This is a genomic window from Paenilisteria rustica, from assembly GCF_013820765.1.
GTDB lineage: Bacteria > Bacillota > Bacilli > Lactobacillales > Listeriaceae > Listeria_A > Listeria_A rustica.
Genome location: NZ_JABJVM010000011.1, coordinates 57,672 through 108,037, shown reverse-complemented (window position 1 = coordinate 108,037; position 50,366 = coordinate 57,672). Strand labels below are relative to the sequence as shown.

Here is a 50,366-nt window from a genome sequence, read left to right as displayed (position 1 = left end):
CTAGCAAATTACTTTACTAGTATTACTTTTGGAAATAGCTTTCTATTTCCGCCCTGCGATTCTTACCTAGAAACATCACTGTCTCTATTGGTTTTATCTTTGTTTCTGTTCAGTTTTCAAAGGTCATTATCGCGTTGCTATCACTTATGTTGTTTTGTTTTTTGCGACTTTTAAATCATACCATTCAAGCACTTATCTGTCAACAATTTTCTATAATTTATTTTGTGTTATTTTTCTCTGTAAAAGTGTTGGTTAGTAGCGCCGAGAACTAATATATCAATTAATCAGGATAATGTCAACCAAGTTATGCATAATAATTTGGTTTTTTTTCGTACTGTACTCTAATTCCACAAAAATGTATGCGTTAAACATTGCTATGTAGCCATTTGTTAATTCAGATTTTTTTTGCATAAATATAATAGCTTTTATGCAAAAATAAGAAAGAAAACCACCAAATCAAATGAAGTGATGGTTTTCTGGATGTATTATATTTTTTTTGATTGGCATTCTGGACATGTTCCATAGACTTCTAATCGATGTTTGTTTACTTCATATCCTGTGACACTCGCGGCAAAATGTTCTACTTCGTCTAAACCAGGATAATGAAAATCTACTATCTTACCGCATTCATTGCAGATTGCGTGGTAATGTTCGGATGTAGAAAAATCAAAACGGCTGGATGAATCGCCATATGGTAATTCTTTAATTAGTCCTGCTTCTCGGAATACGCGTAGATTATTGTAAACTGTAGCTACACTCATATTGGGGAAGTTCCCTTCAAGCGCTCTGTATATCTCATCAGCGGTAGGGTGGGTATCAGCATTAATTAAGAATTCAAGTATAGCATGACGTTGAGGAGTTATTCTGACTCCAGTTTTTTTCAAGACATCTATTGCTTCTCGTAAATGAGAATGAGACACCGTCATGCACTCCTTTCTCGCATAATTTAAATAGATTGTACATATATTCTATTCTACCTAACTCTGGCTGGTTCTGTCAACATTGGGATACGCAATCGTTTCTTTAATAGCCTCTATTTAAATTAATCATGTTTAATAATGGTTCTTCTTTTTGAAATCTTGCAACATTTTCGAGCCAGATGTCAAAGCTTCTATAGAGATACTTTGGTGAGTGGGCAGATACGTGCGGCGTGATGGTGACATTAGTAAAATTCCAGAGTGGATGATTTTTTGGTAATGGCTCGATTGGGCTAACGTCTAAGTATAGATGCGCGATTGTTTGATTTGACGCTATGTCCATGAGAACTTCTTCCGATATCGCGGAGCCTCGACCGATATTGATGAATACGGTGCTTTTTTTCATGGCTTCAAAGTGAGCTTTTTTGTAGAATGATTTCGTGGCACTCGTTTCGGGTAAGACGGATACAATGAAATCACCTTCTGGTAGAACTGTTTGTATTTCTTCTATAGAGACTGCTTCATCAAATGGTGCAATATTTTCCCCTGATGTGTTGATGCCGATTGTCTTCATTTGGAAGGCTTTCGCGAATTGGGCGATTTGGCTCCCTATCGCTCCTGTTCCGACGACAATGATTGTTTTTTCTGCTAGCTCACCAATTTGTGGATCGCGTTCCCAGTCATTTTTTGTTTGTTTTGACGCAAAGCTCGCTAGTCGCTTCACATGAGATAGCATGAAACCCATCGTAAATTCTGCCATTGGGATTGCGTGGATTCCTCGGACATTGGTGACTAAAATTGATTTTTCTTGGAGTTTAGCGTGAGGGAGTTCTTCAATTCCTGCGGAGAAAACCATGAGCCAGCGTAGCCTTTTTGCTTCCTCAATGATGGAATCGGTGATGTCTGATCCGTAGGACACGATGCAGTCCACCTTGTCTATACCTTGATAGGATGCTAAGTTTTCTATGTATTCGTATGTGTGGTCGGGAAATTGTTCTTGTTGTCTTTCTTTTAGGTCATTTGGAATTGGCATTGTAAATAATATTTTCAACGGGATCACATCACTTCCTATGCGTTATATACTTTTATTTTAGACTCTTTTTGTCTCGGTTACAATGAACTTGCTTCTATTCATTGCAGTCTGACACTATTTCAACTAAAATGGGAAGGGAAGAAACATTAATGAAGGAGATGTATCAAAAATGAACCATTCTGAGTCGGAAAAGCTACATACAGAGGCGCTCGAGCATATTGTCGGTGGGGTTAATAGTCCATCGCGTTCTTATAAAGGTGTTGGGGGCGGGACTCCCGTGACGATGGAGCGTGCGAATGGCGCTTATTTCTGGGATGTAGATGGTAATAAGTATATCGATTATTTGGCAGCTTATGGACCGATTATCACCGGGCATGCGCACCCTCATATTACAAAAGCGATTACACATGCGGCTGAAACCGGTGTTTTATATGGAACTCCCACGCGACATGAAGTTACTTTTGCGAAAATGTTGAAAGAAGCTATCCCTTCTTTGGAAAAAGTACGGTTTACGAATTCCGGGACGGAAGCGGTCATGACGACGATTCGTGTGGCGCGTGCGTATACTGGACGCGATAAAATCATCAAATTTGCTGGCTCGTATCACGGGCATTTTGATTTGGTACTTGTGGAAGCTGGTTCTGGGCCTTCTACGCTTGGCACGCCTGATTCTGCTGGTGTCACGACGGCTACGGCAGAAGAAGTGATTACGGTGCCTTTTAATGATATTGCTACTTTTAAAGAGGCGATTCGTATCTGGGGAGATCAGGTTGCTGCGGTTTTAGTGGAACCGATTATTGGAAACTTCGGGATTGTTGGACCTGTGGATGGCTTTTTGGAAACAGTAAACGAGCTGACGCATGAGGCTGGGGCGCTTGTTATTTATGATGAGGTGATTACTGCGTTTCGATTTATGTATGGTGGCGCGCAGAACTTATTAGGTGTGACGCCTGATTTGACGGCTCTTGGAAAAATTATTGGCGGCGGTTTACCGATTGGCGCTTACGGTGGTCGTGTTGATATCATGGAAAAAGTCGCTCCGCTCGGTCCGGCGTATCAAGCTGGGACGATGGCTGGAAATCCCGCATCGATTCAATCTGGGATTGCCTGTCTGGAAGTTTTGCAGGAAGCTGGAATTTATGATCGGTTTGAAAAATTCGGTGTTCGATTGAAGAACGGGATTTTGAATGCGGCTACTAGGCACGGAATTACGGTTACGGTTAATCAGATTAAAGGCGCTCTGACGGTTTACTTTACGGATCAGGAAATTGTGACTTATGAGGATGCGCAAGCGACAAATGGCGAACTGTTCGGTGAATTTTTCAAGTTGATGGTTGAAGAAGGTATTATGTTGGCTCCTTCTAAATACGAGGCTTGGTTCATTACAACGGCTCATACGTATGAGGATATTGAGGCAACCCTCGCAGCTGTGGACCGTGTTTTTGCAAAAATGGCACCTTGATTAGTTTGTAAAGCAAGATTAACGGTTATAATAGGAGAAATAGAGTACAGAAAGGACTAACCAGCGATGAAATTCGGGGCTAGGATTATAAAAACAGGAATTGCGATTAGTTTAGCGCTTTTTATTGCCGAGCTTTGTCACTCCCCTTCTCCTTCTTTAGCAGGGATTTCGGCAATTTTTGCAGTACAACCATCGATTTATCGGTCTTATTTAGAAATTTTGCAACGGGCACAAGGGAATGTGATTGGTGCGGCCATCGCGATCGGCTTCGGGCTATATATTGGGAATGACTTCATATTGATTGGGATTGCGTCGATTCTTTGTGTGGCCCTGTTAATTCAATTCAAACTTGAAAAAACAATCGGTCTGGCGCTAGTGACGCTCGTTATCGTGATGGATTCGCCTACAAGCGATTTCTTAATGATTGCACTCACGCGGTTTGGCACAATCATGCTTGGACTTGTTGCAGCGTTTATCGTGAATTTGATTTTCTTACCGCCAAAATACGAGGTGACTTTGTTCCAATTTATTTATAGTACAAATGACGAGATTATGCGCTGGATTAAGTTAAATTTGCGTCATGCAGCCGATTTTCCGCTCCTCAAAAAAGACATGAAGTGGATGCAAAAACAGATTACGCAAATGAGTAGTTATTATGAACTGTATCGCGAGGAACGAACATTTTTGAGGCGAACGAACATTTCTAAATCGCGAAAAATCGCAGTATACCGGCAAATGATCCTTTGTTCGCAAAAGGGCTATGAATTGTTGCGAATCTTGCATCGCTATGAAAATGACTTTTTGCAGTTGCCGCCTGATAAACAGGAATTGATTCGGATGCAAATTGATTATTTGACGGATACGCATGAGCAGTTGTTACTCACGTATATTGATAAGGTTTCAGTGGATTTGAACTACGCTGAGAAGCATTTTTCGCAGGATCCGGCAGACTTAATGCGTTTGTTTTTGAATGAAATGAAGGAGATTGATAAGGAGGACGACGATGAGGGGATCGATCAATATCATTTGATGCGGATTATCGCGTGCGTCTTTGCTTATCAGGAGACTGTCGATTATTTGGAGAAATTGATTCATAGCTTCAAACTGCGGCATGACGAGGAAAATAAAATTGATATTGATGTGCATGAATAACATAAAAAATCGAGTGAGCTACTATAGCTGGCTCGGTTTTTTGCGTGTTCGGTTATCGCTGGATCCGAAGACACTGGTGTTTCTGCAGCGCTCATGTTTAGATATCGCGCCGCTTTTGCCAAGTTATGAAAAATACGCCTTACGCAGTTGAAATGGTTTATTGAACGGCAAAACACGCAAAACAAAATTCCAGTGACGGAAGCTTGTTTTGCGTGTTTTTACTCTAAATTTAGCGATATTCTTTGTACTTTTCATACCAAATGTCGATGTAATCTTTGGAAAATGGACCTTTTTTATCCAGAATCCAGTGTGAAAGAACATCTACATTGTGCCTCAGTATACGGTCGATGGAGTCTGGATATTTCATTTGTCGTCTATGTTGTTCATATTCGCCTTCATCTAGCAAGTGGAAACGACCATCTGGAAATACCTTGATATCCAAATCGTAATCGATATACTTAACCGCTTCCTCGTCTGATGCAAAAGGCGTACCTAAGTTACAATAATGATAAATCCCGTCTTCTCGAATCATTGAAATCACGTTAAACCAGTATTCACTGTGGAAATAACAAATGGCAGGCTCGCGAGTTACCCACTTTCGGCCATCAGATTCTACCACTAGAGTATGATCATTCCCACCGATAATAACATTTTCCGTCGATTTCAAAACAACCGTTTTTTTCCAAGTACGATGAAGTGAGCCGTCGTGTTTGTAGCTTTTGATTTGAATTATTTCTTTCTCTTTAGGTAAGTACATCCAATATCCTACTTTCTCCATGTACTATCGATCTAACATCCTTTTCCATTATAACATGCAATTAGCTGCAAAAAAACTGAAAAGACACGAAAAGCTGAAAGAGCCCGCTTAGCCTCGACAGAAATTGTTAGGGGGCGCAGTCAAAACCCTCTTTTGGTTTTTACGGAGGTCACGAAATTTCCGAGAGGCTGGCTCTTGAAGCTGGATCGCGAAATGATGATAAGTCAAAGCCCAGAGCATTCCCGTGTACATGATTGCCCTACTCTGAAATACAACAAAACTATTCTCTACCTCTGTCTCTACCATTACCAACAAGAATCGAAGCTAGCCGTTGAAACTGGATCTGGAAGCACCAATCATAACGCAGTACATGAATCCCGTGCTCACTTTGCTCTCATGTATATTTAACCCCTATACCAACAACGTCCGCCCACCATCTACAATAATCGTCTGTCCACGAATCATATCTGCTTGATCACTCACTAAAAACGAAACAGCTTTCACCAAATCGCCCGCTTCTACCATACGCCCTGCTGGAGTTTTAGCAATAGCGTCCGCTAATAATTCTTCTCTATTAGGAAAATGATCCAACGCTTCTGTTTCAATCAACCCACCAGAAACAGCATTCACCGAAATCCCAAGTGGCGCTAATTCCACAGCCAAATAACGTGTCAATGACTCAACAGCCGCTTTTGAAACACCAACCGTTGTATAATTCTCCAAATACCGAATCGCTCCAACAGAACTCAGACTCACAATTTTCCCACCACCTGTTTTTTGCATGCGTTTCGCGGCTTCTTGGCTCGCAAAAAGTAGCGCCTTGGCATTGATGTCCATCGTCCAATCCCAATGTGACTCGTTTAATTCCATAATCGGTCGTAAAACACCACTCGCTGCGTTGTTTACCAGAACATCCAGTCGCCCAAATGCTTCATCAATTTCTTCAAACATACCTTTTAATTTCGCGATATCTCCAACGTTTGCACGTACAAGAATCGCTTTTTGCCCTAGCGCTTCAACTTCTTTTGCGACTTCTTCAGCTTTACTGCGACTTCTAGCAAAATTAATCGCGATATCATATCCTTGTTTCGCAAGTTCGAGCGCGATTTCCCGCCCTATTCCGCGACTGCTTCCTGTTACTAATGCTACCTTATTCATTGTATTGTTTCCCCCTTTAGAAATGCTTGCCACATTTTTTGATATGGAACTGGAAAAGCTAGATGCTCCATTTCGGCTTTTGTGACGGTTTTTAATTTTAAATCTGAGGGTTGTGTAGTAATCGCTTGCGCTGCGAATACGTCCACTTCCCAGACTAAATGCGAAAATATATGTTTCACGTGTGCGATTGGCTCTGACTCAACTTCGAGATCGATGCCGTATTGTTGTAAAAAGGCTAACTTCATTGTTTCGTGATTTTCCGTCAATTCCACGGTCGGAAATTGCCACAAGTTAGCGAGCAGCCCTGTATCAGGCCGCTGTTCAATGATATATTGGTCGACTCCAACCTGGACAATAGCGCTAGATAGGAACACCTTCTTCACTTTGGTTTTCTTAATTTTGACTGGATAGGCTTCTTCTTTCCCAACCTTATGCGCTTCGCAAAATTCTTGTAGCGGACAAATGAGGCACATCGGTTTTTTGGGCGTACAAACAAGTGCGCCGATTTCCATTAAACCTTGGTTAAATTCGCCCGGCTTTTCTGGATCAATCAGAGGATAAAGCGCGGCTTCGAATCTCTTCCGCGTTTTTTGCTTCATAATGTCATCGTCAATTTCTAAAATACGCGATATCACTCGCATAACATTACCATCAACGGCCGGCTCTGGCTTCGCGTAGGCAATACTGAGCACCGCGCCCGCAGTATATGGCCCAACACCTTTTAGGGCAAGTATCCCGTCTAAATCACTTGGCACAACGCCATCCATCTCTGTCACCACTGTTTTCATAGCCGCTTGTAGATTACGAACACGCGAATAATAACCGAGACCTTCCCATGCTTTTAAAATGCGTTCCTCTGGCGCTTCTGCAAAGTCTTTCATCGTTGGGAACCATGTCATGAATCGCTCAAAATATGGCATAACTGTGTCGACTTTGGTTTGTTGCAACATAATTTCAGAAACCCAAATCCGGTAAGCCTCTGTATTTTCGCGCCATGGCAATACTCTCTTGTTCGTCTCATACCAGTCAATCAAAGCTGATCTGAAGGCGATTATTTTTTCTTCTTTCCATTCCATCTTGTATTTACTCCTCATTTTGTGCGTATATTCTCATGGTTTTCTAATGCGTGTTTTCGGGTATTCTGTAGTATAATATAAGTATGAAAAAACTTCCGATACTTGATTCCAAGCAACGTTACCATTATACAGAATCAAGATGCGATTGGACAGCCAATTGCCTTCACGGAAAGTTTCAATAAGATGCAGACATTCATTTTAGGACTGCTCTTAGAAGAGGAGGAAATCTCTTGGACACTGGCACACATGTTGTTATGGGAATTGCACTCGGCGCTGTAGCTACGGCGATCGACCCTGCTATCGTAGGGAGTTCCGCTGCCATTGGTATCATGACAGCCACTATTATTGGATCACAAATACCGGACATTGATACTGTTCTTAAACTAAAAAATAACGCGGATTATATTCGTAACCATCGCGGAATCACACATTCGCTTCCAGGTCTCGCAATTTGGCCGCTCTTGCTTTCTGCTATTCTTGCTTTTATTTTTCCAGCTGCACCGTTCTGGCATCTCTTGCTATGGACGTTCGTCGCAGTCGGACTGCATATATTTGTCGATATTTTCAACGCGTATGGAACACAGGCGTTGAGGCCGTTTAAAGATACCTGGGTCGCTTTCGGGTTTATCAATACCTTTGATATCTTTATTTTCAGCTCTCACGTTGTAGCTATCATTATTTGGCTACTTGGAGCTCCTGCTTTGCCAACGTTCTTCACATTATACGCGATTTTGGCACTCTATTATGTAGCGCGGTTCATCACCCAGAAAGTCATTACCCACGCGGTCAAAAATATGATTCCTGACTCGGAGGAAATTATTGTAGCTTCTACAATTCGTTTTTTCCAGTGGCGTGTTGCGGTTACGACGAAAGATCACTATTATGTCGGACGAGCTTTTAAACGCACCATTTCGATTTATGAGAAATTCGATCGCTTACCAGTTCCCGATAATGATATTATCCACGCAGCGATGAAAGACAAGAACTTGACGGCATTTGTATCCTTCTCGAAAGTGTATAATTGGCGTATTGAAGAAAAAATGGATGGCACGTATGTGACCTACACTGATTTAAGATATCGCAGTAATGGCCACTATCCATTCGTTGCAGTTGTCAAATTAGATGACAATTTAGAGATCATCTCATCTTACACTGGCTGGATTTTCAGCGACGAAAAACTACACAAAAAACTACACCCTGTAGCTAATTAATATCAAAAGACCTTCTCGCATCAAAACGGGAAGGTCTTTTCTTGTTACCGTTCTTTTCTCTCTACTAAATGCAATGACGCGCCGTGTTGTTTTATTTGTTTGGTTACATAATCATATGTGTATTCATTCCCGCGGTAGGGGTAGCCGGCCTTTGCATAACTTGCTTCAAAATCAGTCCAAAGCATTTCGACCCACCATAAAGCTTCGTCTTCGGTAAAGTTTGGATTTATCGCTAGTAGTTCTAGCTTTAATTTCTCAAAATATGTTTGCATTAATCTTGCTCCTCTTCAAAATCTAATTCGTGTTCACGCATGTAGTCTTGAATAGTATCATAAGAAAATCCTTTTTGCAACAGGGATGTGATTGTTTTTTGTCGACATTTGGCTGGACCTAAGCGCCGATTTCGTTGTAGTAGCTTGTTTAATTGTTCCCCTAACACATCTTGTTCTTGCTCTTCTGAAAAATCCTCTAGTGCAATGGCGCTTGCTTCTTTCGCAAGATCCGTTGTGTAGCCTTTTTGGATAAGTTCAGTGATTAGTTTTTGTTGTAGTTGTCGTTTTGCCGATTTACGGCTACGATTGACGATTTTGGCTGCTAATTTGACGGCATTTTCTAATTGGGTATCGTCTTTAAAATCGACTAGTGCTTCTTCAATATACTCGCGAGTAATACCTTTAGTTACGAGTTCGCGTTCGATTTGACGAGGACCTTTTGAGGTTGTGTTTACTTGGGTTCGAACGTATAGATGCGCGAACTCCAAATCATTGATGTATTTCATTTCCGCCAAACGCTTGATGACTAGACTTATTTCATCCGGCTCCATCTCCGCTTTTGTCAAGTGTGTACGGATTTCCTTTTCGGAGCGCACACGATGGGCTAGATATTGGATCGCTTTATTTAAACCACGGCGAATCGCGTCTTCTTCTTGAATTTCGGCCAGTTCCTCGTCAGTTAGTTCGCGATCTTTAAAAAGTTGGTACTTAGTTAGAACGACCTCGTCTACACTGAACAAATATTTTCCGGCAACAAAGATGTTATACCGCTCTTTATTTTTTTGTTGCTGCGAAATGGATGTTATTTTCATTGTTATCGCCTCCTCTTCTCTACTCTATCATACGCAAAAAATCGTTTTAAAGCTATCTTAAAGGGAAAAGTAATAGAAACAAGTTAGGGGTGAACGAAATTATGAATATTTTAATCGCGGGCGGGACTGGTTTTATTGGACAGCATCTCGTTCCTACTCTTTTGGATAAGGGGCATGTTGTTTATATTTTGACACGTCAGGATGGTAAAGTTAGCACCGATAATATCCATTATATAAAGTGGTTGGGCGGCTCTTTGCCTGATTTAGCTGGGGTGTCTATTGATATTTGTATTAATCTTGCTGGTGCGGGTATCGCGGATAAGCGCTGGACAGAGGATCGGAAGCAGTTGATTTTAGATAGTCGTGTGGATGCGACGACCGAGCTTGTGCGGATGATTCATAGCTTGAAGCCGAAGCCTCGATTGTTGATTAATGCGAGCGCGATTGGCGTATATCCTACGTCACAAACGACCTTTTTCTTAGATACGGAGGAGCATGTGGCGGCTGATAATTTTCTTGCGGAGACGGTTATTTCTTGGGAAAAAGCTGCGCGTGCTTCGGGAATTCGGACGGTCTTTACGCGATTTGGTTTGATTTTGGGTAAGGACGGCGGATCATTGCCACTACTCACAAAACAGTTTAGCTTCTTAGTTGGCGGGCCGCTTGGCGATGGAAATCAGTGGTATTCGTGGATTCATATTGATGATGTTGTCGCCGCGATTGTCTTTATCATGACGAACGAGCGGATCGACGGCGCGGTGAATGTAACAGCTCCGCACCCGGTTCAACAGAAAAAATTCGCAGAGCTACTCGGTCAGGCGATGAATCGACCAGCAAAAGTTGCGACGCCTGCTTCGATGATTCGTCTAGCAATGGGCGAAAGGGCGATGCTTATTTTGAAAGGTCAACGGGTATATCCGCAAAAACTTCTCAATCAAAATTTCACATTTAAATTCCCGCAGATTGAGGCGGCATTGGTCGATTTAGTAAAAGAATAGCAAAACAAGGCGCTTGTGAGATCCGACTGCGATCTTCCAGCGCCTTGTTTGTGTTATTATTTCGTTTCTTCTGTAGCCGCGACGGGTTCCATCTCGTCTACAATGTCTTCTACGATTTGTGCTTTGGATAACGGCCGTTTTTTGCCTACTAGAACCATCAGTTGCAACATTGTAAAAGCAATCGAGCTTCGTTTCCTGAACGCGATGAATTTTTGAACCCAAGTGGTTACGTATTTTGATTTGTAATTGCGTAATCCTTGGAAACCATAGAAGCCTTGGCTATAGCGGTAAACAAGGCCTGCCAATCTTTCTCCTAAAAAGGCAAACTGTGAGGAACCGACATTGGATAATGGCGCCATCCCTGCGTTGAAAATTTGGTAGCCGTCTTCTTGCCCTTTTTGGAATAGGTTGATGAATAGGAAATCCATGATACCGCTTGGAGCATCTTGACCGTAGCGCATTAAATCGATGGATGTCATTTCGTCGTTGTAACATGGCATGATCGAGGCAAAAGCAATGATTTCACCTTCTGCGTCTCGAGCGATTGCGATTGGTGCTTGTTCTAAATAGTAAACATCGAAGTACCCAAGCGAGAATCCTTTTTCGGATCTATCGCCTAGCCAATCATCCGAAATTTCGCGGAGTCGTTGAATCGTTTTTTCATCGAAGCTTGGCTCAATAATTTCAAATGTATAACCTTCACGCTCGAATTTATTCATTAAGGCGCGTTCACCCTTACGTTTTTTACCAGTTAGCGTAAATTCGGGTAAGGATACGAAGCCTTCTTCACCAATTTTCATGAAATCAAAACCATGATCGTGGAGGAATGCCAGCATATCAACATCGACTTCATAGAAAACGGGTCGGTAACCAAAACGATCGGCATATGTCATCAGCTCTTCTAGCGCGTCCTCAAGGGAGTCACTATCCCCGACTGGTTCTCCCATGATAACCATTTTATCGGCTTTTAGTTGGAACGGAAACACAACTTTATCGTCTTTAGACCAGAAAAGTAGTTTGTCGCGCATGAACATTGTGTGGGTTACTTCATTTCCTTTGTATTTAGCTAAATGGGCTCGTAAACGCCTCGCATCAAATGGTTCCCCAATCGTAACACTCGTGATTGAGAAGTAATAGAAAATAATAATCAAACTAATAATCGCGATGGCGACACCGATGAATCCTGTAATCCAAACGTGTTCAGATGGAATCAACAGGTAATCGGGAATTTTGCGGTGATGTGGTACTTTTGGCGAGTTATAAATGCCGATGAGAACATAGCCGATTAAACAAACTAAAAATAGTAAGCTGTCAAAAATGATTTTACTCCATGTGTAGACGAGTTTTTCACGATAAAATTCATTGCGGGCTAGGTAAACGCAAATCAATACGATACCAAGAAAAATCGCTGCTTTGATGGAAAATCCTTGGGCAAGTGTATTGAAAATCGCGCAACCTAGCACAACAATAGTTGTTACATAGGCTTTAGTAATCTTACTTTCGATACCTCGAGCAAGTCCGAGTAACAAGAACCCGAACGCAATCATCGTGATTTGCGACACGAAAAATAGACTGAATGGCGCGAGTTTATAGAGTAGTGGTAAATGATAAATCGCATTTGGAATCGCTGCGGAGATAATCAGCATCAGCCCTGCAAAATACACGAACAAGACTAGAAATCTGTGCGCTAGTTTTTGTAGGAATAGGCGTGGTAACCCTTCTAAATAATCATTGAATTTCTTCCCAGCTTTTTGGACGAAGAATAGAAGTCCAGCTGCGAACGGGATAATATAGTAGAAAATACGATAAAACAGCAACCAAGCGACACTGAGGTCCGTCGGTACGCCAAGTGCTTCAAGCCCGAGAATCATGACGACATCGAACGTTCCAACCCCGCCTGGTACCATCGATGCAATCCCGATAACAGATGCAATGACGAAAAGTGGGAATACTTTAGCAATATCGACTGGTTCGTTCATGAGTACGCCGATAATGATGAAGCAACCGAATGCAAACGCCCATTCTAATAGGGACGCTAATATAAGTAGTAATTCACGTTTTAGCGGTAAATCTTCAAATAGCGTTTTACTTTTCCATTTTGTAAAGAAAAATAGGATTGGAAAATATAAGCCACCGCCGACAAGCCAAGGCCAGTAACTGCGGAAATGATCGGCGAATCCTGGAATAAACAGCATCACTAGGCCGATAAGGCAATATAATGATAAACCTGATACGAGAAACAAGGCAATTTTTGAAATAGCTAGAAGGATTTGTTTATGGTCTGCATTCTTACCGTAGAAATTGGCACGTAACGAGGCTCCTAATACGCCGCCAAACCCACCGATATTAGTAAATGTGTTCGTAATCCAGCCAGACGCAATGATATGACTTGTTGGAAACTTACCTGGCAAGAGTTTCACGATGACAAAATCATAGATAAGCATTGGTGTCACAGCAATAAGCCCGACTACAATCATGATCAAGATATTTTCTGGGCTCTGCGATGTTAAGTTATCTTTCAAGGCTCCAAAATCGGTTGTTGTTCCGATGCTAATCACCTCATAAACGACAAACGCGAGTACAAAGACGATAAAAATAATTTTAGCCTTCAGACTATTTTCTTGAAACCATGCTATGAGTTTTGCAAATCTTTCCTTCATCATACCAATTCCCTTCACTTTTCCCAATTCAATACTATTTTTTGCGCTTTCTCACGCGTGGTATACACAGGGCTACAAGAATCCCTAGCAAACCACTCAGCGTATTTAGAATAATGTCATCAATATCTGTCGAACGGTTTTCTGGCAAAGTTATGCCGCTAAAACCTGTGATAACCGTCGTTTGGAGGAATTGAACAAGCTCGATTCCTGTAGAAACTAATAGGGCAATCAAGAGCGTCGTTCCCATTCGTTTCGTAATTTGAAAATAGAGTAGAAAGAACGTCAATGGTGCGAGTAACAGGACGTTTCCGAGTAATTGAATGATGGTTGGCATTGTTGGCAACGTTTGGTGCACCGTATTTTCAATTGTGGTAAATGGCACAAGATTCACCATTTCTTGCTGAATATGAAATCCTCCTGTGTACGTGCTTTTTAGAATATCCCCTGCTGAAATATATGTAACTAAATGATGCAAAATGAACAGATAGAGAATGAATGTCGCTAGCCAAATCACATCTATTGAATTTCTTAATTTTGCCTTCCAAATGATGAAAATAGAGCACGCGCTAAGGATTGTCCCGTTTAAAATGACATTGATCAACTCTGCTCTACTACCAAAATCGAGTGCTAAAAATATACCGTAAGCCATATATAAAATCGGAATCAGGAGAACAAGAAACCGAATTTTGTCATTTTTCATAGATCTGCCACGCTTTCTTATTTCTTATGGTCTAATTGTCTACCTTAGTTTAACAAATAACGCTAGTAATGAAAAGCTTTGTCGCGACTTTTCATCCTTACATTATTGCAAGGTGATTCAAAAATGGAGAACGAGGATTGGTATATATCCCCCGTTCTCTATCCTTGTTCCTCATATTCTCAATTCGTAAACAAATTGCTCACCGCGCGGGCCTAATACAACGCGTGGTGTTTCGACAAAACCGCTTTTTAAATATAGTTTTTGTGCTGGAATGTTTCGTTTATTGACTGCTAAAACAGCGCTAGCGATTCCTTTGAAATGAGCGTGCACATAGTCTTTTAACGCAGCTAAGGACTTTGTACCATACCCTTTTCCTTGCAAGCTGGAATCGATGGAATAACCTCGTAAAAGTAGCGCATTAGGTTCTGTGGTGTATGTCGTTAGGTCATTGCCACTATCTAACACGAAAAAGCCTGCGATCATTCCATTATCTAAAATTTGGACGCAGTGATAGCTACTTGTTTTAGCCGATTGTTCTAAAAGTTCTAGCGGGTGCGCCGAAAACTCGTCGTTTGTTAGTGTATAGTTCGTAAGGGCCGCAATCTCCGCCGTTTCATTTTTGAATGGTTTTAGCTGCATTGTCAAAGGAAGCCCTCCTCGCTTAGTTTTTTAAAGTTAAGACCGTGATGCTCTCCACATGTGCGGTGTGAGGGAACATGTCTAGTGGTTGGATATACTTCACGTTGTATTTTTTAGATAAAATCTGAATATCGCGTGCAAGTGTTGATGGATTACATGATACGTAGACAATTTGTTTCGCATTCGTACGCAGAATCGATTGCAGTAACTGGTCTTCACAACCTACGCGTGGCGGATCGACAACAATCGCGTCTGGTTTAAAGCCAGCCTTGATCCATTTCGGGAATACTTCTTCGGCTTTCCCTGTTTCGAAGCTAACATTTGTTATTCCAGCACGCGCGGCATTTGCTTTTGCGTCCTCGATCGATTCTGCAATGGTATCCATCCCGCGTACTTCTGCTGCTCGTTTCGCCAAAGAAAGCCCGATTGTTCCGACACCACAATAGGCATCGACAATTTTTTCGTTACCAGTCAAGCGGATGGCACGCGCTACTTCGCGGTAAAGCTTCTCCGTTTGCGATGGGTTCAATTGGAAAAAGGCGCGCGCAGAAAGGTCGAATTCGATTTCCCCTAACTTCTCGGTGATTTTTTCTTTCCCTGCAAGGAAGAGCGTTTCTTCACCGAAAATTAGGGATGTTTTTGCCTGATTGACGTTTTGCATAATCGAAACAACTTCTGGGATGGCCGCTTGGATGCGCTCAATTAACTCGCGTTTGCGTGGTAACTTCTTGCTGTTTGTGACAAGGACAAGTTGAATCTGGCCGGTTTTAATTCCCGTGCGAACAACGATTGTCCGGACAATACCGCTATTTCGTTGTTCTTCATAGATTGGAATTTCAAGTTCTTCGAGTAAGTCGCGTACAAAATTGGTTACTTTTACAGTGTCTGGATGTTGTACGATACAGGTTTCGATTGGAACTAGCTCGTGGCTTTCGGCGCCAAATAGGCCGGCTTCGACCACATCATCAATTTCCCGTACTTGGAATTGGCTTTTATTCCGGTAACCCCATGGATTTCCCATACCGATTGTGTCGCGAATCTTAATTTGTTCTAAGTGGAAACGTGTATGTTTTTCGATGGATTGTACGATAAGATCTTTTTTCATTTGCAGTTGTTCTGGGTACGCTAAATGTTGCAATTGACAACCGCCACATGCATCGTAGACTGGGCATGGTGGTGTCACGCGGTGTGGTGATTTTTTACGAATTTTGCGGATTTTTGCTTCTGTGTAGCGTGGATTGACTTTCGTAGCCTCGACCACGACTTCTTCTCCTGTTAGGGCGCCGGTTACAAAAACGACCGATCGTTTGAAATAGCCGATTCCTTCGCCGTTAATACCAATCCGTTTAATCGTTAGCGGGAATTGTTGACCTTCTGTTACTGGATTTTCGCTCAAAATAATTCTCTCCTTATGGTCAGTTTAATTAATCTCCCCGACCAGCTTTTTCTGCTTCACTATGCTAAGTGTGGCATTGATTTCGCCACCAATCATCAAAATCGTTCCTGTTAGATAAAACCATAACATCAAAATAATAATTACACCGATACTGCCGTAAGTCGCAGAGTAATTGGCAAAATTGTTCACGTAATAGGCGAAACCAATCGAAGCTGCAGCCCAACCAACCGTGGAAAAAACCGCGCCTGGTAAAATACTAAATAAGCTGCTTCTCCGGTTTGGTGCAATCCAAAAAATAAAGGAAAACACGATAAAAATAACGGCCATTGTCACAACCCAGCGAAAATTATTCCAAATATCGAGTGTATCTTGGGACACATTCAGATGATTAAAAATAAACAACCCAATTTGCTGGCCAAAAACGACGAGGAGTAGTGTCACGACCACAACCGCCAGCATCCCCATTGTAAAAACCATCGACAATAGGCGTTTTATAAAATAATTGCGGCGATCCTGCACACCATACGCTTTATTCAAGGCTTTCGTCGTTGCGTTCATGCCATTAGAAGCCGACCACAACGTTCCGATAATCCCGATAGAAAGCGCACCGCCTGAATTATTATTCAGAAGCTGATCCAGATTATTATTAATAAAATCATAAATTTCTTCTGGAACAAACTGCTTTATCGTTGTAAATAACTGGTCTTGGTCAATGTTGAAATACGGAAGTAACGAGGCCACAATTAGTAAAATCGGAAAAATGGAAAATAGCATATAATACGCTAATTGTGAGGCGCTTCCGGATACATCATTTTTAGTAAATCTAGCTCCAACGGCCATGCCAAAACGAACTAGGCGGATATTTTGTATTTTTTTTAACATCGCTATCCCCTTTCTTCTTAAAATAGACGCTAATTGTGGCGCCACTCCAAACTATATGCTACAATTTTTGAAAGTTGAAAAGGAGTGTCTCACATGAACTTAGAAAATCCCACGCAAGAAAATGTTACGTATATGCTAAATGAAATTACGGTAAAACTAAAAATGGTTAATGCTTCTGTCTTTGAAAACCTGACCTTAGAAGCCATCCATTATGATTCCTTACTTGATATTTATACGCTGATTCATCGCAAAAACAATATCAGTATGCGCGAAATGCAACTTTTTGCAGAGGAACTAAGCACTATTCGGAAATAATTTCGCTAACGTAATCCACTAAGTCGCGCATATCAAAGATTTTAGAAGGTGCACCAGCAATCATCGTCGGCTGGTGTGCTTTTTTTTGTTCGTACTCTCGCCCAATTGCAATAAATTCTTCGCTATTAGACGTTATTTCGTCATAGCTCTGCCAAATCTTCTTGCCACCCACCATAATCGGTGACTTTTCTTGCTGAATTCGGAAGGCTTTCGCGCGATGCTCCGCCAGATGTAGCGACGTGTTTTTATTATGATCGACGCCAAACAAGACAATTTTTGCGTGTAACTCATAGAGGCGTGCTAGCGGTGATTGCTCGCCGAATCCGAAATTAAGCGCATGTTTCTCCGTAATAAAGTCGGAATCGCTCCCCCATGCACAAAAAGAATATTTCGGGTGAGAACTTCGCTTCACGCCTTCCATTTTGCGGAAGATTTCTGGAATCACGCCCATGAAAAAAGTAGGCGTTTCTTCAGGATTATAAGCAGGCATTTCCTCATAAATTGTCGGCAACCACTCTTTAGGAACCGCTGGATTACGCCATTTTGCCGGGTCTGACACATTCGTACTTTGCGTTGCCATCACTAGATTTCCAGATTCCGTTACCGCCTGTTGAAAAGCTTTAATAATCGTAACCCCGCCTCCGCACACCCAGCCAGCTTGACCGAGCGCAGAGTGCAGAATCACTGTATCTCCTTTTGCAATACCTAGATTATGTAATTCTTTGCAAATCGATGTAACTGTATGTGGCGCCCTCGTTTTACGAATCGCTCTCTTCTCTCCCATACCCATTCTCCCTTTGCTATTGAAAAAATTTAGGTGTGTCGCGTTCTTGGCAACACACCTACGTATTATTTAGTCATTTTCACCTTGATATGTCAAAATTTCTGGACCATCCTTTGTAATAGCAATCGTATGTTCATATTGTGCAGAAAGTGAACCATCCGCCGTTCGCGCCGTCCACCCGTTGTCATCCATCTTCGCTTTCCAGCCACCCGTGTTAACCATTGGCTCAATCGTGATAACCATTCCTTCTTTCAAACGTGGACCTTTGCCTGCTGCGCCGAAATGTGGTACTTCTGGTTTTTCGTGTAATGTTGGACCAACGCCGTGACCAATAAATTCGCGAACAACCGCTAGTTTTTCAGCTTCTACATAGGTTTGAATCGCATGTCCAATATCGCCAATGCGGTTTCCTACTTGTGCTTGTTCGATGCCAAGATACATCGATTTACGAGTCACTTCCATCAAACGCTCGGCTTCTGGTGAGACTTGGCCAACACCATATGTCCAAGCTGAATCGGCAAGCGCACCATGGAAATTAACAACCATATCTACTGTGATAATATCGCCTTCATTTAGAATTTTCTTACGAGGGAAACCGTGACAAATTTCGTCATTAATACTCGCACATGTTGCAAATTCATAACCTTCAAAGCCTTTTTGCTCTGGTGTCGCACCTTGTTTACGCAAGAACTCCTCCGTGAATACTTCGATATCCCAGCTCGTAATTCCAGGCTTGATTAGTTTCTTGATCTCTTTATGTGTCGCAACAAGGATTTCCCCCGCACGTTTCATTTCGTCGATTTCGCGTCTTGATTTTAATGTAATCATTTTTTCCATCCCTTCTCTTTCCAGCTCTCGAATCCTTTGATTTTGTCCTAGCCAGAAATTCTCACTTCTACCATTATAGCTTTATTCGCCTCATTTTGAAAGTACGAATATGACGTTTTTGCTAAATTTAACGGAATTTCTTGCAGTTTTCCTGAAATTCTTTATAATGGAAGTATTAGTGATTGATGAAACAAGCATATTCCGCGTTCGCAAGTGTGCTTTTTTTAGCGTATTAACTTAGAACTCATAGAAAGAAATGGTGATGTAAATAATGGCAAAAGTTATGATCGTATATGCCAGCATGACTGGTAATACAGAAGAAATTGCAGATATCCTTGGCGAAGAATTAGAGAAATATGATATTGAGGTCGAAATTGAGGAATGTATCTCTGTCGAACCTGAGAAATTATTGGAATATGATGGCGCGCTCATCGGCGGTTACACGTATGATGACGGCGAACTTCCAGACGAATTTGTAGATTTTTATGAAGATATGTCTGATGTAGACTTTTCTGGTAAAATCTGCGCTTCTTTCGGGTCTGGCGACACATTCTATGACGAGTTCTGCCTAACAGTTGACCTTGTTGAGAAACGCTTGAAAGAACAAGGCGCGACAGTCCCTGTAGAAGGCTTAAAAGTAGATTTAGATCCTGATGAAGACGATGTAGTTCGTGCAGAAGCCTATGCGAAAACATTTGCAGATGCCCTACTTGGGAATTAATTTCCGCTATTGAATATATGAAATCTCCCAAAATGTCTAGCTATCGCGTTGATAGTTAGGCATTTTTTTGATAGCTAAAATAATTTTAAAATCTATTTTTTGATTCGCCCATATTAGACTGTATTCGATTCTCTAGCAAGCATTACAAGCTTTTTTCAGCTCTTTTTAAAAACAGATTTCCGTCCGATTTCTACCGTTGAAAATACAGCAATGTGTCGCATAAACCTATTTCTCCCTATCCTCGTGGAGTAGACGCTCTGATGAGGATATGTTACTGTTAATTGACCTACAATTTTAAGGAGTGTTACGATGACTTTCAATGAATTTTCTGTATATATGTCCGAGAACTTAACGACCAAAGATAGCTTTTACCAAAAAGCACTCGAATTCCAAAACGAGAAAAATAAGAAACGTCCGCCTGCCAAGCGTTGGAAAGACACGAAACTAGATCGTGCAGTGAATGCGATGTGGCAAGATATTATGAAAACAATGTACGACAAAATCAAGCCGTCAATTAAACGCGATGCCCCTGATTTACAACAAGCTTGGCTAGACTATTTTGTGAAGTATAATATTTTAGAGTCGATGGATGAAGCCCTATCAGAGATTGAATTTGATTAGCCTAACAAACGCTCATAAATTCTCTTCGAATAACAAAATATGGCTTGCTAAAGCAGAGCGTTGTGGCTGTTTTTATTGTCTAGAGCTTTTTGCGCCTTCTGAAATTACAGATTGGCTGGAAATCGAGGATACAGCGCTTTGTCCAAATTGTATGATCGATGCGATATTACCCGAATCGAACTTGCTACCGCTCAGCCGCGAATTTTTGAATGAGATGCATCAGGAATGGTTTGGATAGTTGCTTTACGGTATTTTTTAAGATACAATGCTTTTATTGAATAGAAGAGGGGTGCTACATATGTCAACATTTAATGAGAAATTAGAAAAGTATGCAGAATTAATCGTCAAGGTTGGAGTGAACGTTCAGCCTAATCAGAAAGTAGTGATTAACAGTTCCATTGAAAGTGCACCGCTAAGCAGATTGATTACGAAAAAAGCCTATGAAGTTGGGGCTAGCGACGTTATTATCAACTGGGCAGACGAAGAAATCACGTTACTTCGCTACCAAAATTCACCGATTGAAATTTTCGAAAAAGCTGCACTTCACCGTGCTGCGGAACGCATTGAATTAGCTCACGAAAATGCTGTTTTCATCTCGATTATTTCGGAAAATCCCGATTTACTTAAAGGCGTGGATGGTAAGAAAATCGCAGCAAACCAAAAAGCAACTGGTCAAGCGCTTGAGGAATTCCGCCAAATGATCCAGTCTAACACGATAAGCTGGACGGTTGTTGGCTCGGCTTCTGAAGGCTGGGCAGCGAAAGTATTCCCTGATCTACCACACGCTGAGCAAGTTCCTGCACTTTGGGAAACGATCTTTGAAACAACGCGTATTAACACGGCTGATCCCGTTCAAACGTGGAAAAATCACGATGAGACACTGAACAATAAAGCGACTTATTTGAACGATCAACAATATACAGCTCTTCACTATACTGCACCCGGAACTGATTTAACAATTGGTCTTCCTAAAAATCATGTATGGGTTGGCGCTGGAAGCTATAATAAACAAGGCAAAGAATTCATGGCGAATATGCCTACGGAAGAAGTTTTCTCATGTGCTGAAAAGAATAGCGTGAATGGCTACGTATCAAGCACAAAACCGCTAAGCTATGCTGGAAACATCATTGATAAGTTCAAAATCACATTCAAAGATGGTCGTATTGTGGATGTTGTAGCGGAACAAGGAGAAGATATCTTGAAAGATTTAGTAGCAACGGATGAAGGATCACATTATCTTGGCGAAGTAGCCCTGGTTCCCGATCCATCCCCTATTTCTCAATCAGGAATCCTATTCTATAATACGTTATTTGACGAAAATGCATCGAATCACTTAGCAATAGGAAGCGCCTATGCATTTAATATCAAGGGTGGCGAAGATATGAGCCGCGAAGATTTAGAAAAAGCCGGCGTCAACTCAAGTATGACGCATGTTGATTTCATGATTGGTTCTGATAAAATGAACATCGATGGTATTACGGCAAGTGGCGAGAAAGTTCCTGTTTTCCGTAACGGCGACTGGGCATTTTAATAAAAAAAAGATTGTTTACTAATTAATAACGAAGCCCATGGAAGAACTGTTTCATGGGCTTTTTTGTAAAGAAGGTGTTTTATTTTTATGAAATTTAAGACTTGGGATATCAATCTCAAAGTGCGACTATTCGGGGAGGCTTTGCTCGATATTTCGTTTTGGGCTGTGTTTCCCTTTTTAACTATTTATTTCTCAGATTCGATTGGTAGGCAAACGACGAGTCTATTGCTTATTCTATCGCAGGCTTTATCTGTTATTACGGCACTACTTGGCGGTTACTTCGCTGATACTTATGGGCGAAAACGAATGATGAGTATTTCGGTTATCGGTGAAGGTGCTGGTTTCCTTATTTTTGCGATTGCCGCGACAACGATGTTCCATTCGCCATATATCGCATTTTTCGGGTTCATGATTGCCAGCATTTTTATGTCATTTTATCAACCGGCAAGTCAGGCGATGATTGCCGATGTTGTCAAACCAGAGCATCGAAGCCATGTGTACTCCATTTTTTACATGATGATAAATATCGCAGTCGTGATTGGTCCGATTATTGGGGCGCTTGTGTTTAACAATTATACATCGCAAACCTTGCTTGCAATCGTTCTCGCCGACTTGTTGCTCCTGATTTTACTGACAAAATTCGGACACGAGACGGCGCCAATGGCATTGGATAAAGAGCTGCGTAAAGCTCAACGTGAGAAAAAGATTGGCACTGTTTTGATGGAACAATTGCGAAATTACAAGCTTATTTTTAAGGATAAAGTCTTTTTCTTATACATCATTGCTGGCGTCATTATTTCGCAATCCTTTATGCAACTCGACTTGTTGTTCCCGCTCTACATCACGGAGGTCATCGGTGATTCATCGATATTCTCGATACAGCTTACCGGAGAACAATTATTCGGCTTCATCGTTTCCATCAACGGCTTTTGCGTCGCTTTATTGACCGTCTTCTTCACACGAATGATGAGCCGCTATCGTGAAAAACTAGTTTTCATGAACTCGTCTTTCTTATACGGGATTGCCATTCTGCTTTTCGGAATCGCAACAGGTCCATGGGGCGCCATCTTGGCCATTATTTTATTCAGTTTTGCAGAATTAATGACAGTCGGAATTCAACAAAATTTCGTTGCCAAAATTGCTCCAGATGATAAACGGGCGATGTACTTCTCGGCGGCTGGACTCCGCTATACATTCGGAAAAGTAATAGCGCCACTCGCGATTACTCTATCAACACTTGTTGGGTATTTTGCCACATTTGCAACAATTGCAGTACTCGCGGTTATAAGCGGATTTATTTACTTCTACATGTATAGTTTATATGAAAAACAAGATCGTGCGCAGTAACTCAAGGTCATTTATTTATCGCTTTTTCTTAGCTATGGATAAATGACTTTTTTGCGTTTTCGTGCTAGAATAAATAGACCGAGGTCGGTTTATGATGAAAGGAGTTATTATTACCTTATGAAATCTAATATAAATTTCCCCATTAAGCAAGCTGAAATCGTAAAAATTTCGTTACAGCTTTTTATCGAAAAAGGCTACGAGAAGACAACAATCACCGATATTATGAAGGCCTCTCAGTTATCAAAAGGCGGGATGTATCACTATTTCGAATCCAAAGATGCCATATTGGACGCTGTTATTATTTTCGCGATTCAGGAACAATTGCCGGCTTTTGAAGAAAAAATAAATAATGCCTCCACAGTAATAGAGAAATTGGTCATCTTTATGCGCACAGATTTTTTTAGTCCATCTGAGTTCCAATCACAATTTGCCCTATTCAAACAGGCACAAATGAATTCACTTGTCACCTATCGAGTCAAGATTTTAAATGCCAAATATGCTGTACCGTATTTAGAGCAGATAATCGTAACTGGTGTTTCAGAAGGGATTTTTCACACAGACTATCCAAAAGATATCGCTCAGTCGCTCTATACCATTGGGGACATGTTTTTTTCTACTATCAGCGAATTCCCAAACGACGATCTCATTCGTTCGCGCAAAACGGCGGCCTTCTTGGAATTAATTCAGCGGGTACTTTGTGTAGATAATGCAACGATCACTAAATTTAGCGCTCATTTAAAACGATTGATAGCAGGTGTAAACTGACATAGAAGGAGGATTTTCAAAATGATACTTGCACTATTAGCAATATTTTTGTTAGCGCTTTTATTATTACTAATAATTATTAGTCCTGGTAAATTGGCTCCACTGAAAAATAAAAATGGAGAAATAATACAAACTGCTATTTGCGAAAAAATAATGTTGCCAATAAACGATACACATCTTGGTTGCTTTATCCAAAGCGAAAATACGAATAACCCTGTGCTCTTATTTTTGCACGGCGGTCCAGGAGGTCCGGAACTCCCACTTCTTGATATAAAAGATCCTGATAAACGCTTGGAGCAACTTTTTACCGTTTGCTACCTAGATCAACGTGGTGCAGGTATGTCTTTTAATAAGTCAACTCCACCCGAGAGTACGACTATGGAACAACTGATAGATGACAATTTAGCAGTAACAAACTATTTACAACAGCGATTTCAAAAGGAGAAAATATACATCTTAGGCCATTCTTGGGGGTCTGCCTTGGGACTAAAAACAATTGAAAAATACCCAGAATGCTACCATGCCTATATCGGAACTGGGCAAGTCACGCAACAACTTCACTCTGAAAAATTAGCTTATGACTATATATTTCGTCATGCAACAGAAATTGGCGATAAACGAGCTTTGCGTGCGTTAAAAAAATATGATTCAAACTCGACCGACTTCCCATCTTTACGCTACATTACAAGTATAAGAATTTCGTTAATGAATAAATACGGTATTGGCTTGGAGCACAAAAAACGTACTATGTATAGCCAAACCATGCGAATTCTATTCTTCAAAGGCTACACGCTAAAGGAAAAAGTAAACTATTTGCGAGGCTCCCTATTCTCGTTGCAGTGCCTTTTTCCTGACCTGTTACTTGATAATATGCCAACTACTTTTAAAATACCTGTCTATATCATTCATGGAGAACACGATTATCAAGTTTCCTATGCCCTATCTAAGCGCTTTTTCGAAACTATTGAATCGCCAGCAAAAGATTTTTTCACATTCGAAAACTCTGCCCATTCTCCATTAATTGAGGAGCCAGAAAGATTTGTTCAAATTATCCGCAAATTATTGTGAAAGAAATGTTTACGTTTACGGTTTTACGGCAATTATCTGAATATGTACTATTAAAAAAATATATTTAGAAAGTAAGGTGTGTGCTTATGTTTAGTCATTCTTCCATTGGAATCGATCTCGGAACAGCGAATATCGTTGTTTACAATGAACTGCGGGGAGTCATATTTCGTGAACCTGCTGTTGTCGTTTTAGATGTTGAGACGAAAGAAGTCTATGCGATCGGGAATTTAGCAAAACAAATGTACGGAAAAACGCCTACCACTTTAACTGCTATTAAACCATTACAAGACGGTGTTATTGCAGATTTTGATAATACAGTAAAGTTATTGCAAGCGGTTCTAGATCGTGTTGCTCGCATCGCTAATATCTCCATTCGTAAAACAGCAGCGAGTGTCAATGTACCCGCTGGCGCAACGATTGTCGAGCGAAACATTATTCGCGACGCTGTCCTTGCAACTGGAATCAAAGTAGTCACCATTGTCGAAGCTCCCGTTGCTGCCGCCATTGGTGCTGGACTTCCAATCAACAAACCTGTATCCAATATGATTGTCAATATTGGCGCTGGTACAACAGAAGTATCGATTGTATCCTACCGAGGCGTGCTCGCAAACATATCCATCCGCTCAGCTGGCAACTCGCTAGATGCCGAAATTATCCAATATTTCCGTGAAGAGCACCATCTACTCATTGGTGATTTGACCGCCGAAAAAATTAAAATGAAACTCGGTTACGCGCCAAGTCCGCATCTTCTAAAATCAATGGATGTTCGTGGTCGCAGCTTGCTAACTGGCCTCCCAGCAACGACAAACATATCCTCCACTGACATCCAACCATTAATTACAGAATTTTTAGCAAAAATTATCAAAATGATTCATGTGATGGTGGAGCAATCTCCTGCTGAACTAAGTGGCGATATTGTGGATCAAGGTATTATTTTAACTGGTGGTGGTTCCTTGCTAAATGGCTTTAAAGAATGGCTAACAAATCAAGTCGATTTCCCAGTCATCCTCGATCCAAATCCACTGGAATCGATTGCTATTGGAACTGGACGGATTCATCTTTACAGTCAACACACGGTTTCTGGTGATTTGGAACTAACGACACCACGACTTAATTTGCCATTTTTCTCTTAAGTTAAATACTGGATTTGTATTAAGTTTTTTACACGTGGTTTACGTTTTTCAAGTGAAAGCCTATTCCCGCGCGATTCCTATATTACCTTTTTATATCATTATCTTTATAAGCCCCATCAATGGCAAAACTGCTTTATACTAGAGACTATGCCGATAAAAGCATGAAAAAGGAAATATGGAGGGTAAAAAATGTTTGGAAATACAACGATTGGTATCGACCTTGGTACCGCGAACATCTTAGTTTATAGTAAATCTAAAGGAATAATTTTGAATGAGCCTTCTGTAGTTGCCATGGACGTTGACACCAAGTCCGTGCTTGCAATTGGCCAAGAAGCAAAAGAAATGATTGGAAAAACGCCTACTAATATTATTGCAGTTCGCCCCCTAAAAGATGGCGTTATTGCGGATTACGATGTCACATCTGGTCTTTTACGTGAGATTATGCGTCGGGTCACAGGAGTTGTCGGAAATTCGGTGAAAAGACCAAACGTCGTTGTTTGTGCACCAACTGGAGCAACTTCTGTGGAACGTCGTGCGATTATTGATGCGGTGAAATCGATGGGAGCAAAAGAAGTAACGCTTATCGAAGAACCGGTCGCAGCGGCAATCGGAGCTGATTTACCAGTCGATGAACCTATCGCGAATGTCATTGTCGATATCGGAGGAGGCACGAGTGAAATTGCGATCATCTCTTACGGAGGCATCGTGACGAGCACGTCTGTCAGAACTGGCGGTGACCATATGGACGACGAGATTATCCAACATATCCGCAAAAATTACAACCTCCTAGTCGGGGAAGCTACAGCCGAACGAATCAAAATGGAGCTTGGCTATGCGCCGATTCCACATACTGAAATAACGATGGATGTACGTGGCCGCGATCTTTTAACTGGCTTGCCGATGACATTAACCATTACGTCCACTGAGATTCAAAAAGCATTGGAAGAAACGTTAGGTCGGATTCTCGAAGCCATTCGTGTGACGCTAGAACAATGTCCAGCTGAATTAAGTGGTGATATTGTCGATCGTGGCATCGTTTTAACTGGTGGTGGTTCGCAATTACATGGTTTCCAAGAATGGCTTGTCAATCAAATCGATGTTCCTGTACATATGGCACCGAGTCCTTTAGAGTCCGTAGCTATCGGAACCGGTATGTCACTTGAGTACATTGATAAAGTATCTAAAAAAATTAATTAAACCTTGAGAAACCATAAAAAAGAAGCCGATTTCGACTCCTTTTTTATGGTTTTTTTGTCTATTTTAGCAATATCGGTAAGAATGTAATAACGTCAAAAGCAATGTGGACGATCCATGTGACCCAGACAGAGTTGGTTTTTTTGAATAAGTAATTTAAGACGAGTCTGCTCGGAATAATTGTGACTAAGCATTGCAGCGCGTTATAGTCATAAGCTGGTAAATGCCATAATGCGAATAAAATCGAGCATAGCATCGTCGCTTGCCAGAATTTCCAATTTAACTTTTTCCATGCAGCGTAGAGAATTCCAATCGAAAGCAGCTCTTCGCCAAGTAACATGAATGGCACGTTTTTAATGACATATTCCCATGTCAGGATGCTATTTATATCATTGGATGTCATCCCGCCAGCAATTATTGACCAAAGACTTCCTGCTAACGTTCCTACGATAACCAAAAATGGGATTCCGATTAAGACCCATTTGATGCTGAAATGTTTGAACCAATCTAGAAACTCCTCTTTTAGGATGATGTATAGCAAGATAAACATGAGGGTTACATTGAAAAGTGCACCGATAACTTCTAAATATGGTGTGTTGGTGAATACATATGGTAGGAATTGATAGGCTATCCCCACCAATATCGCGCTAATTATTACTAAATACCCCTGTTTTTGGCCTTCCAATGAATGTTTCATCTACTTGCTCCTTTTCGTTAAATTAAGATGTCACAAACTCATAGATGCCATACGCACTTGCGAACTACTTCCTTTTTTATTACCCTCTTTTCATAACAAAAACCTGAACTGTATAAAACATTACGTCGTTAAGTATATATCATTGTTCGCTAATCCACATGTTAGTTATATTACATTATCATACTCTAAACTTACACTTTTGTAACTCAGCAAAATAAGAAAAGATGAGGTTGAGACAAAACTCAAGATAAGGCAAAAGCGCCCTCCCATTTCTTCGGGTAGGGCGAAAAATTCTGCTTTAAACAAATCGAGCGAAAGCGTTTGTATTCAGGGGATTTGGTGGAAGCCGGAGAGCTGCGCATACTGGTGTATGTGATGACTGAAAACAGGGAGGGAGTAGTTTCCCCGACCATGTGAGAAGTTATGCGAAACGCAGTGTAGAAGAGCCGGAAGTCCGCCAAATCCCCTGAATGCGAACGCTTGTCGCCGATTTATCTGGGTTATGTCCCATCCTCATCTTTTCGCTTAATTTAGTTCCATCGTATAAAGTTCTTTTCCATCATCGTCTTGGATGGACACAGAAGAAATCGTATCAATTGTCATTTCAGTTTTCTTTGTCAGTTGAATCAAGGCGTTTCTATCATTGTATCCCCTGTGGAGAGGCTGCTGATATTCTTTCCCGTCCGTTGATTTTAAAACAACCGTCGCGCCCTTGTTAACAATCGTTTCTAACTCAGCAACAACCCCGATGTACTGGTTTTTGTCACCTTGTAGTTGCAGTAACGACACATCATTATCTAGTTGCGGGTTATCATTTTTAGAGGTTTCCTTCACAGCCAGTTTATTATCTGGATAGGTGAATTCAGCTAAATGATAGACCCCTTCTTTATCGCGTAAAATCGCTGTGTAGATTTGTTTTTTTTGTGTGGCGCTACTTACCACTTTCCATTCTTTATCCGTGATGTATTTATTAACTGCTGGGAAAAAGGAGTTCTTCTTCGCGCGCTCTGATGGTGCCTGAGCTTTTATTTTACTTGGATTTAAATCGTTTTGGTACAAGCTTTTATTGGCATCATTACGTAACTCGATGCGTTTTAGTCCACTCGCTATTTTTGGATCCAGTGAGGGAATCGCGACGATTGCGACTGTTTTCCCACCTTCTGCCGTACTTTTATTGGTTAGCGAAACACCAATTGCTTCGTCTACTTCTTTATTACTGTCGAGCAAAACAAGTTCCGTTGCTTCTTTTGCGAGGGTGGCATCTTTAATCTCAACCATTGCGATTAAGCCATCCACGCCATTCATAAGGTTTATTTTCACTTTGGAATCTTTCGTTTTAAGTGCGGAGTCCAGTTGTATATTCGAAATATCTTTTCCATTCGTATCTTTGTAGTACTCGAGCACACCTGTTGTATCGTCGTCATCCTTCACATACGCTAGCTGATAGTCTTTTAAATCTGTTTTCACATTTTGTATCACGGTCAGTGAATTGTCGCTCAGAACCTTGTCTATGCCTTCTTTGCCACATGCTGCTAATCCGACTAGAATTATTACTCCTATAAATACTGGTATTAATTTCTTCAATCTGTCCCTTCCTCTCTTTTGATTTTTGCAAACAGATTGCTCCCCGCCTCTGTTTTATGTTAAAATGATAAAGTTGGCAAATTCCATCGTGTCCTGATAGCTCAGTAGGATAGAGCGACAGCCTCCTAAGCTGTAGGTCGTGGGTTCGATTCCCTCTCAGGACATTTTTAGTTGAAATACGAAACTGTTCTCATTCCACATATACTAGATGTGAAATATTTTACTATAGAAACAGAAATGTAACTTTATTTCACCATTTCATTATAGCGTTTTTTATGTCATAAATAAAGCGTTAATCACCTTTTTTTACCGCAATGTTACAAAATAGTTTCTTTCATGTTACTTCTGGTGGTTTATACGACGAAAAAGGATCTGGTTTTATTACCAGATCCTTTTCATATTTCCTTATTAGTGAATTAATTTACTTTTTTTAGCTTTCGCTGAGAGCCCAGGGATGATTTTGTCTAATGGTTTTTTCAGTAGAATTCCAAGTAAGATGAATACAATGCCAAATATCGAGAGCATCATGATATCGTGTGTTGCGTTTGGCCAATATATACCGCCGACGCTTTCTCGAATCAGCCCCACCGCGTAAGTGAATGGTAGGAATGGATAGATCGCTTGGAAAAATGGCGGCGACACTTGAATCGGGAAGTTCCCGCCTGCTCCTGATATCTGCAAGACGAGTAGGATGATTGCGATTCCTTTTCCGACGTTGTTGAACAGCGAAACAAGTGTGTAAACGATAATCATGAAGACAACGCTGATAAACATGCTGAACAGGACGTGGTAGACTGGGCTTGCGACGGATACACCAAGCAAAAAAATGTTGCCTAGTGTGACAATTAGAGCTTGCGCGAGACCTATCGATAGGAACGTGAGCAATCTGCCAAAATAGACATGATGGTGATTGAAAATGCCTCGTGGTACTTCGACATCTACGCGTAATAGTGAGATGAGTAGTAAGGCTCCAACCCACAAACACAGCGCTGTATAGAATGGAGAGCTGGCTGATCCGTAATTGGGAATTGGATAGTCTTTTGTCTCCTTTAGCTGGATTGGATGCGCGATAAAGTCACTATCTTTTTTAACGTCATTTCTGAGGAAAGCGATGATTTGCTGCATATCGTAATTTTGGTCGAATTCGTTGATACGTGACGCTGCTTTGTTGATAGCTTGCTCGAATTGTGGTAGCTCCGTTCTAGATAAATCGGCTGCAACTTTGACGGCTTTTTCAAATTCTGGGAACTTTTGCTCAATCAATTTTGCCGCGTTATTTATTTCAGTTTCTAGTGTCGGTAAATCGTTTCGAACGAAGTCGCCTGCCTTGTGGATTTTAGCTTTTACGTCTGGATAGTCTGACTTATAAAAGGCTGCGGCTGTGTTGATACCACTAATTACTGTGTCGAGTTTCGTATCGATGAATGCCGTCGCATCGCTTAACGTTTGTTGCAATTCTGGCAATCGTTTCTGAAATTCTTTTAGGTATGTTTGGCTTGTTACGAGTGTTTGATTGGCGTTTTGGAGAATTGATGCAATGTCTGGTAACTTGGCTTTAGCCCCATCGAGTAACGCGCTACTTTTTGCCAAATCTGCACTGATTTCTTTTAGTGCCGCGTTGATGGTTGGCACAATCTTGGAATCATATTCACTGATAATCGTGGCTAAGTCATCGCTCACCTTCTTGGACTCGGCGTTTAATTGGTCAAGTAAGGCTTGGCTAGGTTCTTCGCCTGATTGGATGATTTTTTCGATTTCTGCCAGTGTTTGTTGCTGCGTCACTAAGTCCTCTTGCATTGCCTTTAGGTCGCTTATAAAGCCTGTTAGCGGTTTGTTTGGCAATGTTTCATTTAAAGATGTCAATAACTCGATTTGTTTCGTCAGCATCGTATTGGCGCTCGTTAGCTGGGTATCGATTTGATCGATGACTGTGATGACTTTGGCTGGATCGATACTTCCATTTTTGAGTGCTTCCGTTAGCTCGTAGACGTTATTCGTGACTTGTTGTAGCAAAATCAGGTTTTGCTTAATCGCTGGGGCCACCGTTTGAAAGGACTGATCGACTTGCTTTGTAAAATCGGTCACCTTATTCGCGTATTTGGAACCATCGTCAGCAATCTTTTTGACAGTTGGCAGGGCTTTTTCTGCGTCTGAAATGATGCCTAGCGCTTTCGTGGATTCAGACAGCGCATCATTGACCGTTTTTTGAATCGTTCCAAAATTAGCATTGACCGCTTTTACGTCCGTCGCGATTCGCTTGATTTCTGGGATTTTCTGTTGCAATACAAGAATATCTTCACCTAATTTATCGAGCTGCGGTAACTGTGATTCGATGCGTAACAAGTCTTGTACGGCCGCATCGATTTGTGGCATACTCTTATTTAGCTCCGTCACTTGGTTCGCTTTTGCCTTCAAATCAGGTAACTTTCCTTCTAAAATAACAGCCTGCTTGCCCATCTCGATAATCTGTGGCATACTCTGCTTCACTTGGAAAACTTTATCCTTGATATGGCGCAAAGTTGGCAACTCATTTTCCAGATCAATCCCTGCTTGGTTAAGCTCTGAGAGAACAGAACTGCTGACTTTATCGACGAATTCCGAGCTGATTTGGTCAACAATTGTCGACGCGCCTTTATCCGTTATTTTCGGGGCAATCGCGTTTATTTTCTCGTTCACCGTATAATTGATCGTTGGCTTCGTTGGATCCCCGCCTACCACCGAAACGATATCTTTCGAAAAATCGGACGGAATGAAAATAGCTGCGTAGTAATCCCCTTTTTTCACACCTTCTTTAGCCTTATCTTCTGTTGTGAAGGTCCAGCCTAGCGAATCGTTCTTCTTCAGTTGCTCTTTGAGTTGTGTGCCGACATTAATTGTTTGCGGACTTTTTCCCGGTACCGTAATTTCTGCGCCTTCGTCCTCGATAACAACGGCGACTTTGATCCCTGATGTGTTGGAATATGGATCCCAAAGCGCTTCGATATTAAACCATGCATACAGAGATGGCAAAATGACGAGCGCAAGTACAAGTGTCAAAGCAATTGGAGCCTTAAAAAGCCGACGCCAATCGAGTATAAAAATACCCCAGATTTTTTTCATTCTTCACACCCCTCATATATTTCCTCACGTCCGATTATACATGGGAGGTTTGAAGACTGCAATAAAAAATACAAGCCAGAGCACTTTTTACAGTACTTGGCTTGTATTTTTCTATCTTATTTATGTTCTTTCAAACGGAAATGTTGCCATGATTGGATTGTTTTTAGCAAATAGCGTTCTTCTGGAATCACTCGACCAACGATATTCGTGTTGCCGGAGTTCTCCATTTCGCGAAGGGCCACTTGCATTTCGCCTTTATAGCGTTCATAGCCGTTGTTATCAATGGTTACGTCACCAAGTTCGATTGTGTCCGTATCATGCGCTGGGAAATCATGTTGTTTAAAGTTAACACGCGTCATGGTTGAACGCAATACGTATTCGGAAGCATCGCCACGATTGAAATGCTTTTGCGTAGTCACGATTTCTTTTTCGACGTCTGTTGCACCATCTAAAAATTCTACAGCAAGCTCAAGTTCATTACGGTTGAGTTCGCCAAGCGCTTTTAATTCTTCTTCGGACGCGTACATGTTGCCAATAATCACGTCATCGATCAAGCCCGTGTTCCATAGATCTTTTGCTTGAACCGTAATCGACATACCGCGGTGCTCCTCTAATGTTGGAAGTCCGCCATCTACAACAAACCATGGTCCAAATTTCCCTGCGTTGGAAGATACGAAAGCTGCTGTCCGCAAGTTATATTTTTTGAATTGGGCGCTTGTGCGAAGGAAATGTTCGCGAGAAAGCGCTGTATAACGACGCGGATAGAAGTTATGACAACCGATAATATTTGCCGTATTGGCTTGATATGACAAGATATTATCCACGTATTTCGTTCCATTAGAGATGTTTAGTTCGATTTGCAAATCATTATCGTCAAAAGACATCGCCGCTTCTTCCGCACCAGAAAAACCTAAATCTAAACGCAGACCGGATAATCCTAATTCTTTAAAACGTCCTAAGTCCTGATATGTCAGGTTTAGTGAAGCAAAAACGCCAGGGTCCACATCAGCAATAACTTCATAGCCCAACTTATTTGCTGTTTGGCAAATCGTTTCTAATTTTGCAAACTCTTCTTCGTCATTCGCTGAAATTAAACATGTGAAAATACGACTAAAACCATATTTTGCGGCAGTCTCGATGTAATTTAACGAGTCCTCTAGTGGCGCATGTTGCGGGAATACTGAAATACCTAATTTTCTCATAATAAGTAAACTTCCTCTCTACATATATTTAAAATGGGGATGAGGAAAAATCCTCACCCCCATTTTTATAATTATTTAACGCGATATAACTCTACAATTTCGATTGCTAAATCTTTGAAAGTAATAGCGTTCATCAAGTGATCTTGCGCGTGAACTAGAAGTAAAGAAACTTCTGTCTTCTCGCCGCGAGCTTCACCTTGAATTAGTTTTGTTTGGGAATGATGTGCTTCAAGTAGTGATTGTTCTGCTTTTTGGATTTGTTCATCGGCTAAAGCAAAGTCACCTTTTTTAGCTGCATCGATTGCTAGCATGGCATCGCTTTTTGCGTTACCACCAAACATGATTAGATTCATAATTGTCAATTCTAGTTCTTCCATTAAGTTCCACATCCTTGCGTGTATTTGTTGAGCCTTTTAGTAAGCGTTCTTTGCTTACCTAGAGCCTCCATATGCATGTGAACAAAGTGAACATGTAATCCATTTTGTTCTTTGTCCGGCTTCCTCACACCAGCTTCTCGGAAATTTCGTGGCCTCCGTAAAAGTCAGAGAGGACTTTTTCTGCGCCCTCTAACAATTTCTTTCGAAGCTAAACGGTGTGGTCAGCACTTCTCATTGTCCGGCTTCCTCACGCCAGCTCCTCGGAAACTTCACAGCCTCCTTAAAATCCAATTACGGGATTTTATTACGCCTGTTCCAGTTTCTTTCGGAGCTAACGGGCGTGGTCAGCACTTCTAATCAAAAGTTATCTTCAGTCGGTTCGCCGGCTGCGGCTGCTTTTTCACGACGAATTTCTTGAATTTCTGCTACTTTAATAAATGGTGCGTAGATGAGTACGGCGACAGCGATATTGACTGCGGCTAGAACTCCACCTGTCCAACTTTGTGTTGCGAGTACCCCACCAATAATCGGTGGTGTTGTCCAAGGTGTTACGATTGTTGCTGCTGGTACCATTCCCCATGATGTCGCGAAGTAAGCGATTGTTACAAGCACTAGTGGAGCCAAGATGTAAGGTACGAATAGGATTGGATTTAACACAATCGGTAGACCAAACATTAATGGTTCGTTGATGTTGAATAGTCCAGGAGCTGAAGCTAGTCCTGATACAGTAACGTATTGCTTATTGCGGCGACCAAATAGGAATACCGAAATAATGATTGCAATCGTTGCACCAGTACCACCTAAGTTGACGAAAGAGTCAAAGAAAGGTTTGTTAACGATATAAGGAGCTTCTAAACCATGGTTGATTGCGATAACGTTTTTAGCGATCGCATCAACGTTGATTGTTTGCATGAATGGCTCGATAATGTTCGCACCGTGAAGTCCGAAGAACCATAGGAATGAAGAAATAAATGCAAGTAATAGCGCTGCTGGCAATGTATTCGCAAGACCCATGAACGGTTCTTGGATTAATTTGTAGAATTCGCCAACGATATCTTTTACCCCAAGTCCAAAAAGGATCGTTGTAAACATTGCGAAAATACTTACTGTAATCATCGCTGGGAAAAGTGCTGCGAATGATCTAGATACCGCTGGTGGAACACCGTCTGGCATCTTGATAATAAGTTTTTGATTTCCACTTAAGCGTGTGAATAATTCTGTTGAAAGCAAAGCTACAATAAGAGCTAAAAATAGTCCTGATGAGCTAAGTCCAGTTAAACCACCAATGGCAAAGAAAGAAGAAACAGATACAACACCACTTGATAAAGCATCTTTATCATATGATTTCGCTAGGTTATAAGCTACAGTAAAAGCAGTTAAAAGTGCTAGAATCGCGAAAGTACCGTTCCAAATATTTCCCCCAAAAGATTTCCAAAGCGCTTCCCCAAATAAGTTATTCATGAAGTCTTGGTAAGCTTGGATTGGTAAGTTGTTGATTAATGTCCCTAATGACCCCAAGATCATTAATGGCATTGTTGAAATGAAACCATCACGGATAGCAACTAGATGACGCTGCCCACCGACTTTGGCTGCATAAGGAATAAAGTATTTTTCCATAAATGCGATAAAACCATTCATTTGTATTTCCCCCAATAATTTTATTTTGGACGAGACGTTTGCCCCCTCCTATATTTAAGCAGTCACAATGTACCGCTTATTCCCCAAGTAAAGTTAGTGCTTGGTCTAAAACTTTTTCGCCGTTCATCATCCCGTAATCGATACTGTTAATGACTGCGACGGGTTTTCCAAGTGGTTCTAGTTTTTTCTTGAATTTGCTTTCTAGGAACCTAACTTGTGGTCCTAATAGTAAGACGTCGATTTTCTCAATATTATCTGGCGCCTCCGCTTCTGATACTGCAAAAATTTTGGCTTCGAGATTTTTGTCTTCTGCCGCCTTCTCCATCTTTGTAACTAGCAAACTGGTTGACATACCCGCGGAACAAACTAACATGATTGTTTTCACTTCGATTCATCCTCCCTAAAACGCTATTTCTTAACCCTCACTCTTATAAATGCAAGTTCCGTGCCAACTTTTAAAATCCGAGAAAAACGCTATAAAAAGCCGTTTTTGCGCTTACACATGAACAAAAGACAAGTGTGTAAATTATGTACACACTTGTCTCGTTGGGTTAGTTTTCTTTTATAATAATCTTGTTTGCCGTCATCATTTGGGTTAGATACGCGATTTCTGACTCTGGAACGATGATATTATACTCCAAATTGACGTTTTCCATCATTTGTTGCGTGATTTGCATTTCAATCATGTGTTGCTTCGTGAAATCATCAATGTTCGGAAATTCGCGATCAACGCCGCCGAGTTTCATTCGTTCAACAAGGAAGGCCAGATGCAAAATGATACCGATATCCACGCCCGGTTCCAGCACCAAGTTCATCTGGATTTGTAATTCCGAAATGATTTTGCGTAAGAAATAGACAAGTTGTTCTGGTGATTCGACTTCTTTCAAATTGCCTTCTAATGAAGAAATCAGCTGTTCATATGGTACTTCGTCGTTGATAATCCGCTTCACGATGTCCAGACCACCTTCGGAAAATACCTCTAATGCGCTGAAAAACGGAATTTCGCGGTATTGGAATTCAACGGAACCCATGATTGCTAAAATATTGTATTCTTCCATTAACTGATCAATGCGTTCCCGGAATGCTTCTTTATGCAAAAATTGCAAGACAATGATTTCTACTTTTGATTCATCAATGACTGGAGCCACGCGAGATCGCAATTGTTCTGCAACGCCTTCTCCCGTGAAACAAGTGAAGATAACCGCGTTCTTCGTTGGCTTGGTTCGTAAAATTTGTGCCTTGTGTTTATTTTCAAAAAGTTGCTGACAGCTTTGATAGATATCTTCCAAACCGCGTCCCAGTGAGGCTTTACGGATAGCTTCTAGCACAACAGGCGTGCTTGCCATACTGACTGTTTTCGTGCGGATGCCAAGTTCTTCGGTCAACATATTACCAAACGACGTCAGTGAACCCATATCTGATAAAATAAGCACACCTTTTGTCGGATTTAGTTGCTGAACTTTGGCTTTGACTTTCTCATACATCGCTTTAACTTCGACCGATAGTGGCATATCCATCGCTGTACCAGACTCAATGTTGAGGAGTTCTTGAACCGTCTCTACCATACTTGTTGCAGTCGAGCGGCCGTGCATCATGACAATAACTTCGACCAGCGCCTCCTGTGTAAAAATCGATTCCACGACTTCCTCAGTCAAAAACATCGTCAAAAAACCGATTTCATCAAAAGGAATTTCGATGCTTAGCGATTGTTCCAATAACGCTGAAATATCAATCGCTGCTTGGAATTCTTTCGAGTATTTTTTGCGGACATTATTTAAATCTGGGTGAACAATATGTTTTTGTTCGCGAATCCGCTCGATGGTACTTTGCAAATGAAGCGCAAACGCAAAACGCATTTTCTCATTATACTTACGTTCTAAGCGCTGTTCTGCTAAGGCGTAAACTTGATCGGTGAGTTGCCAGATTTCTGGGCTAATGATCTCCTTCGCCGATTGTTGCGTTGGCAGTTGCCCCATATATTCATGAAAATACTGGTCAACATCCATGTAAAGCGCTTCCTCAAGCTCCGACTGGTCCTTCCCTTCTTTCATTAACTGGTCGGCCTTCGTCTGGATCGCTTGGTACACATCATCCACATCTTCAATCGCGATATCATTCGCTTCACTCGTATCATAAAATTTAAAAATCGTCTTGTTCACATCAATCAACCGGTTCATCTTCTCCGGCTCGTCTTTCAAATGAAGCAAACCTTTTTGGACATAAATCGGCAAATCGTCCTGCTCAATTAAAATATAGTTCGTTGCTTTTGTTTTATAATGTAAAAATGCCTTCGCACATGCCAGTTTCAAATCACGTTGTAGCTGTCCAACGTTGGCGCTCGCGTGATATAACAAAAATGCCATCAAGGCTTGGCGGTGAACACGAATTGTCTGGTGTAAACGGGTTGCTTCTTGTGACAAGAAAAATTCAATTAGCTGATAGCGTTCTTCTAATTGCCGTTCTGCAAGTGGCGGTAACGTGATCGTCATCGGAATCCGTCTCGTGAACGTTTCTAATAAGAAATTATCCGGTGATTCCGTCGTCGCGCCGATAATCTGCACTTCCGCGGTGTGCACAGCTTGGCTTTCACCAAGTGGCCGATACTCGCCTTTATCGATGAACGTGAATAACATTTCCTGACCTTCTGGTGGCAACCGATGAATCTCATCTAAAAACAAAATACCGCCATCCGCTTTTGCAAGTAGGCCCTCGCGTGTCTGCTCCGCCCCAGTGTATGCCCCCTTAATCACACCAAAAATATGACCAAAAAGCAACTGCGGATTTTGCGCATAGTCCGCACAGTTGAACGAGACGAATGGCGCGTTTTTGCTAACCATCTCGGCCTCGCGAGCGAACTTGTACATGCACTCGGCAAATAAGGACTTCCCTGTACCTGTTTTCCCAAGAATTAATGTATGTAAACCATTCGGCGGATAAAGAATCGCCGCTTTCGCTTGTTGAATACTAACTTTCAAACTTTGCGAAGATCCAATCAGTCTGTCAAAAGCCGTCTGCGTACTGCCAATCCCTGGTCTCGCCTCCTCTTTTGTGAACGCTCGGTAAAGCACCGGCTTTCCAGGAAGTTTCTCGATTTGCTCCTCTTTAAACAGTTCGTTCAAGTAGCGGCTTGCATTCGCGCGGTCCATTTGCAATTTCTCAGCAACATCATTCGCCGTCAATTTACCGTTTACACTATTCAGCAGCTTAAATACTTCGTCTCTTCTACTAAGCATGTCCCCGACTCCTTACTAAAAGCTCTATTCTCCTATTATACCTGTAACAAAGGTGATTCGGCAAACTAAAAAATCACTAGCTTATAAAATTTCTAACTTGATATTACTATAGTTTATCCAGGGATGGTATGATGATATTGTAAATGATTTACATAAAGGGAGTGAAAATACACCGATGAAAAAGATCAAATTTCTGATTCCAATTATTCTTATCCTTGCGCTCGTTGTCATTTCAGCGGTATTTTGGGAGCCCAAAAACACGGAAACAACAGAAGCCAGTAAAATCAATATACCTACAATTGAAAACCCATTTTTCTTGAAAGGCAACGCTTATATTTCCCTACACAAAGGCGAGACTTTTTCGCTAAGTTTGCCATTTTTATTTGGCGATTCGAGTATTGGCGAAATCTCTGCCGTCATTTTTGACGCAAGTGAAGTGGAAGTTGAGGTAGGCGAAGTGAACGAAACGCCGAACCAGTACGGTAAAGCTGGACTTGGTTATTTAAGTTTGGATATTACAATAAATAAAGCTGGGATTTTCAACGCGCAGAAATTGAGGCTTATTTCAGGGGATTCATCCGTAACTGTCGATATCGGCAAGCTTGTATTTGATGTAAACAATGATGCACCTCCGACAAACCTCGAATTTACCGGCGCCGCAGTCCAGACGGCAATGAATGAATATACATTAGGTATTCAAAATAATGACAAATCAGAGGATGTAACCATAAAAAGCGTGACCGCAGAACTCGCAGCATTGCATCTTCATACACTTACTACATCAGTTCCAGCTGGTAAATCCGTGTCTCGCACCTTAGCATTGAGCGGTGATCCTGAGCGTTATGCTTGGTATGTTTTGAAGCCAAAAGTCGTTTATACCATCGCGGGTCATGAAAAAATCACTTCAGGTTATCCGACAATCCTTCAGCTAGGTGAGTGGTCTCAAGAAAATGTGGATAGTATATTTGGAAATAAGGCAGATTCAGAGTATAAATAAAACCTGTAGAATGAAGCATTTCACACGGATGTGCCTCATTCTACAGGTTTTTTTATTTACGTTTCGCTTTCGTTTCAAAATCATCCGTCAAGACGCCCTCGTAATAGCGAACTTTAATCGGATCCTTGTTTAATTCTTTCAGATATTGACGCAGCGTCCGGGCTTCGCGTTCATTCGCAAACGAGAGCACCGTACCTTCTTTGCCCATCCGCCCTGTGCGTCCAGAACGATGAGTGTATTGTTTCGCATCCATCGCCACGTCACAATGAATCACGAACGGTAAATCGGGAATGTCCAAACCACGCGCGGCAACATCGGTTACGACTAAATACGTCAATTCCGCTTTTTTGAAAGCCGCTAAGTATTTTTTACGCTTTTCTTTGTCGACTTCTCCGTGAATTCCAGCAGCGGCAACTCCGTCATACTGTAACTTCTCCAAAATGATATCCATCCGAACTTTATCCTTCACGAAAACAAGCGCGTGCATACCTTCCACATTCGATATTCGACGCAGCAAAATCGCTTTATCACGCGGCTGCTCCACATCCATATAAAGATGGTTCACGTTCGCGTTACTCTCTTCGGCTTTCGCTTCAATCATAAGTGGCTCGATTTCACTGTTGCGATAAAACATCATCGGATCATCCAATTTCGTCGCCGATGCCATCACTAATTGACGGTCACGCATCGCGCTGTTCACGATTTCAAGCACAGTTGGAACGTTTTCACGAATCAAAAGTTGGTCACATTCATCGAGCGTAATCATCTTCACTTCATGCATCTTAATTTTCTTCTGTTTAATCAACTCCAAAACACGACCTGGCGATCCGACAATGACTTGCGGCTTCTTTTTAAGGTTGTCGATTTGGCGCTTGATGTTGGCACTGCCGATGATGCCGATAACTTTCAGACCAGCTGGTAACCACGAACGAACAACATCCGCGATTTGCATAACCAATTCATGAGATGGTGCCAAAATAAGCCATTGCGTATGCGGTTTGACTTCCAATTTCTCGATGGCAGGCAACGAATAAGCCACTGTTTTCCCGGTCCCAGTCGGCGAAACCGCGATGACATCTTTGCCCTCTTTAATCGGCGCGTATAATTGCTGTTGAATTTCGGTCATTTCCTCATAATTATGGGCTTTCCACTGCTCAGCCCAGATTTCAGGTACTTCTTTTGTCGTCATAATAAACTCCTTTTTCCTCTAAAATTCGATAGTACCATCATACCACGTTTCCCTGAAATCAACAAAATAGTGTGATAGTCAAAAAAATCGGCGACAAGCGCTCGCATTCAGAGAGTTTGGCAGACTTCCGGTTCTTACGTACAATCGTACGCTCCGCTTCCGGCTCCCACCAAACTCCCTGAATACAAACGCTTTCGCTCGATTTGTGTAAAACAAAATCTAGTTCTTACCCAAAAATAGGATTCGCGATAACTCCCTATTTTGCGTAAAGTCTATTTATTCTATACTATTTCTCGACTTTATACCAAATACCATTTTGGTGGCGTAGGTCATTCGAGATTTGCAATACTGCTTTACTCAAGTCTTCGAGGTCCTCATACGCCAAAGTATCAGTCTCTTTGATGATTCTAGCAAACTCGGTCGCTTCGAATTCCATATCGTTTGGAATCGTTGACATCGCGAGTTCCTCGATTTCCTTCGTGTGGTTATCGGCGTATTGGATGCTCTGAATGCCCGTCAATGGATCGATCACAAGCGTACCTTTTTCACCGTATATTTCGCTTGGCATGAAGGATTGCGACATTTTAGCTTGCAAAATTGTCACCGTGAAGTCTGGATATTCAAAAATAACTGGACCTCCACCGTCAACGCCTGTGCGTAATTTCGTCGCAAAATAAGTCGCTTTTTCTGGAACACCGAACAGCGCAACCGCCGTGTACATCGGATAAACGCCTAAATCCACTAACGAACCACCGGAAAATTTAAGCGAGAAAATGTTTGGTTCTTCGCCAGCAAGCACGTTGTCATAACGCGAGGAATAGTTCATGTACGCCAATGTTGCGCCGTGAAGCTTCCCTACTTTTTGAATGCTATCTTGCAATATTTTGAAGTTCGGTTCTTGAATGTGACGCGCCGCTTCAAAAAGAAAGACGCCGTTTTCCTTCGCTACTTTATGCGCATCTTCTAATTCTGCAACCGTTGAAAAAATCGGTTTTTCGACGATAACATGTTTTTTATTACGTAAGAAATGTAACGCGTGTTCATAATGCATCGCGTTTGGTGACGCAATATAAACAGCATCAATCACGTCTGAACTCGCCATCATTTCGATATCGTCAAAATAGTTTTCCACTTTATATTTTTCACCAAAGGCATAGGCTTTATCTAGAGTGCGTGAATAAACCGCGTTCATTTCCCATTCGCCGGAGTTAATCGCACCTTCTACAAATGCATCTGTAATCCAATTTGTTCCCATAATACCAAGCTTCATAACAAAACTTCCCTTCTTCATGTGTTCTCCCCTTTAGTATAGCGGAAAATCGGAAAATTTGCGAAGAGATTGGCTAGGCTTTTGTAAAATCGTGATTCATAAAGTCCACGAGTGTAAAATTGCTGTTTTCATATTCAAATTTCAGGATACAGCAGTTTTTCAAGCCGGTTATCGTGCCTATTTTACTGTTTGCTTCCCAATTTCGTGCAAACTGGGCACACGCGGCACCATGAGAAACTGCCAAAACGACGTCGTGATTTTCTTGACTCATCATCGCTTCCATTGTCTCCACAAGTCGTGCGCGGAAATCCATTTCTCGTTCCCCGCCGTATCCTGCGAAAAAATCGCCGTACGGTAATGGTGGATTCAAATCTTCACTTTCACCCTCAAATGTGCCGAAGTTCCATTCTTTTAGTCCTTTGAGCCGTTTGTAATCCATGGCAGTAATCAATTCCAACGTGTCGCAAGCTCGTTCGGATGTGGAGCTATAAGCCGCGCCGAATGTAATGCCATTCGTTCGGAAATAGTCTCCCGCGACTTTCGCTTGATACACACCGAGTTCCGTCAGTGGTGCATCGCAGAATCCTTGAATCTTTTTCCGAACATTGAACAGTGTTTGACCGTGACGCATCAGATAAAGTGTTTTTTTCATTCGTTTTCTCCTTCTGGTATGATTTCATTGAGACAATTTAGCGCTGTCAACGTTCTTGGATAACCGATAAACGGGAGCAGCACGGTGATAGTGTCAATCATGACTTGCTTGTCGTTGCCGATTTGGATGTTATTTGTGATATGCCCTTTCAATTGTTGGTCGGCGCCTCCCATCGAAGCGAGCATCGTAAAAATTAGTAATTCGCGTTCCTTTTCATCCAATCCGCCTCGTGTGAAATAGTCACCAAAACAATTGTCCGCTAAAAATACGGCGAAATGTTTTTGGTTTTCAGGCATCGTTTCATGCATTTTATCCACCTTGTCCCCCGCTACACACCTGATTGCCTCCGCTCCTTTTTCGTATCTATTTTCAGGAGTTGTTCTCGATTGTCCTTCAAGCGGCAAGGGTACACCTCTTTCTATCAGGATATCATTGGTTACTTGTGAAAAATCGAATACTTTTCCGAGTCCGACATATGGCACAGCTTGATAGACGATTTCTTTTGCTTCGATTGGTATCACGCCAATACTTAAAGCCGCGTTTAGCATTATTTTGTATTCATTCACGCATTGCATCGCGATTAAGGCCGCGAGCGTCACTTTCATGCGTTGTTTGATTGTCAGTTTCGTATACTGCAAAACTTCATCAAACGCAAAATTATCAAAAAGTGCAGTGAACTCAGGATCTGTTTCCTTTAATACGGATTTGTGATTTGGAAATAATTGATCATGGTTGGCTTGTGCGGTTTTACTGCTAGACATTTGCAATTCCTCCCTTTTATTGATTTTCTGTCGGAAAGTCTGTGGCTTTTTTGCTTCTTACAGTAAAGTCTAAACCCTGAAGTGGACTCCAAGTCAATTTTAAACGACTGGATTTTATGTTCCATTTCATTTTTCGTGTTTTTTAGATTATTTTCTCATTTTAATAAATATTTAATCATCACTTAACAGCAAGTTTATTTTCAGTCTATAGTATAAAAGTTATATTCCATGAAAGGGGATTGATAGAACATGAAGAAAAAAATAACGGGGACATTACTAATTGTCGGGATGTCTGTATTAAGCCTTGGAGGTCTTTTACAGAATGGTCAAGAGGTACAGGCGACGAGTGCAATTGGGATTTTACCTTCTCCTCCTCAAGAACCTGAAATTCCGTCTATACCAAGTGAGGCCGAAGAGTTGAGTGTGAAGTATATTGCTTTGAACGAGAGTTTATTTGCATTTGATACTACTCCCAACACTAGAGAATACACGACTTACATCAATAATAAAAAAATCGAAACACAGACGGTTGGTCGATATGATTTCCTATCACAAGGCGCACATCGTAACCAAATCGTCAAAAATTTGAAGCTAAAGATTGGTGATACCATTCGCGTAGACAGCAAAGATAACAATAATATTTTGTATACTGGGAAAACCCTTGTTATTGATAAAACTGTACCGCTTAATCGGCCATTCGCGACAAATACAATCTATGCTGGAGATACACAATTCACAATCAATGCTTTACTGAATACTCCTTACTTGAGAATTTTTATTAATGGTACTGAAATTCCTGGTGAATTTCTAATAGTTCACGTTCCTTCAAGAACTTCACCAAATATCTTTACAATAAACCCACTGAGCACACCTCTTAAAAAGGGAGATCGCGTTCAAATTATTGGTTTCACCTTCAATACAGCTGATGTCCTTGTAAACACAGGTGACTTCACTACTATCGTAAAGTAAAATCATAGAGCGTAAGCCTAGATGTCCCTCGCTGACATCTAGCTTTTAGATAACATATACCGTTTTGCGAGTAGCTTTTACATTACTTGCAAAACGGTATATTTGGTTGGAGTTAAAACGTTGAGATGCATTCCAAATCAATGCTAAACGCTTGGGTTCCGATTTGCTATTTTTATGTTCTTTAAAGAGTTTTTTGATTTTAATAAACATTTAATCATCACTTAATAACGAGTTTATTTTCATTCTATAGTATTAGCAGTATATTCCATGAAAGGGGATTGATAGAACATGAAGAAAAAAATAACGGGGACATTACTAATTGTCGGAATGTCTGTATTAAGTCTTGGAGGTCTTTTACAGAATGGTCAAGAGGTACAGGCGACGAGTGCAATTGGGATTTTACCACCACCTACTAATTCACAGAAACAACCTGCAACACCAAGCACATCTGAACAACCAAGCTACAGCTCACCTAGTGGAAGTGCGATTGGGAACTTGCCACCTCTTACTTCACCTGAACAACCAACAACACCTCCAACGTCAAATTTAGCAGAACAGTTAAGTGTACGCTCTATTGATTTAAATGAAGAGAAAATTACATTTAACATTACTGCAAACACGAGAGAATTCACCGTCTACATCAATAATCAAAAAATTGGGACAAGAACTGTGAATGCTTATCAGTACTTGGTTTATGGCCAACAATACAGTCAGATCATCACAAACCTGAACTTAAAAGTAGGTGACACCGTTCGTATTGACAGCAAGGATCACAACAATATCTCGTATACTGGAAAAACATTTAAAATTGATGAGAATACACCTTTAGTGAGAACATTGTCTATCGAAACAGCTTATGCGGGGGCAACACAATTCACTATCAATACCTCAGAAAGCGCTCCATATATGCGTATTTTTGTGAATGGTAATGAGGTTAGTGCACGTGGATTAGCCTTCCATACTGCTCCGAGACTTGAGCGAGACAGATATACAATTCCGACTCTTAGTACACCACTGAAAAAAGGCGATAAGCTCCATGTTATTGCTTACTCTATGTATAACTATCAAGAAACAGAAGAAGCTACCTTTACTACGTTTGTGAAATAAAAAAATCTGGCGTCTAAGAGTAACTGGAAAAGCTACTTGCGGACGTCAGATTTGTGCGTTTAATCTTTCTTTTTCGTAAATACATAAATGATGCACGAAATGATTGCCAGAAAGAATAGTACTACTTTATATATCATAATTGTAAACAGATCTGTTCATACAGTTTTTTCTTTTTTCATATCGATCCCACCTTTATGTATGGTTGCATTTTTTACTAGACACGCTTTGAAAACTGAAAAGCTTCCCTATTCAGATTACACAATACCAAGGGAAAACGCAACAAAAAGATTATTTTGATGGGTATTTTAGTATTATATTGTTTAAGTGAAAATTTAATTATTACTTCAAGCAAACTAGCATTTTTCATATTACTTGGATGAAAACTTTCTCGTATGATTATCGCTACTTCCGCTGGATCAATTTACATTTCACATTACTTAGATAAAAAAACCGTGCTATTTTAGCCATACTCCCATCATACCTCATGCGTCCATTTCTGTCGACCGATAGCGAAATTGGCTTTTCTACCTGCCTAGCCTTACATTCAGTTTTTTTAAATACCACCTAAACCTTGTCATAACAGTCCATAAAGAAAATCTGTCGATGCACTGTAGTTTTGACGCTACTTGCGGTCGACAGATTTTTGAGCCTTCTTTGTTTATTATGGTAGAAATGTTTCGCCCATGAGATAGAAATCGACTTCTCGTGCGGCTTCACGGCCTTCGTTAATCGCAGTCACGACTAAACTTTGGCCGTATCTTGCGTCACCACATGCGAAGATTCCTTCTACGTCGGTGCGGTAAAAGCCTTTTGCTGCTTCTATCGTGTGGCGTTTTGTTTTGCCTACTTTGAAATCTTCAAAAACGGATGGGGTCGCACCGGCGAATCCGATGGCGATTAGCACGATGTCAGCGTCCCATATTTTCTCGGAACCCGGAACTTCGTGGAGGTTGCGATTGGCGTCAACGTGATCGACGTCAATCGTGCGCAATCCTGTCAGTTCTCCTCGTTCGTTTTTAATGAATTCGGTTGAGTTGACTAAGTATTCGCGTGGGTCATCGCCATAGACCGCTTGGGCTTCGCTGTGTGCGTAGTCCATTTGGAACACTTTTGGAAATTGTGGCCAAGGGTTTTGGATGGCACGCAGGTCTGGGAGTTTGTCTCGTAAGCCGAATTGGTAGATGCTTTTCGCGCCTTGTCTTAGAGCTGTCGCAACGCAATCCGCGCCTGTGTCCCCGCCACCGATGACGATGACGTTTTTGCCTTCTGCGGACATGGTTTGAACGCCTTTGTTGTCGAGATTGTCTTTGATGCTTTGTGTGAGGTAGTCGACGGCGAAATGGATGCCTTTTGCGTCGCGGCCTGGAAGTTTGACGTCGCGGGCATTTCCAGCGCCGGTTGCTAGCACGACGGAATCGTATTCTTCTTTTAGCTGCGCCATCGTGATATCTTTTCCAGCTTCGACATTGGTCACGAACTCGACGCCTTCTTCGGCCATCAGGTTGACGCGACGGTTAATCGCGTCTTTTTCAAGTTTCATCGTCGGAATACCGTACATGAGCAGTCCGCCGATTCGGTCGCTTTTTTCAAAAACAGTGACGTTGTGACCGGCTTTATTTAGCTGGTCGGCGCACGCAAGTCCTGCTGGGCCGGAGCCGATGATCGCAATGCGTTTTCCCGTTCGTTTTTGCGGTGCTTGGGCTTTGATCCAGCCTTCTTCAAAACCGCGGTCGATAATCGCTTTTTCGATGGATTTAATGCCAACTGCAGGCTCGGAAATCGCGACGGTGCAGGAGCCTTCGCATGGTGCTGGGCAAACGCGGCCAGTGAACTCTGGGAAGTTATTTGTTTTTAAAAGGAGATCTAAGGCTTCGCGCCATTCTCCGCGGTACACGGCGTCGTTCCACTCGGGAATCAAGTTGTGTAGCGGGCAGCCAGATACGCCGTTTTTGATTTCTTCTCCGGTGTGGCAAAATGGTACGCCGCAATCCATGCAACGCGCGGCTTGTATTTGTAAATCGGCTACGGGCATTGGTAAACTATATTCGTTCCAGTCGCGCGTCCGTGTTAGTGGATCGCGGACCGGACTTGGAATTCGGTCATATTCGATAAATCCTGTCGGTTTTCCCATTGTTTTTCATCTCCCCTCTTATTTGGTCACTTCTACCAGTAATCCGTCTTTGTGCTCATAAAACGCTTGAAGTTCCGCCGAATCGTGAGTTTGGCCTTCGCCTTCTAGTTTTTCGATGCGGGTTAGCATGATTTCAAATTCGTTCGGGATGACGTAGACGAAATTGGTGATTTCGCATTCCCAATTTGCCAGTAGTTTGCGGGCAAATTCGCTGTCGGTATAACGCACATGATTTTCTACCAATTCGCGTAGTTTCCGTTCTTCGCGAGGTGTCGTAATCCCTCGACACGTCACGAGTTCTGGATTCACTTTTGCGTTGAAATGGGCTTGGTCTGGGGCGTAAACGTAAGCCACACCGCCGGACATCCCTGCTGCAAAATTCTCTCCGGTTTCGCCGAGGACAACCACCGTTCCGCCAGTCATATATTCGCAGCCGTTATCGCCAATTCCTTCGACAACCACGTCTGCGCCACTGTTACGAACGGCAAAACGTGCGCCAGCTTTTCCGTGAATGTAAGCTTCGCCGTCTGTTGCGCCGTAAAGCGTTACGTTTCCGACAATCGCTGAATTATGCGCGACGATCGGTGTTTTTGCGTCTGGTGATACGATGAGTTTCGCGCCAGATAGGCCTTTTCCGAAGTAATCGTTCGCGTCACCTTCAATGCGTAGCGTCATGCCTTTTGGAGCGAAGGCGCCGAAGCTTTGACCAGCCGCGCCCGTGAAGGTTAGGTCGATCGTGTCTTCTGGGAGGCCAGCCGCGCCGTATTTCTTGCTGATATAAGAACCAGTAATCGTGCCCACCGCCCGGTCGATGTTGCGAATTGGGAAGCGTCCCGTGACTTTCTCCCCGCGTTCAATCGCAGGCGCCACAACGGCTTTCAGTTCGCGCATATCAAGCGTTTGGTCGATTTTATGGTCTTGTTCTTTTGTACAGAATTGGACTTGATTTTGGTAAAATTCGTCCGTATATAGCATATTGGAAAAGTCGAGATGTTTCGCTTTCCAATGCGATTCCTTGCGTTCATGGGTTTCCAAATATTCTTTGTGCCCGATAATTTCTTCGAGGCTACGGAAACCAAGTTCGGCCATCGTTTCGCGCATTTCGGCAACGATGAAGTTGAAAAAATTCACGACGTAATCTGCGGAACCACCGAATTTTTTGCGAAGTTCTGGGTTCTGCGTCGCCACTCCGACGGGACACGTATCCATATGACACACGCGCATCATCACGCAACCTAGCGTCACAAGCGGTGCCGTCGCAAAACCATATTCTTCCGCGCCGAGCATTGCGGCAACGAGCACGTCTTTTCCGGTCATCAGTTTGCCGTCCGTTTCCACGACAACTTGATTACGCAAACCGTTCAGCAGCAACGTTTGATGCGTCTCTGCCAAGCCGATTTCCCACGGAACACCAGTATGGCGAATACTACTCCGCGCCGCCGCACCTGTTCCGCCTTCATAACCGCTGACCAAGATCACGTCGGCAAAGCCTTTCGCAACACCCGCTGCGATCGTGCCGATTCCCGTTTTCGATACGAGTTTCACGTTGATCCGCGCGTCCTTGTTGGCATTTTTTAAGTCGAAAATAAGTTGGGATAAATCCTCGATGGAATAGATATCGTGATGTGGTGGTGGTGAGATGAGTCCTACACCCGTCGTTGATCCGCGGGTTTTCGAAATCCATGGATACACTTTCTCGCCTGGCAAATGACCGCCCTCACCTGGTTTCGCGCCTTGCGCCATCTTGATTTGTAGCTCGTCTGCGTTCACTAAATAGTGACTCGTGACGCCGAACCGACCAGATGCGACTTGCTTGATTGCACTCCGACGCCAATCGCCGTTTGCATCACGCTCGAACCGATCTGGATTTTCGCCGCCTTCCCCGCTGTTGCTTTTCCCGCCAATTCGGTTCATCGCAATCGCCAGCGACTCGTGCGCCTCTTGACTGATCGAACCGTAGGACATCGCGCCTGATTTGAAACGTTTGAAAATCGCTTCGGCAGGCTCTACTTCTTCGATAGGAATCGG

Annotated in this window: 45 protein-coding genes and 1 tRNA gene (1 of these 46 only partly in view); 18 read left to right on the top strand and 28 right to left on the bottom strand. The window is 41.9% G+C overall.

From position 1 onward, the window contains the following. Nucleotides 1–485: 485 nt before the first annotated feature. Both perR and HPK16_RS11355 read right to left on the bottom strand, forming a co-directional pair. A complete protein-coding gene (gene perR / locus HPK16_RS11360; RefSeq protein ID WP_181677068.1) occupies nucleotides 486–926 on the bottom strand; it encodes a peroxide-responsive transcriptional repressor PerR in 441 nt (146 codons plus the stop codon). A 97-nt stretch (nucleotides 927–1,023) separates the two neighbouring features. Next, on the bottom strand, nucleotides 1,024–1,977 hold the full coding sequence (locus tag HPK16_RS11355; RefSeq protein WP_343064815.1) for a D-2-hydroxyacid dehydrogenase: 954 nt from the start codon (nucleotides 1,975–1,977) through the stop codon (nucleotides 1,024–1,026). Nucleotides 1,978–2,119: 142 nt separating this feature from the next. On the opposite strand from HPK16_RS11355, the gene HPK16_RS11350 reads away from it, so the two are divergent. Both HPK16_RS11350 and HPK16_RS11345 read left to right on the top strand, forming a co-directional pair. Then, on the top strand, nucleotides 2,120–3,412 hold the full coding sequence (locus tag HPK16_RS11350) for a glutamate-1-semialdehyde 2,1-aminomutase (RefSeq protein WP_181677066.1): 1,293 nt from the start codon (nucleotides 2,120–2,122) through the stop codon (nucleotides 3,410–3,412). Between the two features lie 66 nt (nucleotides 3,413–3,478). Next, nucleotides 3,479–4,564 (top strand): aromatic acid exporter family protein, encoded by a 1,086-nt coding sequence (locus HPK16_RS11345; RefSeq protein ID WP_181677065.1) that lies wholly within the window; start codon nucleotides 3,479–3,481, stop codon nucleotides 4,562–4,564. Between the two features lie 229 nt (nucleotides 4,565–4,793). On the opposite strand, the gene ntdP is transcribed toward HPK16_RS11345, so the two are convergent. From ntdP to mutY, 3 genes are all read right to left on the bottom strand, one after another. Next, complete coding sequence (ntdP, locus tag HPK16_RS11340; protein WP_036062731.1) at nucleotides 4,794–5,321, bottom strand: nucleoside tri-diphosphate phosphatase; 528 nt, start codon at nucleotides 5,319–5,321, stop codon at nucleotides 4,794–4,796. A gap of 411 nt (nucleotides 5,322–5,732) precedes the next feature. Then, nucleotides 5,733–6,479 (bottom strand): enoyl-[acyl-carrier-protein] reductase FabL, encoded by a 747-nt coding sequence (fabL, locus tag HPK16_RS11335; RefSeq protein WP_181677064.1) that lies wholly within the window; start codon nucleotides 6,477–6,479, stop codon nucleotides 5,733–5,735. Next, nucleotides 6,476–7,573 (bottom strand): A/G-specific adenine glycosylase, encoded by a 1,098-nt coding sequence (gene mutY / locus HPK16_RS11330; RefSeq protein WP_181677063.1) that lies wholly within the window; start codon nucleotides 7,571–7,573, stop codon nucleotides 6,476–6,478. Before mutY ends, fabL begins: the two co-directional genes overlap by 4 nt. Nucleotides 7,574–7,785: 212 nt before the next feature. Here mutY and HPK16_RS11325 point away from each other — a divergent pair, with 212 nt between their 5' ends. Beyond that, the gene (locus HPK16_RS11325; RefSeq protein WP_181677062.1) at nucleotides 7,786–8,766 is read left to right on the top strand and encodes a metal-dependent hydrolase; all 981 of its coding nucleotides are present in this window, start codon (nucleotides 7,786–7,788) and stop codon (nucleotides 8,764–8,766) included. Between the two features lie 44 nt (nucleotides 8,767–8,810). On the opposite strand, the gene HPK16_RS11320 is transcribed toward HPK16_RS11325, so the two are convergent. Continuing rightward, complete coding sequence (locus tag HPK16_RS11320; protein ID WP_181677061.1) at nucleotides 8,811–9,038, bottom strand: YfhJ family protein; 228 nt, start codon at nucleotides 9,036–9,038, stop codon at nucleotides 8,811–8,813. Further along, on the bottom strand, nucleotides 9,038–9,850 hold the full coding sequence (recX, locus tag HPK16_RS11315) for a recombination regulator RecX (RefSeq protein ID WP_181677060.1): 813 nt from the start codon (nucleotides 9,848–9,850) through the stop codon (nucleotides 9,038–9,040). The genes HPK16_RS11320 and recX overlap by 1 nt, the downstream gene beginning before the upstream one ends. Before the next feature lie 101 nt (nucleotides 9,851–9,951). On the opposite strand from recX, the gene HPK16_RS11310 reads away from it, so the two are divergent. After that, on the top strand, nucleotides 9,952–10,848 hold the full coding sequence (locus HPK16_RS11310; RefSeq protein WP_181677059.1) for a TIGR01777 family oxidoreductase: 897 nt from the start codon (nucleotides 9,952–9,954) through the stop codon (nucleotides 10,846–10,848). Between the two features lie 56 nt (nucleotides 10,849–10,904). Here HPK16_RS11310 and mprF read toward each other — a convergent pair whose 3' ends face one another. From mprF to HPK16_RS11285, 5 genes are all read right to left on the bottom strand, one after another. After that, entirely contained in the window at nucleotides 10,905–13,508 is a 2,604-nt protein-coding gene (gene mprF, locus HPK16_RS11305) for a bifunctional lysylphosphatidylglycerol flippase/synthetase MprF (RefSeq protein WP_181677074.1), read from the bottom strand. 34 nt (nucleotides 13,509–13,542) lie between these two features. Next, nucleotides 13,543–14,208: a VanZ family protein gene (locus HPK16_RS11300; RefSeq protein ID WP_181677058.1), complete on the bottom strand. Its 666-nt coding sequence runs from the start codon at nucleotides 14,206–14,208 to the stop codon at nucleotides 13,543–13,545. A 171-nt stretch (nucleotides 14,209–14,379) separates the two neighbouring features. Beyond that, entirely contained in the window at nucleotides 14,380–14,847 is a 468-nt protein-coding gene (locus HPK16_RS11295; RefSeq protein WP_246369397.1) for a GNAT family N-acetyltransferase, read from the bottom strand. Nucleotides 14,848–14,869: 22 nt separating this feature from the next. Beyond that, complete coding sequence (gene rlmD, locus HPK16_RS11290; RefSeq protein ID WP_181677056.1) at nucleotides 14,870–16,243, bottom strand: 23S rRNA (uracil(1939)-C(5))-methyltransferase RlmD; 1,374 nt, start codon at nucleotides 16,241–16,243, stop codon at nucleotides 14,870–14,872. A 24-nt stretch (nucleotides 16,244–16,267) separates the two neighbouring features. Further along, nucleotides 16,268–17,125, bottom strand: coding sequence for a YihY/virulence factor BrkB family protein (locus HPK16_RS11285; RefSeq protein WP_181677055.1), 858 nt, complete (start codon nucleotides 17,123–17,125; stop codon nucleotides 16,268–16,270). A 93-nt stretch (nucleotides 17,126–17,218) separates the two neighbouring features. Here HPK16_RS11285 and HPK16_RS11280 point away from each other — a divergent pair, with 93 nt between their 5' ends. After that, nucleotides 17,219–17,440, top strand: coding sequence for a DUF1128 domain-containing protein (locus HPK16_RS11280; protein WP_181677054.1), 222 nt, complete (start codon nucleotides 17,219–17,221; stop codon nucleotides 17,438–17,440). On the opposite strand, the gene HPK16_RS11275 is transcribed toward HPK16_RS11280, so the two are convergent. Together HPK16_RS11275 and map are read right to left on the bottom strand one after the other, a co-directional pair. Beyond that, nucleotides 17,427–18,224 (bottom strand): AAC(3) family N-acetyltransferase, encoded by a 798-nt coding sequence (locus HPK16_RS11275; protein WP_181677053.1) that lies wholly within the window; start codon nucleotides 18,222–18,224, stop codon nucleotides 17,427–17,429. The genes HPK16_RS11280 and HPK16_RS11275 overlap by 14 nt on opposite strands. A gap of 69 nt (nucleotides 18,225–18,293) precedes the next feature. Then, nucleotides 18,294–19,052: a type I methionyl aminopeptidase gene (gene map, locus HPK16_RS11270; protein ID WP_036080963.1), complete on the bottom strand. Its 759-nt coding sequence runs from the start codon at nucleotides 19,050–19,052 to the stop codon at nucleotides 18,294–18,296. A 271-nt stretch (nucleotides 19,053–19,323) separates the two neighbouring features. On the opposite strand from map, the gene HPK16_RS11265 reads away from it, so the two are divergent. The 9 genes from HPK16_RS11265 to mreBH all read left to right on the top strand — a co-directional run bounded on the left by HPK16_RS11265 (nucleotide 19,324) and on the right by mreBH (nucleotide 27,435). Beyond that, nucleotides 19,324–19,773 carry a flavodoxin gene (locus HPK16_RS11265; protein WP_181677052.1) on the top strand — a complete coding sequence of 150 codons (450 nt, stop codon included), beginning with the start codon at nucleotides 19,324–19,326 and terminating at the stop codon, nucleotides 19,771–19,773. Nucleotides 19,774–20,082: 309 nt separating this feature from the next. Then, entirely contained in the window at nucleotides 20,083–20,394 is a 312-nt protein-coding gene (locus tag HPK16_RS11260) for a hypothetical protein (protein WP_181677051.1), read from the top strand. Continuing rightward, on the top strand, nucleotides 20,387–20,632 hold the full coding sequence (locus tag HPK16_RS11255; RefSeq protein WP_246369395.1) for a cytoplasmic protein: 246 nt from the start codon (nucleotides 20,387–20,389) through the stop codon (nucleotides 20,630–20,632). Before HPK16_RS11260 ends, HPK16_RS11255 begins: the two co-directional genes overlap by 8 nt. 60 nt (nucleotides 20,633–20,692) lie before the next feature. Beyond that, nucleotides 20,693–21,925 carry an aminopeptidase gene (locus tag HPK16_RS11250; RefSeq protein ID WP_181677049.1) on the top strand — a complete coding sequence of 411 codons (1,233 nt, stop codon included), beginning with the start codon at nucleotides 20,693–20,695 and terminating at the stop codon, nucleotides 21,923–21,925. Nucleotides 21,926–22,012: 87 nt separating this feature from the next. Beyond that, complete coding sequence (locus HPK16_RS11245) at nucleotides 22,013–23,272, top strand: MDR family MFS transporter (protein WP_181677048.1); 1,260 nt, start codon at nucleotides 22,013–22,015, stop codon at nucleotides 23,270–23,272. Between the two features lie 117 nt (nucleotides 23,273–23,389). Then, the gene (locus HPK16_RS11240) at nucleotides 23,390–24,037 is read left to right on the top strand and encodes a TetR/AcrR family transcriptional regulator (RefSeq protein WP_181677047.1); all 648 of its coding nucleotides are present in this window, start codon (nucleotides 23,390–23,392) and stop codon (nucleotides 24,035–24,037) included. Between the two features lie 21 nt (nucleotides 24,038–24,058). Continuing rightward, entirely contained in the window at nucleotides 24,059–25,105 is a 1,047-nt protein-coding gene (locus HPK16_RS11235; RefSeq protein WP_181677046.1) for an alpha/beta fold hydrolase, read from the top strand. Between the two features lie 86 nt (nucleotides 25,106–25,191). Further along, nucleotides 25,192–26,238 carry a rod shape-determining protein gene (mreB, locus tag HPK16_RS11230; RefSeq protein WP_181677045.1) on the top strand — a complete coding sequence of 349 codons (1,047 nt, stop codon included), beginning with the start codon at nucleotides 25,192–25,194 and terminating at the stop codon, nucleotides 26,236–26,238. A gap of 189 nt (nucleotides 26,239–26,427) precedes the next feature. Next, nucleotides 26,428–27,435 carry a rod-share determining protein MreBH gene (gene mreBH, locus HPK16_RS11225; protein ID WP_059140587.1) on the top strand — a complete coding sequence of 336 codons (1,008 nt, stop codon included), beginning with the start codon at nucleotides 26,428–26,430 and terminating at the stop codon, nucleotides 27,433–27,435. A gap of 58 nt (nucleotides 27,436–27,493) precedes the next feature. Here mreBH and HPK16_RS11220 read toward each other — a convergent pair whose 3' ends face one another. Together HPK16_RS11220 and HPK16_RS11215 are read right to left on the bottom strand one after the other, a co-directional pair. After that, nucleotides 27,494–28,129, bottom strand: coding sequence for a CPBP family intramembrane glutamic endopeptidase (locus HPK16_RS11220; protein ID WP_181677044.1), 636 nt, complete (start codon nucleotides 28,127–28,129; stop codon nucleotides 27,494–27,496). Nucleotides 28,130–28,654: 525 nt separating this feature from the next. Beyond that, nucleotides 28,655–29,713, bottom strand: coding sequence for a hypothetical protein (locus HPK16_RS11215; RefSeq protein ID WP_181677043.1), 1,059 nt, complete (start codon nucleotides 29,711–29,713; stop codon nucleotides 28,655–28,657). A 90-nt stretch (nucleotides 29,714–29,803) separates the two neighbouring features. On the opposite strand from HPK16_RS11215, the gene HPK16_RS11210 reads away from it, so the two are divergent. Beyond that, nucleotides 29,804–29,877, top strand: a tRNA-Arg gene (locus HPK16_RS11210). A 244-nt stretch (nucleotides 29,878–30,121) separates the two neighbouring features. On the opposite strand, the gene HPK16_RS11205 is transcribed toward HPK16_RS11210, so the two are convergent. The 6 genes from HPK16_RS11205 to HPK16_RS11180 form a co-directional block, all read right to left on the bottom strand. After that, the gene (locus HPK16_RS11205; RefSeq protein ID WP_181677042.1) at nucleotides 30,122–32,812 is read right to left on the bottom strand and encodes a YhgE/Pip domain-containing protein; all 2,691 of its coding nucleotides are present in this window, start codon (nucleotides 32,810–32,812) and stop codon (nucleotides 30,122–30,124) included. 116 nt (nucleotides 32,813–32,928) lie between these two features. Then, on the bottom strand, nucleotides 32,929–34,014 hold the full coding sequence (locus tag HPK16_RS11200; RefSeq protein WP_181677041.1) for a DUF871 domain-containing protein: 1,086 nt from the start codon (nucleotides 34,012–34,014) through the stop codon (nucleotides 32,929–32,931). A gap of 71 nt (nucleotides 34,015–34,085) precedes the next feature. Further along, the gene (locus HPK16_RS11195) at nucleotides 34,086–34,391 is read right to left on the bottom strand and encodes a PTS sugar transporter subunit IIA (protein ID WP_036067278.1); all 306 of its coding nucleotides are present in this window, start codon (nucleotides 34,389–34,391) and stop codon (nucleotides 34,086–34,088) included. Nucleotides 34,392–34,748: 357 nt separating this feature from the next. Further along, nucleotides 34,749–36,029 (bottom strand): PTS sugar transporter subunit IIC, encoded by a 1,281-nt coding sequence (locus tag HPK16_RS11190; protein WP_181677040.1) that lies wholly within the window; start codon nucleotides 36,027–36,029, stop codon nucleotides 34,749–34,751. Between the two features lie 76 nt (nucleotides 36,030–36,105). Then, entirely contained in the window at nucleotides 36,106–36,414 is a 309-nt protein-coding gene (locus HPK16_RS11185; RefSeq protein ID WP_181677039.1) for a PTS sugar transporter subunit IIB, read from the bottom strand. Between the two features lie 166 nt (nucleotides 36,415–36,580). Further along, nucleotides 36,581–39,262, bottom strand: a complete 2,682-nt coding sequence (locus tag HPK16_RS11180) for a sigma-54-dependent transcriptional regulator (protein ID WP_181677038.1) — start codon at nucleotides 39,260–39,262, stop codon at nucleotides 36,581–36,583. Nucleotides 39,263–39,437: 175 nt separating this feature from the next. Here HPK16_RS11180 and HPK16_RS11175 point away from each other — a divergent pair, with 175 nt between their 5' ends. Further along, nucleotides 39,438–40,259: a hypothetical protein gene (locus tag HPK16_RS11175; RefSeq protein ID WP_181677037.1), complete on the top strand. Its 822-nt coding sequence runs from the start codon at nucleotides 39,438–39,440 to the stop codon at nucleotides 40,257–40,259. 52 nt (nucleotides 40,260–40,311) lie between these two features. Here the strand turns inward: HPK16_RS11175 and HPK16_RS11170 are convergent, their stop codons facing one another. The 4 genes from HPK16_RS11170 to HPK16_RS11155 all read right to left on the bottom strand — a co-directional run bounded on the left by HPK16_RS11170 (nucleotide 40,312) and on the right by HPK16_RS11155 (nucleotide 44,131). Continuing rightward, on the bottom strand, nucleotides 40,312–41,448 hold the full coding sequence (locus HPK16_RS11170; RefSeq protein ID WP_181677036.1) for a DEAD/DEAH box helicase: 1,137 nt from the start codon (nucleotides 41,446–41,448) through the stop codon (nucleotides 40,312–40,314). A 286-nt stretch (nucleotides 41,449–41,734) separates the two neighbouring features. Continuing rightward, nucleotides 41,735–42,718 carry a Gfo/Idh/MocA family protein gene (locus tag HPK16_RS11165; RefSeq protein WP_181677073.1) on the bottom strand — a complete coding sequence of 328 codons (984 nt, stop codon included), beginning with the start codon at nucleotides 42,716–42,718 and terminating at the stop codon, nucleotides 41,735–41,737. A 73-nt stretch (nucleotides 42,719–42,791) separates the two neighbouring features. After that, nucleotides 42,792–43,370 (bottom strand): histidine phosphatase family protein, encoded by a 579-nt coding sequence (locus tag HPK16_RS11160; protein ID WP_181677035.1) that lies wholly within the window; start codon nucleotides 43,368–43,370, stop codon nucleotides 42,792–42,794. Next, complete coding sequence (locus HPK16_RS11155) at nucleotides 43,367–44,131, bottom strand: carboxymuconolactone decarboxylase family protein (RefSeq protein ID WP_181677034.1); 765 nt, start codon at nucleotides 44,129–44,131, stop codon at nucleotides 43,367–43,369. Before HPK16_RS11155 ends, HPK16_RS11160 begins: the two co-directional genes overlap by 4 nt. A gap of 249 nt (nucleotides 44,132–44,380) precedes the next feature. Here HPK16_RS11155 and HPK16_RS11150 point away from each other — a divergent pair, with 249 nt between their 5' ends. Both HPK16_RS11150 and HPK16_RS11145 read left to right on the top strand, forming a co-directional pair. Next, nucleotides 44,381–45,100, top strand: coding sequence for a hypothetical protein (locus HPK16_RS11150; RefSeq protein ID WP_181677033.1), 720 nt, complete (start codon nucleotides 44,381–44,383; stop codon nucleotides 45,098–45,100). Nucleotides 45,101–45,388: 288 nt separating this feature from the next. After that, nucleotides 45,389–46,207 carry a hypothetical protein gene (locus HPK16_RS11145; RefSeq protein ID WP_181677032.1) on the top strand — a complete coding sequence of 273 codons (819 nt, stop codon included), beginning with the start codon at nucleotides 45,389–45,391 and terminating at the stop codon, nucleotides 46,205–46,207. A gap of 661 nt (nucleotides 46,208–46,868) precedes the next feature. On the opposite strand, the gene HPK16_RS11140 is transcribed toward HPK16_RS11145, so the two are convergent. Both HPK16_RS11140 and gltB read right to left on the bottom strand, forming a co-directional pair. Continuing rightward, on the bottom strand, nucleotides 46,869–48,338 hold the full coding sequence (locus tag HPK16_RS11140; protein WP_181677031.1) for a glutamate synthase subunit beta: 1,470 nt from the start codon (nucleotides 48,336–48,338) through the stop codon (nucleotides 46,869–46,871). Nucleotides 48,339–48,356: 18 nt separating this feature from the next. After that, nucleotides 48,357–50,366 carry the 3' end of a glutamate synthase large subunit gene (gene gltB, locus HPK16_RS11135; RefSeq protein WP_181677030.1) on the bottom strand. The gene runs 2,586 nt beyond the window's last position, so 2,010 of the gene's 4,596 nt are visible here — the last part of the coding sequence; the start codon falls outside the window, past its right edge; its stop codon occupies nucleotides 48,357–48,359.

Coding starts and splice junctions, on each gene's coding strand:
- recX (WP_181677060.1), bottom strand. CDS start 9,850: ATGAAAATAACATCCATTTCGCAGCAACAAAAAAATAAAGAGCGGTAT.
- HPK16_RS11175 (WP_181677037.1), top strand. CDS start 39,438: ATGAAAAAGATCAAATTTCTGATTCCAATTATTCTTATCCTTGCGCTC.
- HPK16_RS11195 (WP_036067278.1), bottom strand. CDS start 34,391: ATGGAAGAACTAGAATTGACAATTATGAATCTAATCATGTTTGGTGGT.
- HPK16_RS11275 (WP_181677053.1), bottom strand. CDS start 18,224: ATGGGAGAGAAGAGAGCGATTCGTAAAACGAGGGCGCCACATACAGTT.
- HPK16_RS11280 (WP_181677054.1), top strand. CDS start 17,219: ATGAACTTAGAAAATCCCACGCAAGAAAATGTTACGTATATGCTAAAT.
- map (WP_036080963.1), bottom strand. CDS start 19,052: ATGATTACATTAAAATCAAGACGCGAAATCGACGAAATGAAACGTGCG.
- HPK16_RS11200 (WP_181677041.1), bottom strand. CDS start 34,014: ATGAGAAAATTAGGTATTTCAGTATTCCCGCAACATGCGCCACTAGAG.
- HPK16_RS11345 (WP_181677065.1), top strand. CDS start 3,479: ATGAAATTCGGGGCTAGGATTATAAAAACAGGAATTGCGATTAGTTTA.
- perR (WP_181677068.1), bottom strand. CDS start 926: ATGACGGTGTCTCATTCTCATTTACGAGAAGCAATAGATGTCTTGAAA.
- HPK16_RS11285 (WP_181677055.1), bottom strand. CDS start 17,125: ATGTTAAAAAAAATACAAAATATCCGCCTAGTTCGTTTTGGCATGGCC.
- HPK16_RS11170 (WP_181677036.1), bottom strand. CDS start 41,448: ATGACGACAAAAGAAGTACCTGAAATCTGGGCTGAGCAGTGGAAAGCC.
- HPK16_RS11295 (WP_246369397.1), bottom strand. CDS start 14,847: ATGCAGCTAAAACCATTCAAAAATGAAACGGCGGAGATTGCGGCCCTT.
- mreBH (WP_059140587.1), top strand. CDS start 26,428: ATGTTTGGAAATACAACGATTGGTATCGACCTTGGTACCGCGAACATC.
- HPK16_RS11260 (WP_181677051.1), top strand. CDS start 20,083: ATGACTTTCAATGAATTTTCTGTATATATGTCCGAGAACTTAACGACC.
- mutY (WP_181677063.1), bottom strand. CDS start 7,573: ATGAGGAGTAAATACAAGATGGAATGGAAAGAAGAAAAAATAATCGCC.
- HPK16_RS11205 (WP_181677042.1), bottom strand. CDS start 32,812: ATGAAAAAAATCTGGGGTATTTTTATACTCGATTGGCGTCGGCTTTTT.
- HPK16_RS11150 (WP_181677033.1), top strand. CDS start 44,381: ATGAAGAAAAAAATAACGGGGACATTACTAATTGTCGGGATGTCTGTA.
- HPK16_RS11320 (WP_181677061.1), bottom strand. CDS start 9,038: ATGCAAACATATTTTGAGAAATTAAAGCTAGAACTACTAGCGATAAAT.
- HPK16_RS11250 (WP_181677049.1), top strand. CDS start 20,693: ATGTCAACATTTAATGAGAAATTAGAAAAGTATGCAGAATTAATCGTC.
- HPK16_RS11160 (WP_181677035.1), bottom strand. CDS start 43,370: ATGAAAAAAACACTTTATCTGATGCGTCACGGTCAAACACTGTTCAAT.
- HPK16_RS11235 (WP_181677046.1), top strand. CDS start 24,059: ATGATACTTGCACTATTAGCAATATTTTTGTTAGCGCTTTTATTATTA.
- fabL (WP_181677064.1), bottom strand. CDS start 6,479: ATGAATAAGGTAGCATTAGTAACAGGAAGCAGTCGCGGAATAGGGCGG.
- mreB (WP_181677045.1), top strand. CDS start 25,192: ATGTTTAGTCATTCTTCCATTGGAATCGATCTCGGAACAGCGAATATC.
- HPK16_RS11145 (WP_181677032.1), top strand. CDS start 45,389: ATGAAGAAAAAAATAACGGGGACATTACTAATTGTCGGAATGTCTGTA.
- HPK16_RS11265 (WP_181677052.1), top strand. CDS start 19,324: ATGGCAAAAGTTATGATCGTATATGCCAGCATGACTGGTAATACAGAA.
- HPK16_RS11300 (WP_181677058.1), bottom strand. CDS start 14,208: ATGAAAAATGACAAAATTCGGTTTCTTGTTCTCCTGATTCCGATTTTA.
- HPK16_RS11180 (WP_181677038.1), bottom strand. CDS start 39,262: ATGCTTAGTAGAAGAGACGAAGTATTTAAGCTGCTGAATAGTGTAAAC.
- HPK16_RS11310 (WP_181677059.1), top strand. CDS start 9,952: ATGAATATTTTAATCGCGGGCGGGACTGGTTTTATTGGACAGCATCTC.
- HPK16_RS11165 (WP_181677073.1), bottom strand. CDS start 42,718: ATGAAGCTTGGTATTATGGGAACAAATTGGATTACAGATGCATTTGTA.
- ntdP (WP_036062731.1), bottom strand. CDS start 5,321: ATGTACTTACCTAAAGAGAAAGAAATAATTCAAATCAAAAGCTACAAA.
- HPK16_RS11350 (WP_181677066.1), top strand. CDS start 2,120: ATGAACCATTCTGAGTCGGAAAAGCTACATACAGAGGCGCTCGAGCAT.
- HPK16_RS11220 (WP_181677044.1), bottom strand. CDS start 28,129: ATGAAACATTCATTGGAAGGCCAAAAACAGGGGTATTTAGTAATAATT.
- mprF (WP_181677074.1), bottom strand. CDS start 13,508: ATGAAGGAAAGATTTGCAAAACTCATAGCATGGTTTCAAGAAAATAGT.
- HPK16_RS11240 (WP_181677047.1), top strand. CDS start 23,390: ATGAAATCTAATATAAATTTCCCCATTAAGCAAGCTGAAATCGTAAAA.
- HPK16_RS11140 (WP_181677031.1), bottom strand. CDS start 48,338: ATGGGAAAACCGACAGGATTTATCGAATATGACCGAATTCCAAGTCCG.
- HPK16_RS11155 (WP_181677034.1), bottom strand. CDS start 44,131: ATGTCTAGCAGTAAAACCGCACAAGCCAACCATGATCAATTATTTCCA.
- HPK16_RS11245 (WP_181677048.1), top strand. CDS start 22,013: ATGAAATTTAAGACTTGGGATATCAATCTCAAAGTGCGACTATTCGGG.
- HPK16_RS11190 (WP_181677040.1), bottom strand. CDS start 36,029: ATGAATGGTTTTATCGCATTTATGGAAAAATACTTTATTCCTTATGCA.